This window comes from Nonomuraea sp. NPDC050691 (assembly GCF_040654455.1).
Taxonomy (GTDB): domain Bacteria; phylum Actinomycetota; class Actinomycetes; order Streptosporangiales; family Streptosporangiaceae; genus Nonomuraea.
Genome location: NZ_JBFAIA010000013.1, coordinates 1 through 53,964 on the forward strand (window position 1 = coordinate 1; position 53,964 = coordinate 53,964).

Genomic DNA, 53,964 nt, shown 5'->3' on the forward strand with positions numbered 1-53,964 from the left:
TGCTCTCCAGCGACGGCATGTCCATCGAGATGCGCGACACCGACGAGGACGTCTTCCGCGCCGCGGAGGAGCTCGGTATCGACCTGTCCCGGCGTGAGCCGAGCAGCGTGGAAGAAGTCTGAGGGGGAGATCGCACACAATGCTAGACGTCAACTTCTTCGACGAGCTCAGGATCGGCCTCGCGACGGCCGACGACATCCGTCAGTGGTCGCACGGCGAGGTGAAGAAGCCGGAGACCATCAACTACCGGACTCTCAAGCCGGAAAAGGACGGGCTCTTCTGCGAGAAGATCTTCGGTCCGACCCGCGACTGGGAGTGCTACTGCGGCAAGTACAAGCGCGTCCGGTTCAAGGGCATCATCTGTGAGCGCTGTGGCGTCGAGGTGACCCGGGCCAAGGTGCGCCGTGAGCGGATGGGCCACATCGAGCTGGCCGCCCCGGTCACGCACATCTGGTACTTCAAGGGCGTCCCGTCGCGCCTCGGCTACCTGCTCGACCTCGCCCCGAAGGACCTGGAGAAGGTCATCTACTTCGCGGCGTACATGATCACGCATGTCGACACCGAGATGCGTGAGCGTGACCTGCCCTCGCTGGAGGCGAAGATCTCCGTCGAGCGGCAGCACATCGAGCAGCGCCGTGACGCCGACGTCGAGGCCCGGCAGAAGAAGCTCGAGTCCGACCTGGCCGAGCTGGAGGCCGCCGGGGCCAAGGGCGACCAGCGCCGCAAGGTCCGCGAGGGCGCCGAGCGCGAGATGCGTCAGCTCCGCGACCGGGCCCAGCGCGAGCTGGACCGCCTGGACGAGGTCTGGAGCCGCTTCAAGAACCTCAAGGTCCAGGACCTCGAGGGCGACGAGCTGCTCTACCGCGAGATGCGCGACCGCTTCGGCCGCTACTTCAAGGGCGGCATGGGCGCGCAGGCGATCCAGGACCGCCTGATCAGCTTCGACCTCGACGCCGAGGCCGAGAACCTGCGCGAGACGATCCGCAGCGGCAAGGGCCAGAAGAAGGCCCGCGCCCTCAAGCGGCTCAAGGTCGTGTCGGCGTTCCTCAACACCACCAACTCGCCGCGCGGCATGGTGCTCGACTGCATCCCGGTCATCCCGCCGGACCTGCGCCCGATGGTGCAGCTCGACGGTGGCCGGTTCGCGACCTCCGACCTCAACGACCTGTACCGCCGGGTCATCAACCGCAACAACCGGCTCAAGCGTCTGCTCGACCTCGGCGCCCCCGAGATCATCGTGAACAACGAGAAGCGGATGCTCCAGGAGGCCGTCGACGCGCTGTTCGACAACGGCCGTCGCGGTCGCCCGGTCACCGGCCCCGGCAACCGTCCGCTGAAGTCCCTCAGCGACATGCTGAAGGGTAAGCAGGGTCGTTTCCGCCAGAACCTGCTGGGCAAGCGCGTCGACTACTCCGGCCGTTCGGTCATCGTCGTCGGCCCGCAGCTCAAGCTGCACCAGTGCGGTCTGCCCAAGCAGATGGCGCTGGAGCTGTTCAAGCCGTTCGTGATGAAGCGGCTCGTGGACCTCAACCACGCGCAGAACATCAAGTCGGCCAAGCGGATGGTCGAGCGCGCCCGCCCCGTGGTGTGGGACGTGCTCGAAGAGGTCATCACCGAGCACCCCGTGCTGCTCAACCGCGCTCCGACGCTGCACCGCCTGGGCATCCAGGCGTTCGAGCCGCAGCTGGTCGAGGGCAAGGCCATCCAGATCCACCCGCTGGTCTGCACCGCGTTCAACGCGGACTTCGACGGCGACCAGATGGCCGTGCACCTGCCGCTGTCGGCCGAGGCCCAGGCCGAGGCGCGCATCCTGATGCTCTCGACCAACAACATCCTCAAGCCGGCCGACGGCAAGCCCGTGACGATGCCCACCCAGGACATGGTCATCGGTTTGTACTGGCTGACCACCATGAAGGACGGCGCCGTCGGCGAGGGCCGGGTCTTCGGCTCGATCGCCGAGGCGCAGATGGCCTTCGACCGCCGTGAGCTGGAGATCCAGGCGAAGATCCAGATCCGGCTGAAGGACGTCCTGCCGCCGCGCGAGTGGGTCGCGCCGGAGGGCTGGGAGCAGGGTGACCCGATCCGCCTGGAGACGACGTTCGGCCGGTGCCTGTTCAACCAGACGCTGCCGGCGAGCTACCCGTTCGTCAACTTCCAGGTCGGCAAGAAGCAGCTGTCCACGATCGTGAACGAGCTGGCCGAGACCTACCCCAAGGTCGAGGTCGCCAACTCGCTCGACGCGCTCAAGGACGCCGGCTTCCGCTGGGCGACCCGTTCCGGTGTCACGATCGCCATCGACGACGTCGTCGCGCCGCCGAACAAGTCCGAGATCATGGAGAACTACGAGCGCCGCGCCGACAAGGTGCAGCGTGAGTACGAGCGTGGTCTGATCACCGACGAGGAGCGCCGTCAGGAGCTCATCGAGATCTGGACGCACGCCACGGCCGACGTCGAGACCGACATGGTCAACGCCTTCCCGGCGACCAACCCGGTCTGGATGATGGTCAACTCCGGCGCCCGAGGCAACAAGATGCAGGTGCGTCAGATCGCCGGCATCCGCGGCCTGGTGTCCAACACCAAGGGTGAGACGATCCCGCGGCCCATCAAGGCCTCCTTCCGCGAGGGGCTGTCGGTGCTGGAGTACTTCATCTCCACCCACGGACAGCGAAAGGGTCTGGCCGACACCGCTCTGCGGACCGCCGACTCGGGTTACCTGACCCGTCGTCTGGTGGACGTGGCGCAGGACGTCATCGTGCGCGAGATCGACTGCGGCACCGACCGCGCGGTCCCGCTGCACGTCGGCGAGCGTGACGCGTCGGGCAACCCGGTCAAGGCCGAGAACGCCGAGTCCAACGTGCACGGCCGCATCCTGGCCGAGGACGTCGTGGTCGACGGCAAGGTCGTCGCGGCCGAGGGCGTCGACATCAACGACACCCACGTGACCGCGCTCGTCGCGGCCGGCATCGAGACCGTCCGCACCCGCAGCGCGCTGGTCTGCGAGGCGAAGATCGGTGTCTGCGCGACCTGCTACGGCCGTTCGCTGGCCACCGGCAAGCTCGTGGACGTCGGCGAGGCGGTCGGCATCATCGCCGCCCAGTCGATCGGTGAGCCGGGCACGCAGCTGACGATGCGTACCTTCCACACCGGTGGTGTGGCCGGTGCCGACATCACCCACGGTCTGCCCCGAGTCCAGGAGCTGTTCGAGGCGCGCATCCCCAAGGGTGTCGCCCCGATCTCCGAGGCGGAGGGCCGGGTCCGCATCGACGAGACCGACAAGGCCAGGAAGCTCATCGTCACGCCGGACGACGGCTCCGAGGAGATCTCCTACCCGGTCTCGATGCGTTCGCGCCTGCTCGTCTCCGAGGGGCAGCGCGTCACCGTCGGCCAGCAGCTGATCGCCGGTGCCGTCAACCCCAACGAGGTGCTGCGCATCCTCGGCCCGCGGGCCGTGCAGCTGCACCTGGTGGCGGAGGTCCAGCAGGTCTACCGGTCGCAGGGTGTGTCGATCCACGACAAGCACATCGAGATCATCGTGCGGCAGATGCTCAAGCGCGTGAACGTGCTGGAGTCCGGTGACACCGACCTGCTGCCCGGCGAGCTCGTGGAGCGGCCGCGCTTCGAGCAGATGAACCGCGAGACGGTGGCGGAGGGCGGCTCGCCGGCCGCCGGCCGTCCGGTGCTCATGGGCATCACGAAGGCGTCGCTGGCCACCGAGTCGTGGCTGTCGGCGGCCTCCTTCCAGGAGACGACCAGGGTCCTGACGGACGCGGCGATCCACGCCAAGTCCGACTCGCTCCTGGGCCTGAAGGAGAACGTCATCATCGGTAAGCTCATCCCGGCCGGTACGGGCATGCCCCAGTACCGCAACATCCGGGTCGAGCCGACCGAGGAGGCCAAGGCCGCCATGTACACCGTGGGCGGCTACGACGGCTCCGCGGCCGACTACACCTTCGGCACCGGCAGCGGCGAGGCCGTGCCGCTGGAGGAGTACGACTTCGGCCAGTACAACCGGTAGTTCGGGACCCGTCCCGCACGTGACGCGCCCGGGCGCCTCCACTGGAGGCCCCGGGCGCGTCCCGTTGTCCGGGAAGTCATGGCCGTCGATGCCGCCGCCGCTCACGCCCCCGCGGAGAGGGACGGCGAGCACCGCGCCGGTGGGTTGCCGGCGGGGGCCGGCCGGGTCACCGGCGTGGGGTGAAGGACAGCAGGTCGCCCGGCTGGCAGCCGAGCACCTCGCAGATCTTGGCCAGGGTCGAGAAGCGGATCGCCTTGGCCCGGTTGTTCTTGAGGATCGACAGGTTCACGTTCGTGATGCCGACCCGGTCGGCCAGCTCGACGAGCGTCATGCCGCGCTCTTCGAGCAGCCGGTCCAGGTGGACCTCGATGGCGTCCTCGGAGCTGTCGGCGGGTGGCATCAGACGGTTCCTTCGAGTTCCTCACGCATGGACGCGCCGACGCGGACGACCTTCGCCATGACGACGAGGCCGACCCCGGCCACCAAGAACGCCCAGGGGGCGCTCCAGTTGTGCAGGGCGTGCTCCCAGGGCCGCCTGATGGTGGTGGCCACCATCGACTCGGCCAGGCCGGTCTCGGCGATCGCCGTGTAGAGCGACGACACGAGCGTACCGGCGGCCAGGAAGAGGCCGAGGAACCGCAGCCGGGTGACGACCGTCAGGTCGAACCCGCCCTCGCGCCGGGCGCGGCTGATCAGCCGTTCGAGCAGGACCAGGCCGGCCAGCAGCACGCCGGTGGTGGCGAAGCGGGAGCTCTGGTACAGCAGCTGGGTCGCGAAGCTGGAGTCGTCCCTGCACAGGCGCGGGATCGGCTCGTTCACCTCGACGCTCTTGGCGAGCGGGTACATGAACGGCCCTGAGGTGCTCGCCTTGCGGGCCGCGAGCAGGCGCGGGTCCTCGGCCATGTTGCCCGGCACGCTGGTCAGGCCGGGTGCGGTCGCGCACACGAGGCTTCGGTCGCCGCGACTGCCGAAGGCGTTCACGCCGCCCGTCACGGCCGCGCGGCCGATCTCGTACGCCGTCACGGCGACGAACAGCGCGAGCAGGACGCGCACCGCGATCACCGTCCACTTCAGAGAGGACGTGTTGGGGGAACCCATGAAGGATGCTCCATATCGTTAGTCGATAGTATCGAGAAGCGATGGTATCGATTTTCGATATGCGGTCAAGTGGTTTCGGGACACCAATGTGACGGGAAGCGCGACGAAACGCTGTGCGGGCCGGATATCATGGGTGCGGAGCAGTAGTAGTCCCGGGCCTTGATGAACGGCCTCTGTGACCCGGAGTGGCAAGCCCTATCCGCTTTGCCGCGCCGTTTTGACGTGTCGCAGTGACCTAGGTAGTCTTGAGCATCGTGCCCGTTACTATGCGGGCTCTCGTCTGTGCGCTCATTTCGAGAGCGCGAGACGGCCCCCTGGCTCGTAATCCACGCGGATGTGTCTGTGCGAACAGCGCGACACGCCCGACCGCGGGGGCGCGGGAGGGGGCAAGAACAGCAGGTCATGACACCGGCAGTACCTGCGATTCGTACAACTGACGTAACACCGGCCAAGGCACGAACGGAGTGGCAGTGCCCACTATTCAGCAGTTGGTCCGCAAGGGCCGGCAGGACAAGGTCTCAAAGACCAAGACTCCTGCCCTCAAGGGGAGTCCGCAGCGACGCGGCGTCTGCCAGCGCGTCTACACCACGACCCCGAAGAAGCCCAACTCGGCACTGCGCAAGGTGGCCCGTGTGCGGCTCACCAACGGCATCGAGGTCACGGCCTACATCCCCGGTGTGGGTCACAACCTGCAGGAGCACTCCATCGTGCTCGTGCGTGGCGGTCGTGTGAAGGACCTGCCGGGTGTTCGTTACAAGATCATCCGCGGTTCGCTCGACACCCAGGGTGTCCGCAACCGCAAGCAGGCCCGTAGCCGCTACGGCGCGAAGAAGGAGAAGAGCTAACAATGCCTCGCAAGGGTTCTCCTGGCCGTCGTCAGCTCATGGCTGACCCGGTTTACAGCTCGCCGCTGGTGACCGCCCTGATCAACAAGGTGCTTCTGGACGGCAAGCGCTCCATCGCGCAGTCGATCGTCTACGGCGCCCTCGAGGGCTGCAGGGACAAGACGGGCAACGACCCGGTCGTCACCCTCAAGCGCGCGCTTGACAACGTCAAGCCGACCCTCGAGGTTCGCAGCCGCCGCGTCGGTGGCGCGACCTACCAGGTGCCGGTCGAGGTGCGCGCCGCGCGCAGCACCACCCTGGCCCTGCGCTGGCTGGTGCAGTACTCCCGCGCCCGCCGCGAGAAGACCATGACCGAGCGCCTCATGAACGAGCTCCTCGACGCCAGCAACGGCCTCGGGGCGAGCGTCAAGAAGCGCGAGGACACCCACAAGATGGCCGAGTCCAACAAGGCCTTCGCCCACTACCGCTGGTAACCCCGGCGGGTTCGACGAGACGACGAGGACGCGAGAGAAGTGGCCACCACGACCGCTCTTGACCTGGCCAAGGTCCGCAACATCGGGATCATGGCCCATATCGACGCGGGCAAGACCACCACGACCGAGCGCATCCTGTTCTACACCGGCATCAACTACAAGATCGGTGAAGTCCACGAAGGCGCTGCCACGATGGACTGGATGGAGCAGGAGCAGGAGCGCGGCATCACGATCACGTCTGCCGCGACGACCTGCGAGTGGCTCGGTCACACCATCAACATCATCGACACCCCGGGTCACGTCGACTTCACCATCGAGGTGGAGCGTTCGCTCCGCGTCCTCGACGGCGCGGTCGCCGTGTTCGACGGTGTCGCGGGTGTCGAACCGCAGTCGGAGACGGTGTGGCGCCAGGCTGACCGCTACGAAGTGCCCCGCATCTGCTTCGTGAACAAGATGGACCGGGTCGGCGCGGAGTTCCACCGCTGTGTCGACATGATGGTCAACCGCCTGGGCGCGACCCCGGCGGTCATCCAGCTGCCGTGGGGCGTTGAGGCCGACTTCAAGGGCGTCATCGACCTCATCAGGATGAAGGGCCTCATCTGGAGCGCCGAGGCGGCCAAGGGCGAGATGTACGACACCGTCGACATCCCGGCCGACCACGCCGACGCCGCTCGCGAGTGGCGCGACAAGCTGGTCGAGACCGTCGCCGAGAACGACGACGAGCTGATGGAGCTCTTCCTCGAGGGCACCGAGCCCACCGAGGAGCAGCTGATCGCGGCCATCCGCCGCGCCACGCTGGCCAGCGCCATCAACCCGGTCCTCTGCGGCACCGCGTTCAAGAACAAGGGCGTCCAGCCCCTGCTCGACGCGATCGTCGCCTACCTCCCCGCCCCGACCGACATCCCGGCCTTCAAGGGCCACGCGGTCGGCAAGGAGGACGAGGTGATCGAGCGTCACGCGGACCCGTCCGAGCCGTTCTCCGCTCTGGCCTTCAAGATCGCGAGCGACCCGCACCTGGGCAAGCTCACCTACATCCGCGTCTACTCGGGCACGCTCGAGACCGGTTCACAGGTCGTCAACTCTGTGAAGGGTAAGAAGGAGCGGATCGGCAAGATCTACCAGATGCACGCCAACAAGCGCGAAGAGCGCCCGACGGCGATCGCTGGTCAGATCGTCGCGGTCATGGGTCTGAAGGACACCACGACCGGCGACACCCTGTCCGACCCGTCGAACCAGGTCGTGCTCGAGTCGATGACGTTCCCGGCTCCGGTCATCAACGTCGCGATCGAGCCCAAGACCAAGGGCGACCAGGAGAAGCTGTCGACCGCGATCCAGCGGCTGGCCGAGGAGGACCCGTCCTTCCAGGTCCGTCGTGACGAGGAGACCGGCCAGACGGTCATCTGGGGCATGGGCGAGCTTCACCTCGAGATCCTCGTCGACCGCATGCGGCGCGAGTTCAAGGTCGAGGCCAACGTCGGCCGTCCGCAGGTGGCCTACCGCGAGACCATCCGCCGCAAGGTGGAGAAGCTCGACTACACCCACAAGAAGCAGACCGGTGGTTCCGGTCAGTTCGCGCGGGTGATCATCAACCTCGAACCGCTGGGCGAAGGCAACGACGGCTACGAGTTCGAGAACAAGGTCACGGGTGGCCGCATCCCGAGGGAGTACATCCCCTCGGTCGACGCGGGCGCTCAGGAGGCCGCCGAGTTCGGCGTGCTGGCCGGTTACCCGATGGTGGGCGTGAAGGTGACGCTGACCGACGGTGCCGCGCACGACGTCGACTCCTCGGAAATGGCGTTCAAGATCGCTGGCTCGATGGCCTTCAAGGAGGCCGCGCGCAAGGCGGACGCTGTGCTTCTCGAGCCGATGATGGCCGTCGAGGTCACCACGCCCGAGGACTACATGGGTGACGTCATCGGTGACCTCAACGGTCGCCGCGGGCAGATCCAGTCCATGGACGAGCGGGCCGGCGCCCGCGTCGTCACGGCGCTCGTGCCGCTGTCTGAGATGTTCGGCTACGTTGGTGACCTGCGTAGCAAGACGCAGGGGCGCGCGAGCTACAGCATGCAGTTCGACTCCTACTCGGAGGTGCCTCCGGGCATCGCCAAGGAGATCGTCGCGAAGGCCCGGGGCGAATAGTCCCGGGACCCCACGAGGCGGGGCGCCGGTTGGCCGGCGCCCGGCCGTCGAGGAGGCCACGGCCTCTGGTGGGGTGGTGTGAGCCGCCCCACCGTCAGGGGTTCGGGAAGTCCCGGGCCCGTGTGTGCAGACGAAAGTCACAGATTCTCAAGGAGAGAACCAGTGGGCAAGGCCAAGTTCGAGCGGAACAAGCCGCACATGAACATCGGCACCATTGGGCATATCGACCACGGTAAGACCACGCTGACCGCGGCGATCACCAAGGTGCTCCACGACCGTTACCCCGAGCTGAACCAGGCCACGCCGTTCGACAAGATCGACAAGGCGCCCGAGGAGAAGGCCCGCGGCATTACGATCTCCATCGCGCACGTCGAGTACCAGACCGAGAAGCGCCACTACGCCCACGTGGACTGCCCCGGTCACGCCGACTACGTGAAGAACATGATCACCGGTGCCGCTCAGATGGACGGCGCGATCCTCGTGGTCGCCGCCACCGACGGCCCGATGCCGCAGACGAAGGAGCACGTCCTCCTGGCCCGCCAGGTCGGCGTCCCCTACATCGTCGTGGCCCTCAACAAGTCCGACATGGTGGACGACGAGGAGATCCTGGAGCTCGTCGAGCTCGAGGTCCGCGAGCTCCTGTCCGCTCAGGAGTTCCCCGGCGACGACCTGCCGGTCGTCCGCGTCTCCGCGCTCAAGGCTCTTGAGGGCGACGAGAAGTGGGCCGACAGCATCATCGAGCTGATGAACGCCGTCGACGAGAACGTCCCCGAGCCGCCCCGTGAGACGGAGAAGCCGTTCCTCATGCCGGTCGAGGACGTCTTCTCGATCACCGGTCGCGGCACCGTCGTCACCGGTCGTATCGAGCGCGGCATCGTCAAGGTCAACGAGCAGGTCGACATCATCGGCATCAAGCCCGAGAAGACGACCACCACCGTCACCAGCATCGAGATGTTCAACAAGATGCTCGACGAGGGTCACGCGGGCGACAACGCCGCCCTCCTGCTCCGCGGCATCAAGCGCGACGACGTCGAGCGCGGCCAGTGCATCATCAAGCCGGGCACGACCACCCCGCACACCGAGTTCGAGGGCCAGGTCTACATCCTGTCCAAGGACGAGGGCGGCCGCCACACGCCGTTCTTCAACAACTACCGCCCGCAGTTCTACTTCCGTACGACTGACGTGACCGGTGTCGTGCACCTCCCCGAGGGCACCGAGATGGTCATGCCGGGCGACAACACCGAGATGCGCGTTGAGCTGATCCAGCCCATCGCCATGGAGGAAGGCCTCAAGTTCGCGATCCGTGAGGGTGGCCGCACCGTCGGCGCCGGTCGGGTCACGAAGATCATCAAGTAGTTCGATCGCGGGGCGGCGGTCGGCCCCCACGTCGGGGCCGACCGCCGCACCACGAGCAGGGCAGGAGCCGCACGGCTCCCGCCCGCCCCCCGCGCAAAGCCGTGATCTCGCAGTTCCTTCGGCAGTGACCGAAGTAACTGCCGGATCACGGAAGAAATGGCAGATCATCTGCGTCTGTCACGTGGGGCTTCGCGGGTTCACACCCGCGGCAATCAGCGGCCGCCGGCCGCACGATACTTTTTCAGACGACAGCGAAGGACACCGAGGCCACTATGGCGGGACAGAAGATCCGCATTCGGCTCAAGGCCTATGACCACGAGGTCATCGACGTTTCGGCCAAGAAGATCGTCGAGACGGTGACGCGGACTGGCGCGAAGGTCGCGGGCCCGGTGCCGCTGCCGACCGAGAAGAACGTGTACTGCGTCATCCGCTCGCCGCACAAGTACAAGGACAGCCGCGAGCACTTCGAGATGCGCACGCACAAGCGGCTGATTGACATCATCGACCCGACGCCCAAGACCGTCGACTCGCTCATGCGGCTCGACCTCCCCGCGGGCGTCGACATTTCGATCAAGCTCTGAGGGATCACACTGACATGGCTAAGACGAGCAAGGGCGTCCTGGGCAAGAAGCTCGGCATGACCCAGGTCTTCGACGCGGACAACCGGCTCGTACCGGTGACCGTGGTCGAGGCCGGTCCGTGTGTGGTGACCCGCGTCCGTACCGTGGAGAAGGACGGCTACGCCGCCGTCCAGCTCGGCTTCGGGCAGGTCGACCCCCGGAAGGTCAACAAGCCGCTCGGCGACTACCTGCGCAAGCACGACATCACCCCGCGCCGTTACTTCGCGGAGATCCGCACTGACGACGCGAGCGACTACACCCTGGGCCAGGAGCTGCTGGCCGACACCTTCGAGGCCGGCCAGTTCGTCGACGTGACGGGCAAGAGCAAGGGCAAGGGCTTCGCCGGTGTCATGAAGCGGCACGGCTTCGGTGGTCTGGGCGCGTCGCACGGTACGCAGCGCAAGCACCGCTCGCCGGGTTCCATCGGTGGCTGCGCCACCCCGGGCCGCGTGTTCAAGGGCCTGCGCATGGCTGGTCGGATGGGTAACGTCCGCACCACTGTGCAGAGCCTCAAGGTTCACGCCGTGGACGCCGAGAAGGGGCTCATCCTCATCAAGGGTGCGATCCCCGGCGCCAACGGCAGCCTGGTCCTCGTCCGCACCGCTGCCAAGAAGGGGGCTGCCAAGTGACCAGCATTGACGTCCTCGACGCCAGCGGGACCAAGACGGGCACCGTCGACCTGCCTGAGGACATTTTCGGCACCAAGGTCAACATTCCTCTGATCCACCAGGTGGTCGTGGCTCAGCTCGCCGCTCGCCGGCAGGGCACCCACAAGGCCAAGACCCGCGGTGAGGTCAGCGGCGGTGGCAAGAAGCCGTACCGCCAGAAGGGCACCGGCCGCGCCCGTCAGGGCTCGACCCGCGCTCCGCAGTTCACCGGTGGTGGCGTCGTCCACGGCCCGGTGCCGCGCGACTACTCGCAGCGCACGCCCAAGAAGATGAAGGCCGCCGCCCTGCGCGGCGCCCTGTCCGACCGGGCCGGCGGCGGTCGCGTGCACGTGGTGAGCGGTCTGGTCGAGGGCGAGACGCCCAAGACCAAGGCGGCGCTGCAGGCCCTGCGCAAGATCACCCAGTCCAGGACCGTTCTCGTCGTGGTCGACGAGACCGACGAGCGCACCTGGCTGAGCCTGCGCAACGCCCCGGAGGTCCACCTCCTGGACGCCGGGCAGCTCAACACCTACGACGTGCTCTGCCACGACGACGTGGTCTTCACCCGTGAGGCCTACGACCAGGTCGTGGCGCGGCTGTCGGCTCAGGCGGCAGCTCAGAGTGAGAAGGAAGACGCCTGATGGAGAAGATCGCCGACCCGCGCGACGTCATCATCAAGCCGGTCGTCTCCGAGAAGAGCTACGGCCTGATCGATGAGAACAACAAGTACACGTTCCTGGTGAAGAAGACCGCGAACAAGACCCAGGTCAAGATCGCCGTCGAGCAGATCTTCGGGGTCAAGGTCACCAACGTGAACACGATCAACCGGCAGGGCAAGCGCAAGCGCACCCGCACCGGTTACGGCAAGCGTCCCGACACCAAGCGCGCGATCGTGAGCCTGGTCGAGGGCGATCGGATCGACATCTTCGGTCAGATCGGCTAGCAGCCACAGAAAGAGAGCGGGCCGGCAGGCCCGTGAGGGGATCGAGACCGTCGCACCTCGGTGCGGCGGGCTCACCCATGTAACCGACGAAGGATGAACGAAAAAGATGGGCATCCGTAAGTACAAGCCGACGACTCCGGGTCGCCGCGGCTCGAGTGTCTCGGACTTCTCCGAGATCACGCGCAGCACGCCCGAGAAGTCGCTGCTTGCGCCCCTTCACAACAAGGGCGGCCGCAACGTACACGGCCGGGTCACCGCGCGCCACCAGGGCGGCGGTCACAAGCGCGCCTACCGGATCATCGACTTCCGTAGGCATGACAAGGACGGCATCCCGGCGAAGGTCGCTCACATCGAGTACGACCCGAACCGCACCGCCAACATCGCTCTGCTGCACTACGCCGACGGCGAGAAGCGCTACATCATCGCGCCGACCGGCCTCAAGCAGGGCGACCGCATCGAGAACGGCCCCGCTGCCGACATCAAGCCGGGCAACTGCCTGCCGCTGCGCAACATCCCGACGGGTACCTTCATCCACGCGGTGGAGCTCCGTCCGGGCGGCGGCGCCAAGCTCGGCCGCTCCGCGGGCGCCCAGATCCAGCTGCTCGCGAAGGAAGGCCAGTACGCCACGCTGCGTATGCCGTCCGGTGAGATGCGCATGGTCGACGTGCGCTGCCGGGCGACGGTCGGTCAGGTCGGCAACGCCGAGCAGGCCAACATCAACTGGGGCAAGGCCGGCCGTATGAGGTGGAAGGGCAAGCGCCCGACCGTCCGCGGTGTCGCGATGAACCCCGTCGACCACCCGCACGGTGGTGGTGAGGGCAAGACCTCCGGTGGTCGCCACCCGGTGAACCCCAAGGGTAAGCCCGAGGGCCGCACCCGCCAGGCCAACAAGTCCAGCGACCGGCTGATCATCCGTCGTCGGAGCAAGAGGAAGAAGCGGTAGGAGCAGCCGAAATGCCACGTAGCCTTAAGAAGGGTCCCTTCGTGGACGAGCACCTTCAGAAGAAGGTCGACGTCCAGAACGAGAAGGGCACCAAGAACGTCATCAAGACGTGGTCGCGGCGCTCCATGATCGTGCCCGACATGCTCGGTCACACGATCGCCGTTCACGACGGCCGCAAGCACGTGCCGGTGTTCGTCACCGAGTCGATGATCGGCCACAAGCTGGGAGAGTTCGCCCCCACGCGGACCTTCCGCAGCCACGTCAAGGAAGACCGCCGCAGCCGGCGATAGCAGCCTTCAGAAGTCAGAGGAGTAAGCGATGGAAGCCAGGGCTCAGGCGCGGTTCGTCCGCGTCACGCCCCAGAAGGCCCGCCGTGTGGTGGACCTTATTCGCGGGCTGCCCGCTTCGGAGGCGCAGGCCGTGCTGCAGTTCGCTCCCCAGTCGGCGAGCGAGCCTATCTACAAGGTGCTCAGCAGCGCCGTGGCGAACGCTGAGCACAACTTCGACCTCGACCCGCAGACGCTCGTCGTCAGCCGGGCGTGGGTCGACGAGGGCCCGACGCTGAAGCGGTTCCGTCCGCGTGCACAGGGTCGCGCCTATCGGATCAACAAGCGGACGAGCCACATCACTGTGATCGTGGAGTCCCGCGAGCCGAAGGGAAGGACCCGATAGTGGGCCAGAAGGTTAACCCGCACGGGTTCCGCCTCGGCATCACGACCGACTTCAAGAGCCGGTGGTACGCCGACAAGCTGTACAAGTCGTACGTCGCCGAGGACGTGGCGATCCGTCGCATGCTGCAGAAGGGCATGGAGCGGGCCGGCATCTCCAAGGTGGAGATCGAGCGCACGACCGACCGCGTCCAGGTCGACATCCACACCGCGCGTCCGGGTATCGTCATCGGCCGCCGCGGCGCGGAGGCCGACCGCATCCGCGGTGACCTGGAGAAGCTGACCAAGAAGCAGGTCCAGCTCAACATCCTCGAGGTGAAGAACCCCGAGATCGACGCCCAGCTCGTCGCGCAGGGTGTCGCCGAGCAGCTCTCCAGCCGTGTCTCGTTCCGCCGGGCCATGCGCAAGGCGATGCAGTCGGCCATGAAGAGCGGCGCCAAGGGCATCCGGGTCCAGTGCTCGGGTCGTCTGGGCGGCGCCGAGATGTCGAGGTCGGAGTTCTACCGCGAGGGTCGCGTGCCGCTGCACACGCTCCGCGCTGACATCGACTTCGGGTTCTACGAGGCCCGTACCACCTTCGGCCGTATCGGCGTGAAGGTGTGGATCTACAAGGGCGAGGCTCCGACGAGCCGCGCCGAGCGCGAGGCGGCCGCTGCCGGTGCCCGTGCCGGCCAGCGTCGCGAGCGTGACGACCGCAGGGGTGGCGGCGACCGTCCCCGCCGCGGTGGCGCCGGTGGCGCCCGCCGTGGTGGTGGCCGCGGTGACCGCGCCCCCAGGACTGAGGCGGCCGCGCAGGCCGCCCCCGAGACCGGCCCGGCTGCGCAGCCGGGTGCTGAAGGGAGCTGACCATGCTGATCCCGCGCAGGGTCAAGCACCGCAAGCAGCACCGGCCTGACCGCAGCGGAGCCGCCAAGGGCGGCACCAGGGTCGTGTTCGGCGAGTTCGGCATCCAGGCGCTTGAGCACTCCTACGTGACCAACCGCCAGATCGAGTCGGCTCGTATCGCGATGACCCGCCACATCCGCCGTGGCGGCAAGGTGTGGATCAACATCTACCCCGACCGTCCGCTCACCAAGAAGCCGGCCGAGACCCGCATGGGTTCCGGTAAGGGTTCCCCCGAGTGGTGGATCGCCAACGTCAAGCCCGGACGCGTGATGTTCGAGCTGTCCGGCGTGGCGGAGCCGATCGCGCGCGAGGCGCTTCAGCGCGCGATCCACAAGCTCCCGATGAAGTGCAAGATCGTTAAGCGTGAAGTGGGTGAGGCGTGATGGCTAAGGGCCTGACCGCCGGCGAGCTGCGGGTGGAGGACCAGGACACCCTGGTCCAGAAGCTCAAGGAAGCCAAGGAGGAGCTGTTCAACCTCCGCTTCCAGGCGGCGACCGGTCAGTTGGAGAGCCACGGGCGGCTGCGCGCCGTCCGCCGCGAGATCGCCCGTATCTACACCGTGATGCGCGAGCGTGAGCTCGGCATCGTCACGGTCGAGAAGGAGACGAGCGATGGCTGAGACCGAGACCACCGAGACCACCACCGAGGATGGTCGTAACTTCCGCAAGGTCCGCGAGGGCCTGGTCGTCAGCGACAAGATGGACAAGACCGTCGTCGTCGCCGTCGAGGACCGCGTGAAGCACCGTCTGTACGGCAAGGTCATCCGCCGTACGACCAAGTACAAGGCGCACGACGAGTCCAACGCCTGCGGCGTGGGCGACCGTGTGCTTCTGATGGAGACTCGTCCGCTCTCCGCCACCAAGCGGTGGCGGGTCGTCGAGATCCTCGAGAAGGCCAAGTAAGGCTTCTCGGATATACCGCGCCTCGTGGGGGGTGGAGACACCCCCCATGACGGTGTCCAAGGACGGGGGCTTCCCCGTCGCCTGCGGTGCGGCTCTGCGGAGTTGTGGCCGGAGGACCAAGAAAACGACGGGTTCCGCCAGGCTCAGCGATGAGAACCGGCGCGACTAACAGGAGTAATCGTGATCCAGCAGGAGTCGCGGCTCAAGGTCGCCGACAACACGGGTGCCAAGGAGATTCTCTGCATCCGTGTTCTCGGCGGTTCGGGCCGACGCTACGCCGGTATCGGCGACGTCATCGTCGCCACTGTCAAGGACGCGCTGCCGGGCAGCACGGGCGTCAAGAAGGGCGACGTGGTCAAGGCCGTCATCGTCCGCACGGTCAAGGAGCGCCGCCGGCCCGACGGCTCCTACATCCGCTTCGACGAGAACGCCGCCGTCATCATCAAGGACAGCGGTGACCCTCGCGGCACTCGTATCTTCGGCCCGGTCGGCCGCGAGCTGCGCGACAAGAAGTTCATGCGCATCATCTCGCTCGCCCCGGAGGTGCTGTAATGCCCAAGCAGATGCACGTGAAGAAGGGTGACCTCGTCCAGGTCATCGCCGGCAAGGACAAGGGCGCCAAGGGTCACGTCATCGCCACCCTCCCGGACCGGGACCGCGTGGTGGTCGAGGGCGTCAACATGATCAAGAAGCACACGAAGGAGACCCACCAGGGTCCGCGCGGCGCCAAGACCGGCGGCGTGCAGACCATGGAGGGTGCCATCCACGTGAGCAACGTGAAGAAGCTCAAGGACGACAAGCCCGCCGACAAGAAGGCCGACAACAAGGCCGACGAGACGGGTGAGGACAGCTGATGACTGCCACGACCACCGAGACCGAGCGCCCGACGCCGCGCCTCAAGACGAAGTACCGCGAGGAGATCGCGGCTCAGCTTCGCGAGCAGTTCGGCATCGAGAACGTCATGCAGATCCCCGGCCTGGTGAAGATCAAGGTCAACATGGGTGTCGGCGAGGCGGCCCGCGACTCGAAGCTCATCGAGGGCGCCGTTCGCGACCTCACCGTGATCACCGGCCAGAAGCCGGCCGTCGTCCGGGCCCGCAAGTCCATCGCCCAGTTCAAGCTGCGCGAGGGCATGCCGATCGGCGCGCACGTCACGCTCCGCGGCGACCGCATGTGGGAGTTCCTCGACAGGCTGCTGTCGCTGGCGCTGCCCCGCATCCGTGACTTCCGCGGTCTGTCGCCGAAGCAGTTCGACGGCAACGGCAACTACACGTTCGGCCTGACCGAGCAGGTCATGTTCCACGAGGTCGACCAGGACAAGGTCGACCGGCCGCGAGGCATGGACATCACCGTCGTGACCACGGCGAAGAACGACGACCAGGGCCGGGCGCTGCTGAAGCTCCTCGGCTTCCCCTTCAAGGAGGCCTGATCATGGCGAAGAAGTCGCTGATCGCCAAGGCTAAGCGCAAGCCGAAGTTCGAGGTCCGGGCCTACACCCGCTGCTCGCGCTGCGGCCGTCCCCGCGCCGTCTACAGGAAGTTCGGCCTGTGCCGCGTGTGCTTCCGCGAGATGGCGCACCGGGGCGAGCTTCCTGGCATCACCAAGTCCAGCTGGTAGTTACCCTGTGGGGGCGGCGTGACGTCGCCCCACGGGCTGCCGGCCGCACATAGAGAAACACCGACAAACCCGGAGGCTCTCGTCGAGAGCCTCCATGACCACGCCGAAGGTCCACCGGCAGAGCGGTGCGTACGCACTCGATGCTTGGCCGACTGGAAACCGCGGCGAGGAAGGCCACTGGCCATGACGATGACCGACCCCATCGCAGACATGCTCACGCGTCTGCGCAACGCGAACTCGGCGTACCACGAGAGTGTGTCGATGCCGTATTCGAAGATCAAGGCGCACATCGCCGAGATCCTCCAGCAGGAGGGCTACATCCAGTCTTGGTCCGTCGAGGACGCCAAGGTTGGCAAGAACCTCGTGGTGGAGCTCAAGTTCGGGCCGACCCGTGAGCGGTCGCTCGCGGGCCTGCGCCGGGTCTCCAAGCCCGGTCTGCGGGTGTACGCGAAGAAGGACAATCTGCCTCGAGTCCTGGGCGGGCTCGGCGTCGCGATCATCTCGACGTCCGCCGGCCTCATGACCGACAAGCAGGCCGGCAAGCGTGGTGTGGGCGGGGAAGTCCTCGCCTACGTCTGGTAGAAGGGAGGAATCACAGCATGTCGCGAATCGGACGGCTGCCCATCCCTGTGCCCAGTGGCGTAGACATCACGATCACCGGCCAGGATGTCCAGGTCAAGGGCCCGAAGGGCACGCTCACTCACTCGGTCGCCGAGCCCATCTCCGTGGCTCGGGACGACGACGGCGCCATCGCCGTCACCCGCCCCAACGACGAGAACAAGGTCCGCGCGCTGCACGGCCTGTCTCGCACCCTGATCGCCAACATGGTGCAGGGTGTCACCCAGGGTTACTCGAAGACCCTGGAGATCGTCGGTGTCGGTTACCGCGTCCAGGCCAAGGGCCCGACGCAGCTGGAGTTCGCTCTGGGCTTCAGTCACCCGGTCATCGTCGACGCCCCCGAGGGCGTCACCTTCCGCGTCGAGAAGCCGACCCTGTTCCACGTGGACGGCATCGACAAGCAGAAGGTCGGCGAGGTCGCCGCCAACATCCGCAAGTTGCGCAAGCCCGACCCGTACAAGGGCAAGGGTGTGCGTTACCAGGGCGAACAGATCCGCCGCAAGGTCGGAAAGGCTGGTAAGTAGGCATGGCTCCGAAGACTGCGTTCAGCAAGCACACGGCTGCCCGCACCGTCTCGCGGGCCCGCCGTCACCGCCGCGTCCGCAAGTTCGTCGTCGGTTCGGCCGAGCGTCCGCGCCTGGTCGTCAACCGCTCGACCCGTCACCTGTTCGTCCAGATCGTGGACGACACCGTCGGCCACACGCTGGTGAGCGCGTCCACCATGGACGCCTCGCTGCGCACGCTGGAGGCGGACAAGACCGAGAAGGCGAAGAAGGTCGGCGAGCTCCTCGCTCAGCGGGCCAAGGAAGCCGGGATCACCAAGGTCGTCTTCGACCGCGGTGGCAACCGCTACGCCGGGCGTATCGCCGCCCTGGCGGACAGCGCCCGCGAAGGCGGGCTCGAGTTCTAATGGCTACTGAGATGAGGAACCACTGATGGCTGCAGCTCCGCGTCGCGGTGGCGGCACCGGTGGCGAGCGGCGGGACCGTCGTGACGATCGCCGCGGTGGCGCCGCCGACAAGGGCGTCTCGTACATCGAGCGCGTAGTGAAGATCAACCGAGTGGCCAAGGTCGTGAAGGGTGGTCGTCGCTTCAGCTTCACCGCCCTCGTCGTCGTCGGTGACGGCAACGGCCTGGTCGGCGTCGGTTACGGCAAGGCCAAGGAAGTGCCCGCGGCCATCGCCAAGGGCGTCGAAGAGGCGAAGAAGCACTTCTTCAAGGTGCCTCGCATCCAGGGCACGATCCCGCACATCGTGCAGGGCGAGGAGGCGGCCGGCGTCGTCTTCCTGCGTCCCGCCTCGGCCGGTACCGGCGTCATCGCCGGCGGTCCGGTGCGCGCGGTCCTGGAGTGCGCGGGCATCCACGACGTGCTATCCAAGTCGCTCGGCTCCGACAACCCGATCAACATCGTGCACGCCACCGTGGCGGCTCTGAAGGGCCTGTCCCGGCCCGAGGAGATCGCCGCCCGCCGTGGCCTGCCGATCGAGGACGTCGCTCCGGCCCAGATGCTCAAGGCTCAGCGCGAGGGCATCGCCGAGGCCGCGGCGGCGGCGAAGGCGGTGAGCTAGTCATGGCACGCCTGAAGATCACTCAGGTTCGCTCGAAGATCGGTGGCAAGCAGAACCAGCGTGACTCGCTGCGTTCGCTTGGCCTGAAGCGAATCGGCGACGTCGTCGTCAAGGAGGACCGGCCCGAGATCCGTGGCATGGTCTCCGTGGTGACGCACCTCGTCGAGGTGGAAGAGGTCGACTAGTCATGACTGACAAGGCTCCGCTGAAGATTCACGACCTGCGTCCCGCCCCTGGCGCCAACAAGTCCAAGGTCCGCAAGGGCCGTGGCGAGGGCTCCAAGGGCAAGACGGCCGGTCGCGGCACCAAGGGCTCGCGGGCCCGTACCGGCGTGCCCCTCGGTTTCGAGGGTGGCCAGGTGCCGCTGCAGAGGCGTCTGCCGAAGCTCAAGGGCTTCTCCAACGCGCTGTTCAAGACGTCCTACCAGGTCGTCAACCTGGACAGGATCGGCGAGCTGTTCCCCGAGGGTGGCGATGTCACCGTCGAGACGCTGGTCGCCAAGGGTGCTGTCCGCAAGAACCAGCTCGTCAAGGTGCTCGGCACCGGCGAGATCTCCGTCGCGGTGAACGTGCAGGCTCACGCCTTCTCGGCCGCCGCCAAGGAGAAGATCGCCGCGGCCGGTGGCTCCGTTACCGAGCTGTAAATACGCTATGACGAGGCGTGGGGGCTCTGACAATGGGCTCCCACGCCCGTAGTGCGTTAGAGTTCGCGAGACGGCAGGCTTCTGCCCGCCTCGTTTGACTTGAGACTTCAAGATGGCAGATCCCCGCACCATCGCATACTCACATCGCCTTATAGGCGCGCAGGAGGGACCGTGCTGACCGCGTTTACCCGGGCGTTCCGGACGCCGGACCTGCGCAAGAAGTTGCTCTTCACTCTGGGCATCATCGCGCTGTTCCGTCTTGGCTCGGTTCTTCCGACTCCGGGCGTTCATGTCGAGAATCTCGCGAACTGCTTCCAGCAGGCGCGAAGCGGTGCATCCGGCAACATCTACGGGATGGTGCAGCTGTTCAGCGGCGGCGCGCTCCTGAAGCTGTCGGTGTTCGCTCTCGGCATCATGCCGTACATCACGGCGAGCATCATCCTGCAGTTGCTCGTCGTCGTGATTCCTCGTCTTGAGGCACTCAAGAAGGAGGGGCAGGCTGGCCAGACCAAGATCACGCAGTACACGCGTTACCTGACGATCGGTCTCGGCGTCCTGCAGTCCACGGCCTTCATCGCGCTCGCGCGCTCCGGTCAGCTGTTCCCGAACTGCCAGCAGGACGTGCTGCTCAACCCGAACGACATCTTCCAGATCATCACGATGGTCGTCATCATGACGGCCGGCACCTCCGTGATCATGTGGCTGGGCGAGCTCATCACCGACCGCGGCGTCGGCAACGGCATGTCCATCCTGATCTTCACCTCTGTCGTGTCGGTGTTCCCGTCCGAGCTGGCCAGCATCTTCCAGGCCAACAAGTTCACCTTCACGGTCGTCATGGTCGTCGGCATCTTCATGATCGCCGCGGTTGTCTTCGTCGAGCAGGCGCAGCGGCGCATCCCGGTGCAGTACGCCAAGCGGATGGTCGGCCGGCGCATGTACGGCGGCACCTCGACCTACATCCCGCTGAAGGTCAACCAGGCCGGTATCATCCCGGTCATCTTCGCCTCGTCGCTGCTCTACCTTCCGCAGCTCATCACCTCGCTGTTCGCCAACTCCGAGAACCCGAACGCGGTCGTCCAGTGGATCGCGCAGAACCTGGCCGGGGGCAACACGCCCACGTACATGATCACGTTCTTCCTGCTGATCGTGTTCTTCACGTACTTCTACGTGTCCATCACTTTCAACCCCCCTGAAGTGGCCGACAACATGAAGAAGTACGGTGGGTTCATTCCGGGCATCCGCCCGGGCCGGCCGACGGCTGAATACCTGAACTTCGTGCTCACCCGTCTGACCGCGCCCGGCGCGCTCTATCTGGGTCTGATCTCCATGGTCCCGATCGTCGCGCTGGCGGTGGCCGGTGCGAGCCAGAACTTCCCGTTCGGAGGGACGAGCATTCTGATCATGGTTGGTGTCGGCCTGGACACGGTCAAGCAGATCGAGAGCCAGCTGCAGCAGCGTAACTACGAAGGTTTCCTGCGGTAGTGCGTCTCGTTCTGGTGGGGCCCCCCGGAGCGGGAAAGGGGACGCAGGCCCAGTACATCGCATCCAACCTGTCCATCCCGAAGATCTCGACAGGTGACATCTTCCGTGCCAACGTCTCCGGCGGCACGGAGCTCGGCAAGCTGGCCAAGACATACATGGACCGCGGCGACCTGGTGCCCGACGAGGTCACCATCGCCATGGTCCGTGACCGTCTCTCCGAGGACGACGCCCAGGACGGGTTCCTGCTCGACGGTTTCCCCCGCAACGTCCCGCAGGCCGAGATCCTGCGCGACATGCTCAAGGACTGGGGGCAGGCGCTCGACCTGGTGCTGGAGCTGGTGGTCGACGACGACGAGGTGGTCCGCCGCCTCGCCGGCCGCCGTACGTGCAGCCAGTGCGGCCGCATCTGGCACGTGGAGTTCGACGACAAGAAGGACGACCGGTGCGACGTCTGCGGCGGCGCGCTGTTCCAGCGTGACGACGACAAGGAAGAGACCATCAGGCACCGCCTGGAGGTCTACCAGGAGCAGACCGCCCCGCTCGTCGCCTACTACGCCGACGAGGGCATCCTGGTCGGGGTGGACGCGACGGGCCCGGTCGAGGAGGTCACCGAGCGTGCCATGGAGGCGATCCGCCCTTTCACGGGATAGCTCTGCTGACGGACTGACGAGGTGGCACGAGATTCTTCGTGCCACCTCGCGGCTATTGTGGGGGGAATTGGGCTCCCGCGTCCGCTCGTTCCCAACCTAGGGGTGCCGAAAAGTGTTCAAGAAGAACAGACATGGAATTCAGATCAAGTCGGCCGAGCAGCTCGAGAAGATGCGCTCGGCCGGTCTCGTCGTCGGACGCACGCTGGACCTGCTGAAGCGGTCGGTCGAGCCGGGCATGACGCCGCTCGACCTGGACGTCATCGCCGAGAAGGCCATCAGGGAAGAAGGCGCGATCCCGTCGTTCAAGGGCTACCAGGGCTTCCCGGCGACCATCTGTGCGTCCGTCAACGACGAGGTCGTTCACGGCATCCCGACCAAGGCCCGCAAGCTGCGCGAGGGCGACATCATCTCCATCGACTGCGGCGCCATCCTCGACGGCTGGCACGGCGACTCGGCGGTGACGGTCCCCGTCGGCGAGGTGGCGCCCGAACTCACGGAGCTGATGCGGGTCACCGAGGAGGCCATGTGGCGCGGCATCGCCGCCCTCACGCCGGGCCGCCACCTGTCCGACATCGGTTACGAGATCGAGCGGTACGTCAAGGCGCAAGGCCGTTTCGGCATCCCGCCGGAGTACGGCGGCCACGGCATCGGCACCGAGATGCACATGGACCCGTGGATCGCCAACCACGGCCGGCCCGGCAAGGGCCCGGTCCTGGAGGAGGGCATGTGCCTGGCCATCGAGCCGATGGTCAACCTGGGCACCGCCCGGACCCGCGTGCTGGCCGACGACTGGACCGTCGTCACCATCGACGGCAAGTCGTCCGCGCACTTCGAACACAGCGTCGCCGTGACACATAATGGTCCTTGGGTGCTTACCGCCCTGGACGGGGGCGAATCGCGCCTGGCGCAGCCGCATAACTGACCTGGAGTGGTGGTATGGCACAGAGCCCCGAGATGCGTGCCTCCGATTCCGATCGCGACCGGGTGGCGGCCGTGCTCAGAGAGCACACCGCACAAGGCCGTATCACGATGGACGAGTTCAACGAGCGGCTGGAGCAGCTCTACCAGAGCAAGACGTACGGCGAGCTGGAGCGGCTGACCGTGGACCTGCCCGATGTGGACCTGCGCCACCGGCAGCTCGCCAAGAAGTCCGACAAAGCCGACGCGAAGAAGGCCAAGGCGCACGCCGGCATGCGCGCCGCCTGGGGCGCCTGGGCCATGGCCAGCACGATCAACTGGGTGATCTGGCTGATCGTCAGCGTGACGGCCGACCATCTCATCTACCCGTGGCCGCTGTGGGTCATGGGACCGTGGGGCGTGGTGCTGCTCGTCAGCACACTCTTCGGCTCTGGCGGGTCGTCGCGGAAGCGGTGAAGTGTGCACTAGTGCACTCTGCGTATTCCTCCACAGATCGGACAGTCGAATCTTCCTAACGTGAGTCGCATCGAGAAGCACCGACTCATTGGAGGAAGACATGCGCAAGCTCATCGCGACGGCCGCCCTCGCCGGCTCCCTCGCCGCCGGCCTCGCCCTGACCGCTCCCGCCGCGCAGGCCGCCACCGCCACCACGGCCACGGCGTCCCAGAGCACCTCGGTCCACAAGTGGGGCAAGTTCTACTCCAAGAGCCACAAGGCCTACACCTACGGCTACACCTGGAAGTCCCACGGCCGGGTCTACACCAAGTGGTACGGCAAGGAGTCCACGCCGAAGTCCGGCTGGATCTGGTTCCGCTACGAGTTCAAGGGCGGCGGCGGTGGCAAGTTCAGCCGCCCGTTCGACGGCTCGCACAGCGAGACCTGGTCGAAGAAGGGGATCAAGCACGTGTACACGTACACCTGCTGGGGCGGCAAGTTCAACGACTGTGGCAAGGTGTACCGCATCTACTGATGCCCGCCGCTGACGCCCGCCCCTCAGCTCCCCTCCTGGCGGCCGTGGACGCGCACATCTCCCCGCGGCCCGGCCCGAACCCCGGAAGGCCCGCCGACGTCCCGTCGGCGGGCCTTCCCGCGTGCGTGCCGCGGGACCAGGAGGCGTCAGCCGCCGGTACGGGACGCCGCCGCGGCGAGGGCCTGGAACTCGGTCCAGGCCACCTTGGGACGGGGCAGCCCCCGGCGGTCGAGATGGGCACGGGTGGCCCGGCGCGCCCGGCGCAGCGTGCCGATCATGTCCAGCGGACGCCCGGAGCCCGCGGGCTCGACGACCTTGGCGGGGACGAACAGCCAGTCGTCGCCGTCGCGCCGCAGTTCCCCGCGTACCAGCGCGTTGTGCATCGCGGCGAGTCGTTCGTCGTGCCGGTGGACGAGGAGGCCGGCCGGCCCCGGAGCCGGCGGGCTGCATGGCAGAGAACCCAGGGCCTGCGCCGCCGTACGGCCTTCCTGTGAAGGACGCGCCGCGACGATGGCGCGTGCGGGGTCACGGGGCACCCGCCGTGGGGTAAACTGATCCGTGGTTGTGTCAGGACACCTGGCACGCGTTTCGCGTTTTTGGCTCAGGTGTCGTACACTCCTTAGTCGGCTCACTATGACTATCACGCGTCGGCGTCCTTTGCCGGTCGCCGCTCTCTTCGAAGCGTGAGGTCGCGGCTGCTTAGTGAACCGGAGCCTCAGACGATCGATCAGTGAAACGCGAGGGATTTTGGCCAAGAAAGACGGCGCCATCGAGATCGAGGGCACTGTGGTCGAGTCGCTCCCGAACGCCATGTTCCGGGTGCAGCTCGACAACGGCCATAAGGTCCTGGCCCACATCAGCGGACGGATGCGGATGCACTACATCCGGATTCTGCCTGACGACCGGGTGGTCGTGGAACTGAGCCCCTACGACCTCAGTCGTGGGCGGATCGTCTACCGATACAAGTGAAGACGTCTGAGGAACACGAAGGACAATGAAGGTAAAGCCGAGCGTCAAGAAGATCTGCGACAAGTGCAAGGTGATCCGCCGGCACGGTCGCGTCATGGTGATCTGCGACAACCTGCGCCACAAGCAGCGTCAGGGCTAGTCGCCGCGAGGCTTCTCCGAGTCCGCCCCGATTTCAGGGAGCGGGCTCGACGCATGAGGAGCCTGAGTCAGTAGTAACGCTTCACACCTGAGAAGGCGGCGTGCCGCACGGGGCCTGGCCTCGTACTGGCACGGAAGGCCGTACCACTCAGGAGACCCCCGGTCGGAGGCCGGGGCCCTCACCCCGGGCATGGGGAGGGGAGATGAGGCGTAAGACCTCCGCCACACCGAAGGAGAATGCCCGACCATGGCTCGCCTGGTTGGCGTCGACCTCCCCCGCGACAAGCGGCTGGAGATCGCTCTCACCTACATCTACGGAATCGGCCGCACCCGCGCTCAGGAGATCCTCCAGGCGACCGGTGTCAGCGGTGACCTCCGCGTGCACCAGCTCTCCGACAACGAGCTCGTCCCGATGCGTGACTACATCGAGGCGAACTTCAAGATCGAGGGTGACCTGCGCCGCGAGGTCCAGGCCGACATCCGCCGCAAGATCGAAATTGGCTGTTACCAGGGCATCAGGCACCGCAAGGGCCTGCCCGTCCACGGCCAGCGCACGCAGACCAACGCGCGCACCCGCAAGGGCAAGAAGAAGACCGTGGCCGGCAAGAAGAAGCCCGGTAAGAAGTAGTCCGCACTGGAGCGGCCGGCGCCCGGGCCCCTCAGCCGTGATCGGCGGGGGCCGGGCGGACGTGACCGCTCTCAGCAGCCGCGAGACCGAACACCTCAGGAGTGAAGGCGAAGGATGCCTCCTAAGAGCCGTCAGGGTGCGCCGAAGAAGGTGCGCCGCAAGGAAAAGAAGAACGTCGCTCATGGGCACGCCCACATCAAGAGCACGTTCAACAACACGATCGTTTCGATCACCGACCCCAACGGGAACGTGATCTCCTGGGCCAGCGCCGGCCACGTGGGTTTCAAGGGCTCCCGTAAGTCCACCCCGTTCGCCGCCCAGATGGCCGCCGAGAACGCCGCCCGCCGCGCCATGGAGCACGGCATGCGCAAGGTCGACGTCTTCGTCAAGGGCCCGGGCTCCGGCCGCGAGACCGCGATCCGCTCCCTCCAGGCCACCGGCCTCGAGGTCGGGTCGATCCAGGACGTCACCCCGGTTCCGCACAACGGCTGCCGTCCGCCGAAGCGCCGCCGCGTCTGATCCCAGGAGATATTGAGAAATGGCTCGTTACACGGGCGCGGACTGCAAGCTCTGCCGTCGCGAGAAGACCAAGCTCTTCCTCAAGGGCAGCAAGTGCGAGTCCGCCAAGTGCCCCATCGAGATCCGTCCCTACCCGCCGGGTGAGCACGGTCGCGGACGTCCGAAGGAGTCCGAGTACCAGCTTCAGCTTCGCGAGAAGCAGAAGACCCGCCGCATCTACGGCGTCCTCGAGAAGCAGTTCCACAACTACTACGAGGAAGCCACCCGCAAGACCGGCAAGACGGGTGAGGTGCTGCTCCAGATCCTGGAGACCCGCCTCGACAACGTCGTCTACCGCGCCGGTTTCGCCCAGTCGCGCGACGCCGCGCGCCAGCAGGTCCGTCACGGCCACTTCCTGGTGAACGGCAAGAAGGTCGACATCCCGTCGTACCGCGTGCGCGAGCACGACATCATCGAGGTCCGCGAGAACAAGCGCAGCCTCATGCCGTACGAGGTGGCCCGCGCCACCGCCGGCGAGCGCACCGTCCCGGCCTGGCTGGGCGTCGTGCCGGAGAAGCTCCGCGTCCTGGTCCACCAGCTGCCGGTCCGCCAGCAGATCGACACCCAGGTCCAGGAGCAGCTGATCGTCGAGTACTACTCCAAGTAGTCCTCGCCTGCTGAATGGCGTACGGCCTGCCGTACGCCATTTAGGCTGTATATCGGAGTGGCGTCATATAGCGGGCGCCACACGACAAGGGGAGTACCCGCATGCTGATCGCTCAGCGTCCGACTCTTCTCGAAGAGTCGATCGACGACACCCGGTCGCGGTTCATCATCGAGCCGCTGGAGCCGGGCTTCGGCTACACCATCGGCAACTCGCTCCGCCGCACGCTGCTGTCGTCCATTCCGGGCGCGGCCGTGACGAGCATCCGGATCGAGGGCGTGCTGCACGAGTTCTCGACCGTTCCCGGGGTCAAGGAAGACGTCACCGACATCATCCTCAACCTCAAGGAACTGGTCGTCTCCTCCGAGCACGACGAGCCGGTCGTGATGTACCTGCGCAAGCAGGGCCCCGGTGAGGTCACCGCCGCCGACATCGCGCCGCCGGCCGGTGTCGAGGTGCACAACCCGGAGCTGCGCATCGCCACGCTGAACGGCAAGGCGAAGCTGGAGATGGAGCTGACCGTCGAGCGCGGTCGCGGCTACGTCTCCGCCGCGCAGAACAAGCAGCCCGGCCAGGAGATCGGTCGCATCCCGATCGACTCCATCTACTCGCCGGTGCTCAAGGTCACCTACAAGGTCGAGGCCACCCGAGTCGAGCAGCGCACCGACTTCGACCGCCTCATCCTGGACGTCGAGACCAAGCCGGCCATGAAGCCCCGCGACGCGGTGGCCTCCGCCGGTAAGACCCTCGTCGAGCTGTTCGGCCTGGCCCGCGAGCTCAACGTCGAGGCCGAGGGCATCGACATCGGCCCGTCGCCGACCGACGCCGCCCTGGCGGCCGACCTGGCGCTGCCGATCGAGGAGCTCAACCTGACCGTCCGCTCCTACAACTGCCTCAAGCGCGAGGGCATCCACACCGTGGGTGAGCTCGTCGCCCGCAGCGAGCAGGACCTGCTGGACATCAGGAACTTCGGCGCCAAGTCGATCGAAGAGGTCAAGCAGAAGCTGCACGAGATGTCGCTGGCGCTCAAGGACTCCCCGCCCGGGTTCGACCCGAGCGCGGTGGCCGGCGCCGGTTACGACGACGACGACAGCGCGTACGTCGAGACCGAGCAGTACTGAGCCATCGCGAGGGCTTCCTCGCGAATCCCCGCACCGGGCGGTCCAGCCGCCCGGGGCGGGCGACAGTAACGGACGGCACCCGACGGGTGCCTCCGGCCCGACTCCGGTACCTGGTACGGCCGGGGCGGGTTAACTCTCAAGGAGAACGCAATGCCCAAGCCCACCAAGGGTGCACGTCTTGGCGGCAGCCCTGCCCACGAGCGGCTGATCCTGGCCAACCTGGCCACGGACCTGTTCCGCCACGGCAAGATCCGCACCACGGTTGCCAAGGCCAAGCGCCTCCGCCCGGTGGCGGAGCGCCTGATCACCAAGGCGAAGAAGGGCGACATCCACAACCGTCGCCAGGTCCTCACGGTCGTCAAGGACAAGGGCGTCGTCCACCACCTGTTCACGGAGCTCGCGACGACGTTCGCCGAGCGTCCGGGCGGCTACACCCGCATCACCAAGGTGGGGCCGCGCAAGGGTGACAACGCTCCGATGGCGGTCATCGAGCTGGTGACCGAGCCGCTGAACCCGGTTCGCGTCTCCCGCTCCGAGGCTCCGGCCGCCGCCGCTGCCCCGGCCGCCGCTCCGGCTGAGGCCGAGGAGAGCGCGGTGGAGGAGACCGAGGCTCCCGCCGCCGAGACCGCCGAGGCTCCGGCCGCCGACGAGGCGCCCGCCGCCGAGGCCGCCGACGCTCCGGCCGAGGCGAAGAAGGACGAGGCCTGATCTTTCAGGTCCCAGGCGTCGCGGGCCCGGCCCCCTCACGGGGTGCCGGGCCCGTTTCGCGTTTCACCGGCCACTGCGCGCCGGTGGTCTTTGTGCTGATGTCTTCGGGCTGATGGTCATTGTGCTGATTTCTGCCGTGCTGGGGCGCGGCTCGGGGAGGTAACTCGTGGTACGGCTCCGCCTCGACCTCGGGTACGACGGCACCGACTTCTCCGGCTGGGCCCGCCAGCCGGGGCGGCGTACCGTCCAGGGGGAGATCGAGCAGGCGCTCGGCCGGATCCTGCGGCTCGGCGAACCGCCCGCGCTGACGGTGGCGGGCCGGACCGACGCCGGGGTGCACGCGCGGCACCAGGTGGCGCATGTGGACGTCGCGGTGGGCTGTTTGTCCGAACTCGACCGCAACCGCCGCCGTCCGGCCACCGAGGCGGGACCGGCCACTCAGGCGGGACCGGTCGCCGAGGCCGGACTGGTCGCCGAGGCCGGACTGGGCGCCGAGGAGGGACCGGCCCTCGGCGACGGGGCGGATCCGGCGAACCCGGCGGGTCCGGCGAATGCTGGGGACGTCGGGGATGCCGTTGATGACGCGGTCCCGGCCGCCGCCGGCGGGCCTGCGGCGGCCACGGCGGTGGAGGAGTTGCCGCTGGACGTCGATGAGCGCCTCGCTACGCTCGTGCGACGCCTGGCCGGGATTCTGGCGACGGATGTACGGGTTCATCGGGTCTCCGTGGCTTCTGAGGGCTTCGACGCGCGGTTCTCCGCTCTGTCCCGCCGGTACGCGTACCGGGTGAGCGACGCGCCCGGCGGGAGCGACCCGCTGCGGCGGCGCGAGGTCGTGTGGCACAACCGTCCCCTGGATCTCGACGCCATGAACGCCGCGGCCGAGCGGCTGGTGGGCGAGCACGACTTCGCGGCGTTCTGCAAGAAGCGCGAGGGTGCCACCACGATCCGTGAGCTGCAACGGCTGCGGTGGGTGCGGGAGGACGACGGGCTGCTGGTGGCGACCGTGGTGGCCGACGCGTTCTGCCACTCGATGGTGCGGGCGCTCGTGGGCGCGCTGCTGGCCGTGGGCGACGGTCGCCGGCTGGTGGCGTGGCCGGGCCAGGTGCTGGCGGGTGCCGTACGGGACAGCGGGGTGCACGTCGCGCCCGCACACGGCCTGTGCCTGGAGGAGGTGCGTTACCCACCGGCGGAGGAACTCGCGGCACGCGCCGCCGCGACGCGACGCGTGCGCACCCTCTGACGGGCTTGGCGGCTGCCCGGGTGGGCGGGCAGCGGCGTTGTCCGCGTCGGCCGTCCGAGATGCGCGGGCAGCTTCGTACGGGTCGGGCGTTCCGGATGCCGGGACTGCTTTGTCCTGGTCGGCTGTCCGAGACGCGGGGCTGCTTCGTTCTGGTCAGCCGTCCGAGACGCTGAGTTGCCTTGTCCTGGTCAGCTGTTCGAGATACGGCGCTCCAGGACGAGTGACATCTCGTCGCGGAAGGCGTCGCTCACCTTGCCCAGCGTCCGATCCTTGGCCGCCGGGGTGTGACCGTCGGCGTAGGTGGCGTAGCTGAACACGATGTAGCGACCCCACACCAGGCCCGCCGCGTATCCGCCCGCGATGTCGACGCGCTCGCCGCCGGAGCCGCCGGGGCCCGGGAGGGCGCGGAACCACAGGTTGCGGCTCAGGTTCTTGGTCTGGTCGGCGCGCATGGCGGCGTCCTTGCTGGGGAGCACCGCGATGCCGCTGGTCACCGCGTAACGGCGCTTGCTGTCGACGTACGTCGCCCGCAGCACCCTGCTGCACTTCTGGTCATGCAGCGCCTCGGCGAACGGCCCCGCGGCGGCCTTGCGGCAGTCGTCCTCCATGTCCGTCTCGACCCGGGAGAACGTGGTGCCGGCCGCCTCCACCTTCTTCTCCGGGAACGCCTCGGACAGCGACAGCTTGCGCTTGTCCGTCGCCTCGGAGTCGAGCATGGCCGCCGCCGGGACACCCGACGTGCTCGACGTGGGTGACGCCGCCGACGGTGCGGAGTCGGTCGGCGCGGATGAGGGCGGCGCGGGGGCGGTGGTGCGTGCCGACGGCTGCCTGGAGGCCGCCGTGGGCGGGGGCGCGCTCACCGACTTGTACGCGAAGAACCCGCCGGTGGCGACGCCTCCCAGGACGAGAACGCCGACGACGGCCAGGACGGCCCGCTTGGCCTTGCTGGGCTGGGCGGCCGGGGGTGTGGGCGCGGCGGGCGGCTGCTTGAACGCGCCCAGCGGGTGGCCGCCGATCCGGGTCGGTGCCGAGGTGGGCAGGTCGAACGACGCGGGTGAGAGCGGGGAGCGGGGCGGCGGGTTGCTCGGCCGACCCCAGATGTCGCGGCCGAAGGGCAGCTCGGGGAGTTGCTCCTCCTGGCGCTGCTCCTCGGTCTGGGGCGGGGGCGGCCAGCCGCCGGCCGGGCGGGCGGCGTCATGCCCGTTGGCGGCGGCCTGGCCGGGGACGGCCTGGCCAGGAGAGTTCTGGCCAGGGGTGGCCTGACCGGGTGCGGTCTGATGGGGGGCGGTCTGTCCGGGTGCGGTCTGTCCGGGTGGGGTCTGACCGGGGGTGGTCTGGCCGTGGTTGGTCTGGCCGTGGTTGGTCGGGCTTTGGATGGTCTGGCCGTTCGCGTGGTGGGCGGCTGTGGGAAGGTCTGGGGCCGGGTGAGGGGCCGTGGGCTGGCTCGGGTCGGGGTGGGGCGCGCTGGGTGAGTGTTGTGCCGTCGGCGCGGTGGCGGGCGTGTGCGGGCCGCCTGATGAGGGAGTGGCTGTCTGAGGGGTGTCCGCGGTGGGTGTGCCGGGCTGCGGGGTACCTGGCTGAGGGGTACCGGGCTGCGGGGTGCCGGTTTGTGTCTGCGGAGCCGTGGCCCCCTGAGGGTGGGCGTGGTGTTCGACGGGCGGCCAGACGGGGATGTCGCCGGGCTCGGCGGGGCGTACACCGTGGGGGTGGTGCGGTGAGTCGCCAGGCGTGGCGGGGTGGGCACCGGCCGGTGGGGCAGGCGTGGACGGGCCTGCGTGCTCGCCGGGCTTGGCGCCGGCTGAGGCGCTTTGCCGACCTTGGGGCGGCTGGCCTTGCGGCGAATGACTCTGCGACGACTGACGCGGCTGCACATGGGCCTGCGGCGGCTGGGCCTGCGGGGCCTGCGGGTGAGACGGCCGGCTCGACGGCGGCTGAGTCTGTGGCGACTGTGGCTGCTGTGGCTGGGTGTGTGGTGGCGCGCCGGGGGTGGTGTCCGGGCGGGGCAGGTGCGGGACGGTCTCCCCGGGGCCGGACGTGTGTGCTCCGGCGGGGATGGTGTCGTTCGCGTCGGCCCCGGGCCAACCCGCCGGAGCGGAGCCGGGAGCCTGGGAAGCGCTCTTGCCGTGGGGAGAGCCTGGGCCATCCGAGGGGGTGACGCCGAGGGGCGGGGTGTGTGGTCCGCCTTGAGCAGGTCCGTGAGGAGTGCCGGGCGCGGGAGTGTGCGCGCCGGCGTGAGCGGGCCCGTGAGGAGTGTCGGGCGTGGGAGTGTGCGTGCCGGCGTGAGCGGGCCCGTGAGGAGCGGCGGGGGCCGGGGAGTGCGGGCCGCCCTGAGCAGGTCCCTGCGGAACGCCGGAGGCCGGGGTCTGTGGAGCGCCGTGGGCGGACTCGTGGAGAGCGCCGGGGGCGTCAGGACTGGTCGGGCCGGTGGAGGGGCTCGCCGTTGCTCCGGTCGCTTGGGCGGCGCGAGGCGGCCGGCCGATCTCGATGGGGTGAGGGGCCGTCAAGTCGGAATCGAACACGTCCGGCTGCGTGGCGTTGGGGTCGAAGGCGCGCGGGGGCGGGGTGTGGGTGGTCTGAGGGCCGACGTGGTGCGGTCCAGAGCCCTGCGGTACTGAGGCGTGCGGTCCCGGGCTCTGCGGTGCTGTGGTGTGAGGCTGGCCCGTCTGGGGGCCCACAGGGTGGGGGCCTGAGGGGTGGCCAGGGGAGCCGTAGGGGGTCGCGAGCGTGTGTGGTGCTGTGGTGTTGGGGTCGGTGGTTCCAGGAGTACCCGGAGCCCCAGGGAAGGCGGGGGTGCCCGGAGTCCCCGGAGACGCGCCGAAGCCGGGTGCGGGTTCCGGAACGCCGGAGGCCGGGTGCCCCGAAGCCGGATGGCCGGGAGCGGCGTGGTCCGTGGTGAGGGCCTCGTCGTTGTCGAGGCCGGGCACGGGTTCGCCCGTGGCGGCGGGCCACGGCGGCATGGTGGGCGGGTCGGCGACGGGGGCGGGCCACACCTGCATGCCCGCCGCCGCGGCCGTGAAAGCAGGTGGCGGCTCCCAGCGTGGCGCGCCGGGCACCACCGGGTCGGCCGCCCACGGCGGAGGCTGCTCCGCCGATCCGGCCGGCGCGGGCGGTCCCGGCCGGCCGGGGGATCCGGTGTGACCGTGCGACCCCGGCTGTGCGGGTGATCCCTGGCTCGGCGCTCCGGCATGGCCGGGCGACCCGGCGTGACCCGGTGATCCCCTGTGGGCGCTGGATCGTGCCTGGCTCGGCGGTCCCGCGTGGTGGGGGGAGCCCGGCGAGTTGGTCGGGCCTTGGGGGTACGGCTGTGCCGGCGGTAACGGCTGTCCCGGTGAGTTCGCCGGGGCGGGAGGGTGGGTCCCCGCAGAGTGCTCCAGTGAGGGTTGGGTGCCGGGTACGTGCCAGGGGCCCGGTTCGGGGGCGGGCCAGGTGGCGGACGGGTCGGTGGTCCAGGAGTCCGGCTCGGGAGAGGCCCACGGCGTGGCGTCGTCGGCCGGGGCGGCCCCCTGCGGGAACGTCGGAGCGCCGCCCTGTGCGAACGTCGGTGCGTCACCCTGCGGGAGCGCTGAGGCGGGGCCCTGCGGGAACGTGGAGTGCGTTGGGTTTGACCCTGGATATGCGGAATGCGTCGGTCGGGATGGGGCTGTCTCCGGGGCCGTGGGGCCGGGAGTCGAGGGGGCCGCGTACCAGTCGTACGGGGCCGCGTCGCCTCCGGGCACCTCCCACGGGTGCGCGCCCGCCGAGGCGCCGCCCGCACCGTGCCCGGGCGTGACCGCGTGCTCCCCGCTCCCGGACGACGAGGACGACGGGGACGACGAGGATGCGGAGGACGGCAGTGGCGGTGGCCCCCACGTGTACGGGGGACGCTCGCGCCCCGTCACGTCGGACGGCTCACGGGACGGGGACGGCGGAGAGGGGGCGCGTCGCTCAGCGGGCCGGCCGAAGCTCGGCGGTGGCGTCGCCGGCGCCGCCGGGTCGCCGGCGTCCCCGCGATCGGGCTCAGACCCAGGTTCCTGGCCACGCATAAGGGCGAGCCTAGCGAGAGTCGGGAGATCGTCATGGCGGTATGGGCGTTCCCGGCGGCATCAGGTGAGTGCTTTGTGACCTTGTCGGGTGAAGGGCGGCTTTCAGGCGGGGTGGCCGGTCAGCGAGCGCGCGTCGAGGGCCTTGAACACCGTGGCCTTGGAGATGTCGACGGCCGCCCCCATGATGGCCTTCTGGCTCTTCTTGTCGGGCTTGCTGCCGTCCTTGTTCTGGAACCAGATCAGGATCGCGTAGTGGCCGTGCGCCCATGCCTGGGCGCCGCCGCTGCCGGAGCCGACGAGCTTGGTGACCGAGTCCTTGCCGGGCAGCGGTTTGACGTAGTTGGTCTGGCTGCCGGCGGAGGCGACCTTGGTGGCGTTCTTGCCGGTCTTGAGGTTGGCCACGCCGACCGTACCGATGATCTTGCCGGCCTTGTCGCGGAAGCTGGCCCGGATGAGCTGGTTGCACTTGCCGGACTTGAGGGCCTTCTGCAGCTTGCTGCCGAGGGCGCCGTCGCCGCACTTCTTGAGCTTGCTGGTGATGGTCATCTCGTACGAGCGTCCCGACACGGCGAACTTCTTGGTCGGGAACAGCTCCTTGACCGTGAGCGGATCGGGGTCCGTGGACCGCTCGCCGGCGTAGCCGTACTTGCCGGGCGGCCCCGACGGCAGTGGCGCGGAGCTGCGGCGCGGGGCGGTGGCGGTGGACTCGGAGTCGCCGGCCTTCCACATCATGGTCAGCCCGACCACGAGCGCGGCGAGCACCGCGACGCCGCCCAGGGTGAACCAGAGGGGACCGCGCGACTTCGGGCCCTCGGCGTACGGGCTCCACGTGGCGCGGCGTTCCTGGCGTCCGGGCTCCTCGACGACCGGCGCCCGCTGCGCGGGCGACTTGTCCTGGTACGGCGGACGCGCGAAGGCACTGGTCTCGGGGACGGGGGAGGCCTCGGTCTCGGGGGCGTCGTCACGCTTCCTGCGGAAGCGGCTGGCGATGCGCTGGGTGCTGCTCTCGCTGTCGTCGGGAAAACCCATGCGGGCGAGATTACCGCGAGGACGTCAGGAATATCCGAAGTCCTGTGTCCACCACGGTCCTCCGGGACCCGACACGACGCCGACGCCGATGGCCCGGATGCGGCAGTTGAGGATGTTCTGGCGGTGGTCGCGGCTGTCGAGCCACCCCTCCACGGCCTCCTCCGGTGAGGAGTACCCGCGGCCGATGTTCTCGGCCGCGCCCGCGCGGTATCCGGCGCGCTCCATGCGGTCCCACGGTGACGCGCCGTCGGGCGACCCGTGCTCGAAGCGGCCGTGGCTCGCCATCTCCATCGAGTGGGCGCGGGCCGAGCGCGTGAGCCTGCTGTCGACGCGCAGCGGGCCGCAGCCGTGCCGGGCGCGGGCGGCGTTGGTGAGGCTGACGACCCGCGCGGCCATGGCGGAGGAGACCTGCAGGACCTCGTCGCCGAGCGCGCGCGCCGGGTCGCCGGCGGTGTAGCCGGGGACGAGGTCGCCGGTCGGCGTCCTGGTGGGCTGGACGCGGCTGCGTACGCGGGGCATCGCCGTGGCCGTGGTGGTCGAGCGCAGGATCCGGTCGGCGCGGGGACGCGCCGGCTTGGGCGTCGGCTTCGGCGTGGGGGTGGCGGCGGGCGGCGCGGTCTCGCTGAGGTAGATGTGGCCGGTCGGCTCGGCGCCGCCGGTCATCCGCGTCCCCAGCAGCACGCCCGCGAAGAACAGCGCGGCCATGAGACAGACGAGCACCCCCAGGTGACTCCGGCGCCGTGCGCTCCGCTGGGTGTGCCGGGGGTGAGAGCTCTGCCACATACCGCCACCAACGATAGAGACGCGTGGTCCTGGTAAAGAAGGGATTGCCGGGAACCGAAATAGAACCGTTCTGTGGTCGGGTAGAATCGTGCGAGGTTACCGGTCTTTTGACCTGCGCCCCCAAGGGGGGTAGCCTAATCGTTCGTTGTGTGCATAGGTCCTGCGTGACCGATGCGCGGCGCGTCCGGCGTCATCTCCCATCTGTGCGGAGACGGAAGGTCCGGGCCGTCGTGTGCCCGCACCGACCGACCCCAGCGCTGCCGCATCCGGCAGCGCGCCGAAGACGCGAGCATAAAGAAGGCTACGACCGTGCGCACGTACTCACCGAAGCCCGCCGACGTCCAGCGTCAGTGGTACGTCATCGACGCGACCGATGTCGTGCTGGGCCGGCTGGCCAGCCACGTCGCGACCCTGCTCCGCGGCAAGCACAAGCCGATCTTCGCCAACCACGTCGACACCGGTGACTTCGTCATCGTCATCAACGCCGACAAGATCGCGCTCAGCGGCAACAAGCGTGAGCAGAAGAAGGCTTACCGCCACTCGGGCTACCCGGGCGGTCTGCGTTCCGTCAGCTATGGCGAGCTCATGGACAAGCGGCCGGACAAGGCGGTCGAGAAGGCCGTCAAGGGCATGCTGCCGAAGAACTCCCTCGGCCGGAAGATGGCCAAGAAGCTGAAGGTCTACGCGGGTTCCGAGCACCCGCACCAGGCCCAGCAGCCGGTGCCGTTCGAGATCACCCAGATCGCCCAGTAGTACTTCGAAAGAGTTAGAGGAGAACCGTGGCTGAGCCCACCGGTGTCGAGACGGCCGTCGAGGCCGAGGTGGAAGACTTCTCCGGCGAGGAGTTCCCTTCCGAGTACACCACCGAATCCGCTGCCAGCGCTGACGCCCCCGTGCGCAAGCCCGTCACCACGGGCAACTCGTACGGCACCGGCCGCCGCAAGGAGGCGATCGCCCGCGTGCGCATCGTCCCCGGCACCGGCAAGTGGACGATCAACGGGCGTTCGCTGGACGTCTACTTCCCCAACAAGGTCCACCAGCAGATCGTCAACGAGCCCTTCGTGGTGCTCGGCGCCGAGGAGGCGTTCGACGTCATCGCGCGCATCGACGGCGGCGGCGTGACCGGCCAGGCCGGTGCGCTGCGCATGGGCCTGTCCCGCGCGCTGGCGATCCTGGACGTCGAGGTCAACCGCCCGCCGCTGAAGAAGGCCGGCTTCCTCACCCGTGACGCCCGCGCCACGGAGCGGAAGAAGTACGGCCTCAAGAAGGCCCGTAAGGCTCCGCAGTACAGCAAGCGCTAAATTGGCGCGTCTTTTCGGCACCGACGGGGTGCGTGGGGTCGCGGGACGCGACCTCACGGCGGAGCTCGCCATGGACCTTTCGGTCGCGGCGGCTCACGTCCTCGGCGATGCCGGCGCGTTCACCGCTACCGGACGCCGTCCGATAGCGGTCGTAGGCCGGGACCCGCGTGCCTCAGGAGAATTCCTTGAGGCCGCTGTGGTCGCCGGCCTCGCGTCGTCCGGAGTGGATGTGCTGCGCCTCGGCGTGCTGCCCACCCCGGCCGTCGCCCACCTCACCGCGGCGCTGGGCGCCGACCTGGGCGTCATGCTGTCGGCCTCGCACAACCCCGCGCCGGACAACGGCATCAAGTTCCTGGCCCGTGGCGGCTTCAAGCTGTCCGACGCGGTCGAGGACGAGATCGAGCGGCGGCTGGGCGAGGACTGGAGCTTTCCCGTCGGCTCGGCCGTCGGGCGGGTGCGCGACGCCTACGGTGAGGCCGACCGGTACATCAGCCATGTGCTGGCCACGATGCGGGGCGGGCTCGACGGGCTGCGCGTCGTCGTCGACTGCGCCCACGGGGCCGCCCACATGGTCGCGCCCGAGGCGTTGCTCCGGGCCGGTGCCCAGGTGGAGGCGATCGGGGCGCGCCCCGACGGCCTCAACATCAACGACGGTTACGGCTCCACCCACCTGGACAAGCTCCAGCAGGTGGTGATCTCGCGCGGCGCCGACGTCGGCATCGCCTACGACGGCGACGCCGACCGCTGCCTCGCGGTGGACCACACGGGCGCGGTCGTCGACGGCGACCAGATCATGGCGATCCTGGCCTCGGCGATGCACGCGGAGGGCACGCTCGCCAAGGACACCGTGGTCGCGACCGTGATGTCCAACCTGGGCTTCAAGCTGGCCATGCGCGAGGCGGGCATCACCGTGGTGGAGACCGCGGTGGGCGACCGTTACGTGCTGGAGCGCATGAAGGCCGACGGCTACAACCTCGGCGGCGAGCAGTCCGGGCATGTGATCATGCTGGACCACGCCACCACGGGTGACGGGCTGCTGACCTCGCTGCACCTGCTGTCGGTGATGGCCTCCTCGGGCAGGTCGCTGCGCGAGCTGGCATCGATCATGACGCCGATGCCGCAGGTGCTCATCAACGTCAAGGACGTGGACAAGGGCAAGGCCAAGGCCGCCGAGCTCGTGTCGGCGGTCGCCGACGCGGAGGCGGAGCTGGGCGACACCGGCCGGGTGCTGATCCGGCCGAGCGGCACCGAGCCGATGATCCGCGTGATGGTCGAGGCGTCCTCGGAGGACCAGGCCACCAAGGTGGCCGAGCGTCTCGCCGACGTGGTTCGGGTCGCCTGCGCCTGAGCAAGTGACGAAGGAGGGGTACGGCGGGCACGCCGTACCCCTCCTTCGTCGTGTCCGGCGGCCTACTCGTCGCCGGTGAGGGAGAAGGAGCGCAGCCGCTGTCCCGCCCACAGCACCGCCAGCACGGTGACGATCAGCAGGGCCGGTACGGCGAAGCCCAGCGCGACGTCGGCCTTGAGGAACGGCGAGGTGGAGATCTGGTCGGCGATCGACTGGGCCCACTGCTGGACCGAGAACTTGCGGGCGCCCGGCACGAAGCCGCCCACCAGCCCTTCCCAGACCAGGGCGTAGACGACGCCGATCGTCACGGCGTGGCGCGTGACCACGCCGAGCAGCAGGAAGACCGCCGCGTACGCGATGCCCGCCGCGAGCGCGCCGACGGCGAAGCCGGGCGCGATGGCGTCCTCGGTGCCCACGAGCAGCCAGGCCGCGACGTAGGTCGGCACGGCGGCGAAGAGCGCCAGCAGCGACGCCGCGACGAGGAACTTGGTCCGGGCGATGACCGGCCGGGAGATCGGCTTGGACATCAGGTGGATGATCGTGCCGTCGTCGATCTCGGGGGCGATGACGCCCGTGCCGGCGATGAGGCCGAGCAGGGGCAACATGGTGCCGATGGCGAAGTTCTGCATGAGCAGCATGGCCGAGCGCTGGTCGTCGCTGCCCATCAGGCGCAGGAGCAGGGCGAGGCCCACGAGCGCCGTAGGGAGAAGGAGGAGCAGAACGATACGGCGTCGCCCGAGCAACGCCCGATACGTGATGCCCGCCACCACGGCATTCATTGCCTCACTCCGTTCGGCGGCTCGGTCGCTGGCACCCGGTGTCTTCCCTCGTCGCTCCCGGCGCTCCTCAGTCCAGGCGCCGGCGCTCGCTCGCGGGTCCAGACACCGGCGCTCTCTCGCGGATTCATCAGGTGCTCCGGTTGATCAGGTAGGAGAAGACGCTTTCGAGGTCTTCGTCGGCGGGGGAGACCTCGTGCAGGCGGATGCCCTCGGTGCGGGCGACGCGGGGCAGGAGCCGGGCGAAGCCGCGGAACTCCACGGCCCGCACCTCCAGCCCGTCGGGCCCGAGGGAGACCCCGCCCGCCGAGTCGTCGAGCATGAGCGCCGCGGCCAGCCGCCGGTCGTCGCTGCTGCGGATGCGGAACAGGTGCGGCCGGTCGGTCATCAGCCGGCGGATCTCGCGGAAGTCGCCCGAGGCGGCGTGCCGGCCGGCGACGAGCACCTCGATGTGCTGGGCGACCCGCTCGACCTCCTCCAGGATGTGCGAGCTGAACAGGATGGTCTTGCCGGCGGCGCCCATCGAGCGGATCAGGTCCATGAGGTGCATCCGCTGGCGCGGGTCCATGCCGTTGAACGGCTCGTCGAGCAGCAGCACCGGCGGGTCGTGGACGAGCGCGGCGGCCACCTTGACGCGCTGGCGCATGCCCTTGGAGTACGTCTCGACCCGCCGGTCCTTGGGCTCCTCCATCTCGACCGTGGCCAGCGCCTTACGGGCGGCCTCGACCGGGTCGGGCAGCCCGTGCAGGCGGGCGGCCGACAGCACGAACTGCCAGCCGGTCAGGAAGCCGTAGACGCCCTCCCGCTCCGGGACGAGGCCGATGTGGCGGTAGACGTGGTGGTTCTTCCAGACGCGGGTGCCGTCCAGCGTGACGGTGCCGTTCGACGGCGCGAGGAACCCGGCCATCATGTGCAGCAGCGTCGACTTGCCCGCCCCGTTGGGCCCGAGCAGCCCGGTGACCCCGGGCGCGATGGTCATGGTCACGTCGTTGACCGCGACGACGTTGCCGTACCAGCGCGAGACCTGCGCCAACTCGATGTTCACCGCGAGGCCGCCTTCCGGTAGCGGAGCGCGAGCGCCGCCACGGCGGCGGCGATGAGCAGGACCACGATGACGAGGGGGACGGGCCCTTCGGGGTAGCCGCCCTCCGAGTTCGGCGTCGTGCCGAACAGCCATACCTGGACGGCGTCCACCAGCCAGAACGGGTTGAGCAGCCAGGCCCACCGGGCAGCGGCGTCGTTGCCGACGGACAGCAGCGTGCTGTACACGATCGGGACCGAGGCCGAGGCGAGCAGGTACAGGGCGATCACGGAGGCGACGCCTAGCCCGCGCCGCGGCGTCAGCGAGGCGATGGCCAGCCCGAACGCCGACAGCAGCACCGCGAGCAGCAGGCCGGTGACCATGGCGCCCGCGTACTCCTTGGTGTGGGGCGGCCCGGGGAGGTCCACGAGCAGCTCGCCGGCGAACATGAGGGTCAGCGGCACCGCGATCAGCGCGTAGAGGGCGACGGTCATCGCGACGACCTTGGCGCCGACGTACTCGGTGATCGTGACCGGGCGCGACAGGTAGAGCGGCAGCACCCGGAAGCGCAGGTCGGGGGCCACGACCGTGGGCGCCTGCGCGGCCAGGAAGATGGCCAGCACGGCCTGCATGATGACCGCGAAGCCGCTGTAGCTGAGGCCCTCGCGCCGCATCAGCGCCATGATCGCGATGGACACGATCGCGGGCAGCACCATGATGGCGGCCAGCGAGAACGGCACGAGCTTGCTGCGGGCCGGGCGGCCGAGGCCGAACACGCCGCGCAGGCTGTGGACGGTGAGCGCCCGGGTGGTGTGGCCGCGCCCGAGCCGGGGGCCGTCGTAGTGGCGGTATCCGATGTCGTAGATCTCAGACACCAGCGGCCTCCCTGAAGACGTCCTCGATGCGCTGCCGGCCGCGTTCGAGCCGGATGAGGCACAGGCCGAGGTCGGCGGTCGCGTCGCGGATGGCGTCGAGAGTGTCGGGGCCGGTGACGTCGACCAGCAGCATCCGCCCGTGCGGGGCGACGCCGTGGCCCAGCTCGGCCAGCCGGTCGGCCAGCGCCTGGGTGCCCTCGTCGACCTCCACGGTGACGCTCCGCGTCGCCTGGGTGAACTCGCCGATCGCGGACGAGCGCAGCAGCCGCCCGGCGTCGATGACGATCACGTGGTCGCACACCCGTTCCAGCTCGCCGAGCAGGTGGGAGGTGACCAGCACGCTGATGCCGAACTCGGTGCCGATGCGCCGGATCAGGGTGAGCATCTCGTCGCGTCCGCGCGGGTCGAGCCCGTTGGTCGGCTCGTCCAGGAGGATGAGCTTGGGGTCGTGGACGAGCGCCTGGGCGAGCTTGACACGCTGCTTCATGCCGGTGGAGTAGCCGCCGACAGGACGGTAGCGTTCCTCGGCCAGCCCGACGTGGCGCAGTACGTCGGCGGCCCGCTCCCGGGCGGCCGTGCGGGGGAGCCCGGACATCCGGGCGAGGTGGACGACCAGTTCGGTGGCGGAGACGTCAGGCGGCAGGCACTCGTGCTCGGGCATGTAGCCGACGAGCCGGCGGATGTCGGGTCCGCGCGTCGTGACGTCGAGGCCGAGCACGCTGGCGCCGCCGGCCGTGGGCGGGAGCAGCCCCAGCAGGATCTTGATCAGCGTCGACTTGCCGGCCCCGTTGGCCCCGACCAGGCCGGTGACGCCAGGTCCGGCGGTGACGGTGAGCCCGTCGAGCGCCGTGACGGTCGGGAAGCGTTTGGTCAGCCCCTCGGTGTCGAGGATGTGCATGATCCGGACACTACCCGCCGGTGTCACCCCGCGGCATCGGCCTCACGGAGGACGTACGTCCTACTTGAGGCCAGAATCTGTGCTGGACCCAGAGGGTGGCGGTGCCCGCGATCACCATGCCGGCGACGTTCACCGCGAGCTGCGAGACGGAGCCCGCGACCTCGGCCCAGTCGCCGAGCGCGATCGCCACGGCCGCGTAGCCGGCGGCGGGCACCGTGGTCACGGAGATGAAGACGCCGATGAGCGCCGTCGACTTGCCCGCCGTGATCGACAGCACCCCGGCCACGCCGGCGAGCAGCGCCACGATGAAGGACCACCGGTCGGGCTTGACGATGAACTGGAGCTCGTCGTTGCCGAGCAGGCTCGACGGCTCGATCCAGCCGAGCCCGCGCAGGGTCAGCGAGAAGGCGACGGTCACGGCGATGGCGATCGAGAAGCCCACCACCAGCGTCCTGAAGGCGCCTGTGACGAGGCGCCAGCGCCCGCGCAGCAGCCCGAAGCAGATGGCCGCGATCGGGCCGAACTCCGGCCCGAGGACCATGGCCCCGACGACGAGGATGATCGACTTCTGGAGCACGCCGATGGCGGTGAGGTGGGTGGCGATGCCCAGGAACATGAGGTACGCCCAGGTGATGCGCGAGTCGGCGTGAACCCGGTGCTCCAGCTCTTCCCAGATGACGGCGTCGTCGGGGTCACCCGGGGCGTCCTCCACCGCCTGCTCGGCGACTCTGGAGATCGACAGGTGGACGGGCTCTGCGGCGATCGAGCCCACCTCGCGCAGCCAGGACAGGTCGCCGATCACCTCGTTGGCCGACTCGCGCGCCACGTCGGCGAGCACGAGGTCGCCCGCCGGCTCCCGCGCGGCGCCGGGCAGGACGACGATGTTGGTGGCTCCCGTGCACCCCTCCAGCACCGACGTCACCTCGGCGGTGCGGGAGGAGGGAGTGATCAGTCGCAGGTGGAGCATCGGGCCATTCTCTTCCATGCCGGGGCCCCGGCGGGCCCCAGCGAGGCGGAGGCGTCAGGTGCGGCGCAGGCGCACCCTCCGGACGGAGTGGTCGGCGCCCTTCTGGAGGACGAGATCGGCGCGGCCCCGGGTCGGGGCGATGTTCTCGACGAGGTTGCGCTCGTTGATGTCGCGCCAGACGTCGACGGCGAACTTCGTGGCCTCCTCGTACGACAGTTCGGCGATGTACCGGAAGTACGACTTGGGGTCCTCGAAGGCGGTGCGGCGCAGCTTGTGGAAGCGTTCGACGTACCAGGTGCGGATGTCCTCGACCTTGGCGTCCACGTAGATGGAGAAGTCGAAGTAGTCGTTGACCGCGAGCGAGGTGGGCGGGGCCGGTTGGAGGACGTTCAGCCCCTCGATGATGAGGATGTCCGGACTTTTCACGCTCTGGGTCGCGCCGGGGACGATGTCGTACTCAAGGTGGCTGTAGATCGGGGCCTTCACCTCGGCCGCCCCTGCCTTCACCTCGGCCACGAACCGGACCAGCGCCCTGCGGTCGTAGCTCTCGGGGAAGCCCTTGCGGTGCATGATGCCCTTGGCCTCCAGCACCGTGTTCGGGTAGAGGAAGCTGTCGGTGGTGATCAGTTCCACGTGCGGGTGCTCGGGCCAGCGGGCCAGCAGCGTGTGCAGCAGCCGCGCCGTGGTCGACTTGCCGACCGCGACGCTGCCCGCGATGCCCAGGATGTACGGCACGCGCCGCTCGGGATGGCCGAGGAAGGCGCTGAGCACGCTACTGCGCTGCTTGGACCCCGTGTAGTGCAGGTTCAGCAGCCGGGTCAGGGGGAGGTAGATGTCGGTGACCTCGACCAGGTCGATGGGGTCGTCGAGGCCGCGCAGCTCTTCCAGCTCTTCTGCGGTGAGAGTCAAGGGCGTGTTCTTGCGGAGGTCGCTCCACTGCTCCCTGCTCAGTTCCACGTAGCCGTTGTTCACCTAGGCAGCGTAGCGACGCCGCGGGCAGGGAAGTCGGCGGGGTCGGCGAGTTGTCCACAGCCTGTGGATGAACCTGTGGGGATTATCGACAGTCAGTTCGGGGAAAGGTGCGCGTTCCCTCGCCGTCGACACGTCGTCATCTCCGCGAAACCGGGCTTGGCACGCTTGCCGGGCGGCTACTGTTCGGTGAAGCCAGCGTCCCCGGGAGGGTTCATGGACCGTCGTCGCTTCCTGGCCAGGGCCGCCGTGGCGGCCGCCACCGGCATCGCCGGGCCGTTCGCGGGCGTCGCCTGCGCGGGCGAGCAGGGCGGAGTCACCCGGGTCAAGGGCTACGGCCCGCTGCGGCCCGTACGCGACAAGCGCGACGGCGTGGTGCGGCTCCACCTGCCCGACGGGTTCGCCTACCGCTCGTTCAACGAGGCGGGCAGCGCGTTCCCCGACGGCTCCACCGTGCCCGGCCGCCACGACGGCATGGCGGCGTTCGCCGGCCCGCGCGGCACCGCGTACCTCGTGCGCAACCACGAGGTCGGCGGCCCCGTCGGCGCCTTCGGCGACAAGGACAAGGCCTACGACCCGATGGCGGGCGGCGGCACCGTCACCCTCCAGGTCACCCGGCACGGCGAGGTGCTCAAGGCCGCCCCGTCGCTCAACGGCACCATGCTCAACTGCTCCGGCGGTCCCATGCCCTGGAAGGCGTGGGTGAGCTGCGAGGAGACCGTCAACGGGCCCGACGTCGGCGACGACCACTCCGGCGGCGACAACTCCAAGCTCACCCGCAGGCACGGCTACGTCTTCGAGGTGCCCGTGACCGGCGCCGCGACGGCCAAGCCGATCAGGTCGGCCGGGCGGTTCGCGCACGAGTCGGCCGCCTTCGACCCCGAGTCGGGCGCGCTCTACCTCACCGAGGACTGCTTCAGCTTCGCCTCCGGCTTCTACCGCTACCTGCCGCCCAAACACCCGCTCAAGGCCGGCCGCCTCCTCGACGGCGGGAAGCTCCAGATGCTGGCGGTCAAGGGCTCCCCGCGCGAGGACCTGTCCGCGGGCCAGCGCCACGGCGCCTCCTACGCCACCACCTGGGTGGACATCGACGAGCCCGACCCGTCGTTCACCGGGAGACCGGCGAACGACGAGGCCGTGCAGGCGGTCGGCAAGCAGGGCCGGGCCAAGGGCGCCGCGATCTTCTCCCGGCTCGAAGGCGCGATCCACCACCAGGGCACCATCTACTTCGTCTCCACCCAGGGCGGCGCCACCGCGCCGGGCGACACGGCCCCCTCCGGGTTCGGCAAGGGCCGCGGGCAGGTCTGGGCGTACGAGACGTGGAGCGGCCGGCTGAAGCTCGTCTACGAGTCGCCGGGCTCGACCGTGCTGGACCTGCCCGACAACGTGACGGCCAGCCCCCGCGGCACCCTCGTGCTGTGCGAGGACGGCGACGGCGACAACTACCTGCGCGGCCTGACCCGGCACGGCGAGCTGTTCGACTTCTGCCGCATGCAGCCCGTCGCGGGCGACCCGGGCGCGGAGTTCGCCGGGTCCACGTTCGGCCCCGGCGGCCACACCCTGTACGTGAACGTCCAGTCCACGCACGGCATGTCGTTCGCGATCTGGGGGCCGTGGCAGCGCGGAGCCTTCTGACGCGCCCGGAGGCGGCGGTTAGCCTGGGGGCATGATCCTGGGCATCGGGGTGGACGTGGTGGACATCGCCCGGTTCGAGGCCACGCTGGAGCGCACGCCCGGCCTGCGGACACGGCTGTTCACCGAGCGCGAGCGCGACCTGCCGGTGCGGTCGCTGGCCGCCCGCTTCGCCGCCAAGGAGGCCGTGGCCAAGGCGCTCGGCGGCCCCAAGGGGGTCGCCCACCTGGAGGCCGAGGTGCGCCGCGGCGAGAGCGGCAAGCCCGAGCTGCACGTCACCGGCCGCGCCGCCGAGGCCGCCTACGAGCTCGGCGTCAAGCGCTGGCACCTGTCCCTCAGCCACGACGCGGGCGTCGCCGTGGCCTACGTGATCGCGGAGGGATAGCTTCGGATCATGCGCATCGCCTACACCGCCGACCAGATCAGAGCCGCCGAGCACCAGCTCATGGCCCGCCTGCCCGAGGGGACGCTGATGCAGCGCGCCGCGTCCGGGCTCGCCGCCGCGTGCGCGACGATGCTCGGCAAGGTGTACGGCAGCCGCGTGAGGCTGCTCGTCGGCAGCGGCGACAACGGCGGCGACGCCCTGTACGCGGGGGCGCTGCTCGCCCGGCGCGGCGCCAGGGTCGAGGCCGTGCTCGCCGGCGGCAGGACCCACGAGGCCGGGCTGGAGGCCTTCCTGCTGGCCGGGGGCAGGGAGGCCGGGGGCGGAGAGGCCGCGGGCGAGGCGATCGAACGGGCCGACCTCATCGTGGACGGGCTCGTCGGCATCGGGGCGAGCGGGGCGCTGCGCGAGCCGTACTGGGGGCTCGCCCGGGCGGCCAACGCCGCGGCGGCGCCGACGGTCGCCGTGGACGTGCCGAGCGGCGTGGACGCGAGCAGCGGCCGGGTGGAGGGCGCCGCCGTCGAGGCCGCGCTGACCGTGACCATGGGGGCGCGCAAGACCGGCCTGCTCGTCGACCCGGGCGCCGCCCTGGCCGGCGAGGTGGAGCTGGTCGACATCGGGCTCGGCCCCTACCTGCCCGATCCCGACGTCGTCGGGCTCACCGGCGCCGACGTGGCCGCCCTGCTGCCGCGCCCGGCGGCGGAGAGCGACAAGTACCGCAGGGGAGTGGTGGGCGTCGTCGCCGGCAGCGACCAGTACACCGGCGCGGCCGTGCTCGCCGTGGGCGGCGCCCTGCTGGCCGGCGCCGGCATGGTCCGCTACGCCGGCCCGAGCGGGCCGGTGGCGCAGGTGCGCTCCCACTGGCCCGAGGCGGTGGTCACGGAGCTGGAGCGGCCCTCGCTCGACGGCGTCGGCCGGGTGCAGGCGTGGGTGGTCGGCCCCGGGCTCGGCACGGGCCACTGGGCGCGTGAGGTGCTCACGCAGGTGCTGGCGAGCGACGTGCCCGTGCTGATCGACGCCGACGGGCTCACGCTCGTCGCCCGGGAACGGGACCTGCTCGGCCGTGAGGCGCCCGTGCTGGTCACCCCGCACGCCGGGGAGCTGTCGCGGCTCACGGGAGCCGGGCGCGACGAGATCGAGGCCGACCGGCTGAAGCACGCCCGGGGCGCCGCGGCCGACCTCGGGGTGACCGTGCTGCTCAAGGGGTCCACCACGGTGGTCGCCGAGCAGGGCAGGCCGGTACGCGTCAACGGCACCGGCACCGCGTGGCTGGCCACGGGCGGCACCGGCGACGTGCTGTCCGGGGTGGCGGGGGCGCTGCTCGCCCAGGGGCTCGGCTGCTACGACGCGGGCTCGTGCGGGGCGTACCTGCACGGGCTGGCCGGGCGGATCGCCTCCTCCGGCGCGCCGCTGCACGCGGCCGGCGTGGCGGCGGCGGTGCCCGCCGCGATCCGCGAGCTGACCGGCCGTTCCTCGTCGAGGTAGTCGCGTGCGGCGGTGATTCGTCCAGGTGGTCGCGTGCGGCGGTGATTCGTCGGGGTGGCCGCGCTGCGCAGCGGTGCGGTGATCGGCGAATGGCGCCCGGCCACCTGGGCGAGCTGCCAAACTGGAGGGATGGGATTCCCGATGGCGACGCCCGCGCAGGCGCGGGTCGACCTGGCCGCGATCGAGCACAACGTGGCCCTGCTCAAGGAGCGCGCCGGCGGAGCCGAGCTGATGGGCGCCGTCAAGGCCGACGCCTACGGGCACGGCCTGGTGCCGTGCTCCGAGGCCGTCCTCGCGGGCGGGGCGGGCAGGCTCGGCACCGCGTTCATCCGGGAGGCGCTGGCGCTGCGCGAGGCCGGCGTCACGGCGCCGGTGCTGTCGTGGATCATCGGCCCCGGTGAGCCGATCGCGGAGGCGCTGGAGGCCGCCGTCGAGCTGTCGGCCTCCGACGGGACGACCCTGGACGAGATCGCCGCCGCCGCCCGGCGCACCGGCCGCACCGCCCGCATGCACCTGGAGGCCGACACCGGCATGAGCCGGGGCGGCGCGCCCCTCGCCGCCTGGCCCGGCCTGCTGGAGCGGGCGGTCCGGCTCCAGTCCGAGGGCGTCATCGAGATCGTCGGCCTCTGGTCCCACTTCGCATGCGCCGACGTCCCCGGCCACCCGTCGATCGGGGCGCAGCTCGACGCGTTCGAGGCCGCGCTCAAGCTGGCCGAGCAGGCGGGCGCGGGCGGCTCCCACGTCATCCGCCACCTCGCCAACTCCGCCGCGATCATGACGCTGCCGCGCTCCCACTTCGACATGGTCCGCTCCGGCATCGCGATGTACGGGCTGAGCCCCGTCCCCGAGCTCGGCGACTTCGACCTGCGCCCGGCGATGACGCTCCTCGCGCGGCTGGCGCTGGTCAAGCAGGTGCCCGCCGGCTCCGGCGTCTCCTACGGGCACCTGCACGTCACCGAGAGCGAGACCCGGCTCGGCCTGGTCCCGCTCGGCTACGCCGACGGCGTGCTGCGGCACGCGACCGGCCGGGCCGAGGTGCTGGCCGGCGGCCGCCGCAGGCCCGTGACCGGCCGCGTGTGCATGGACCAGTTCATGATCGACCTCGACGGCGACCTGCTGGAAGGCGGCGAGGAGGTCGTGCTGTTCGGCCCTGGGGGGAGGGGCGAGCCCACCGCTCAGGAGTGGGCGGATAACCTCGGCACCATCACGCATGAGATCGTGACGAGGATCGGCGCGCGGGTACCGCGGGTCCACGTGCGCGACAGCCAGGAGTGAGAAGGGGGCGCGGGCACATGACCACGACGACGCGTCGCAGGGTCGGCATCGCCGGAGCCATCGTCGGCGCCGCGTCGGCGGGTGTCGCGGCGGCGACACTGGCCAAGCGCTACGCGGTGGGCCGGATCAGGTTGCGCCCCGACGCCGAGCTCGGCGAGCCGTTCGGTGAGCTGAAGGGCCGGGAACGCACGCTCACCACCTCCGACGGGGTGTCCCTGCACGTCGAGATCGACGGCCCCGACCAGGCGCCGCTGACCGTCGTGTTCTGCCACGGCTACTGCCTCAACCTGGAGTCCTGGCACTACCAGCGCCGCGACCTGCGCGAGAGCCACCGGATCGTGCTGTGGGACCAGCGCTCCCACGGCCGCTCCGAGCGCGCCGACGCGGAGGACACCACGATCGACCGGCTCGGCGACGACCTGGCCGAGCTGCTCGAACGGTTCGTGCCCGGCCCGTGCGTCCTCGTCGGCCACTCCATGGGCGGCATGACGATCATGGCGTTGGCCGACCGCCGTCCTGAGCTGTTCGGCGACCGGATCAAAGGCGTGGCGCTCATCGGCACCTCGGCGGGCAAGCTGGCCGAGATCACGCTGGGCCTGCCCGCCCTGGTGTCCAAGGTGGTCCACAAGGTGGCGCCCGGCGCGGTGTCCATGCTGGGACGCCGGGGGGCGCTCGTCGACCGCACCCGCCACGCGGGCAGCGACATCGCCTTCCTCATCACCCGCTACGTCGGGTTCGGCGACTCCAAGAACGTCAGCCCCACCCTGGTCGACTTCGCCGAGTCCATGATCAGGGAGACGCCCACCGAAGTGATCGCCGACTTCTACCCGGCGCTGATGAACCACGACAAGCTGTCCGCGCTGCACGTCCTCGACCCCGTGCCGACCGCGATCCTGGTCGGCGACAAGGACTGGCTGACCCCGCCCGACCACAGCCGCGCCATCGCGGCCGCCCTGCCCAAGGCCCAGCTGACCGAGGTGCCCGACACCTCACATCTGATCCAGCTCGAACGGCCGGGCGTGGTCAACGACGCGCTGCGCGACCTGATCAAGAGAGTGGAGTTGTAGAGAGTGGGGGAGTCGCGGTGAACGCGGAGCGGTTGCCGACCGCCGACGACATGCGCGCGTACGGGGCCCGGCTGGCGGCCCGGCTGCGTCCCGGCGACCTGGTGGTCCTGTCAGGACCGCTGGGCGCCGGCAAGACGACGCTGGTGCAGGGCATCGCCGAGGGCCTGAAGGTACGCGGCCCCATCACCTCGCCGACGTTCGTGATCGCCAGGGTCCACCCGTCCCTGCACCAGGGGCCGCCCCTCGTCCACGCCGACGCCTACCGGCTCGGCGGCGACCTGGAGGTGGACGACCTCGACCTCGACGCCTCGCTGGAGGAGTCGGTCACCGTCGTCGAGTGGGGTGAGGGACTCGTGGAGGGCCTGTCCGAGGACCGCCTGGAGATCCACATCGACCGCGAGACCGGCGACGACGCCCGCGTCGTGACCCTGCGGGAGATCGGCGCCCGCTGGACCGGCGGCACCGCCTGACCGGCCCCGCCCTCGCCACGCCGGTCGTGCGGCGCCACCGACACGCCGGTGCGAGCGGCGACAAGAGTAAAACGCGGGTCAACGCTCGGCAATGCTGCCACCCTTGACGTATCTCGCCAATGACGGAAAACATGATCGTTGGCGATGGATTCCCCCAGAATTTCTGGGTATCAGGAGGGGCAGTGTCCGCCCTTTTGGTGGATGCTTGGTGCAAGACGGCGAAGTGGGGTGCGCTGGTGCTCGGTGTCAGGCGATTCGCGTCCGCGGGAGCCATCCTCATGATCGGCGCATTAGGCTGCTCTGCCCAGGCCCAGAGCGGCCCCACGACCACACCGACGGCAACCCCGACGGCGACCGCGACCGCAACCGCGACCACCACCGCCACCACGACCGCCACGCCCGCCGCCGCCCGCGCCTCCATCAAGGTCGAGCTCAACCCCGACCGGGTCACCGCCGGGGAGACCTCGCGGGTCTGGATCCTCGCCAACTGCCCGGTGCCGACCGGCGGCCCGGCCCACACCGGCACCGCCACCTCGCGGGCGTTCATCAACGGCGTCCCGCTCAACCCGGCCACCCCCACCCCCGGCCCCAACGCCACCAGCACGCCCAGCGCCGGCCCTTGGGTGCGGGGCGAGGCCCAGGTGTCCGGCACGATCGCGCGCGGCTCCTACCGCGTCGACGTCAAGTGCGACGGGACCAACGACACCGGCCGCGCCACCCTTCGCGTCGTCCGAGCCGAGGCGCTGCCCAGCGACGTGCCCACCCGGGCGCCGCGCGCGGGCGGCGGCGGCACGTTCGGCAAGGACGTGGACGACGACTCCGGGCTGCCGCTCGGCCCGGCCGGGATCGTGCTCGGCCTCGCCCTGGCCGCCGGCGTCGGGATCGCGGTCAAGCGCCGCAGCCGGGCCTGACGAGGACGTCGCCATGGCACGTCCGGGACGCGTGGTGCTCGCCGGGGCCGCCACGGGACTCCTGCTGGTCATGTTCGGCAAGTCCCAGCTCGGCACGCAGCAGGCCGCCGCGAAGGTGGTGCCCGAGAGCATCGACATCCCGTCGATCGACGTCGAGGCGCCGCTGATGAAGCTCGGGCTGACCAAGGACGGCGAGGTGGAGCTGCCGCCGTACGAGAAACCCAAGGTCGCCGGCTGGTACAGCGGCAGCGCGGTCCCCGGCGAGAAGGGCGCCTCGGTGATCGTGGGCCACGTCGACACCAAGACGGCGCCGGCCGTCTTCTACAAGCTGCGCAAGATGCGCAAGGGCGAGCTGGTCAAGGTGGAGCGCAGCGACGGCAAGGTCGTCACGTACAAGGTGGACGCCGTCGAGCAGGTCCACAAGGACCGCTTCCCGGCCAAGAAGGTCTACGTGGACGACGGTCTCAAGCTGGTGACGTGCGGGGGGACGTTCGACTACGCCAGGGGCGAGTACGTGGACAACGTCATCGTCTACGCCTCCCGCGCCTGACCCCGGCCGCCGCTTCCCTGGCAAACGGGTTGCGGGCATCAGGATGATGGGGGCATGAGCGTGGAGACCAGCCCGCCCGCCGGCGGCAGCCGGGTTCCCTGGGAGCGGGTGCACCCCGCGGCCCGGGCCGGGGTCGAGGAGTTCCTCGGCGGTCCCGTGACCGAGGCGGTCACGCAGGACACCGGCTTCTCTCCGGCCGCCGCCGTGCGCCTGCGCACAGCCGGCGGACGGCGCGCGTTCGTCAAGGCCGTCGGCCCCGAGCCGAACCCCGAGTCGGTGCGCATCTACCGCGCCGAGGCGGTGATCGCCGCCGCCCTCCCCGCGTCGGTGCCCGCGCCCCGGCTGCTGACCACGTTCGAGGCCGGCGGCTGGGTGGTGCTCGTCTTCGAGGACATCGAGGGCCGTCACCCGGCGATGCCGTGGCGGCGCGACGAGCTGGACCTGGTGCTCGCGGCCGTCGGCCGGATGTCGGCCGCGCTCACGCCCGCGCCCATCACCGCGCCGCCCGTCGCCGAGCGGTTCGCCGACTCCTTCCGCGGCTGGCGCAGGCTCGTGGACGAGGACGTCACCGGCCTCGACCCGTGGGCGCTGCGCCACCTCGACCGCCTGGCCGAGCTGGAGTCCGGCTGGGGCGAGGCCGCCGCCGGCGACACGCTCCTCCACTCCGACCTGCGGGCAGACAACATCCTGCTCGCCGGCGACCAGGTCTACGTCGTGGACTGGCCGTGGGCGTGCGTCGGGGCGCCGTGGGTCGACCAGGTGGGCATGTTGCCGTCGGTCGGCATGCAGGGCGGGCCGATGCCGTACGAGCTGGTCACCGACCCCGACCCGGCGATCACCGCGGTCGTCGCCGCGATGACCGGCTACTTCGTCCGGCAGGGCCGCCGACCGGATCCGCCGGGGCTGCCCACGCTGAGGGCGTTCCAGCGCGCCCAGGGCACGGTCGCGCTCGACTGGCTCAGGCGGCGCATCGGCTGGTCCTGACCCCTCCGGCTCGCCCCGGCAGGGCCGGGACCGAGTGAGCGGCCAGGTGCGAGCCGGGGGCCAGGTGAGCGGCCGGATGTTGCGCCGGGCGGCGCGGGTGGAAATCGGATGTGCGCCGGGCGGCGCGGGTGGAATCGGGTGAGCGGCCAGGTGTGAGCCGGGTGGCGGGTAGGCTAATCAGTCGTGCTGGTCCTGGCCTTTGACACCGCGACTCCTGCGGTCACCGCCGCGCTCCACGACGGCGAGCGGGTTCTCGCCGAGTCGACGACGATCGACGCCCGGCGCCACGGTGAACTGCTCGCGCCCACCATCCAGACCGTCCTCGCCGAGGCGGGCGCTTCGCTGCGCCACGTCACGGCCGTCGTCGCCGGCAGCGGCCCCGGCCCGTACACCGGGCTGCGCGTCGGGCTGATGACCGCGCAGGCGCTGGCCACCACCCTGGCGATCCCCGCGTACGGGATCTGCACCCTCGACGCCGTCGCCTACGGCAGCGGCCGCGACGAGCCGTTCATCGCGGCCACCGACGCGCGGCGCAAGGAGGTGTTCTGGGCCCGGTACGCCGACCGGCGCACCCGCGTGAGCGGTCCGGCCGTCGACCGGCCCGCCGACGTGCCCGGCGAGGGCCTGCCGGTGGCCGGGGCCGGCGCCGTCCTCTACCCCGACGCGTTCGGCGAGCCGCTCGACCCGCCCTACCCCTACGCGGGCGCGCTGGCCGCCCTCGCCGTCGAACGCCTGGCCGCAGGCGCCCCGCTCGACCCGCCCCGGCCGATCTACCTGCGCCGCCCCGACGCGGTGGTGCCCGGCGCGCCCAAGCGGGTGACGGCGTGAGACTCCGGCAGATGACCGAGGGCGACCTGCCCGCGATCATGGCGATCGAACGCGCGACGTTCCCGCGCGACGCGTGGAGCGAGGGCATGATGCGCGGCGAGCTGGCCGAGCAGCCGCGCACCCGCCACTACGTCGTGGCGCTGGTCGACGAGGTCATCGTCGGCTACGCGGGCCTGGCCGCCGCGGCCGACCAGGCCGACATCCAGACCATCGCGGTGCTCCAGGCCCACCAGGGCACGGGCGTCGGCGGCGCGATGCTGGCCGAGCTGCTGCGGGAGGCGCGCAGGCGGGGCGCCCGCGAGGTCTTCCTGGAGGTGCGCGACGACAACCCGCGCGCCCGCGGCGTGTACGAGCATTTCGGGTTCGAGGAGATCGGCATCCGCCGCCGCTACTACGACGACGGCACCGACGCGATCATGATGAGG

67 protein-coding genes (1 of these 67 only partly in view) are annotated in these 53,964 nt (G+C 69.6%); 55 read left to right on the forward strand and 12 right to left on the reverse strand.

The features are described 5' to 3' along the window. Positions 1-139: 139 nt before the first annotated feature. On the forward strand, positions 140-4,015 hold the full coding sequence (locus AB0H81_RS08005) for a DNA-directed RNA polymerase subunit beta' (protein ID WP_358370833.1): 3,876 nt from the start codon (positions 140-142) through the stop codon (positions 4,013-4,015). Positions 4,016-4,181: 166 nt separating this feature from the next. Here AB0H81_RS08005 and AB0H81_RS08010 read toward each other — a convergent pair whose 3' ends face one another. Both AB0H81_RS08010 and AB0H81_RS08015 read right to left on the reverse strand, forming a co-directional pair. Next, on the reverse strand, positions 4,182-4,415 hold the full coding sequence (locus AB0H81_RS08010) for a helix-turn-helix transcriptional regulator (RefSeq protein ID WP_358370835.1): 234 nt from the start codon (positions 4,413-4,415) through the stop codon (positions 4,182-4,184). Beyond that, positions 4,415-5,113, reverse strand: coding sequence for a hypothetical protein (locus tag AB0H81_RS08015; protein ID WP_358370837.1), 699 nt, complete (start codon positions 5,111-5,113; stop codon positions 4,415-4,417). Before AB0H81_RS08015 ends, AB0H81_RS08010 begins: the two co-directional genes overlap by 1 nt. 470 nt (positions 5,114-5,583) lie before the next feature. On the opposite strand from AB0H81_RS08015, the gene rpsL reads away from it, so the two are divergent. From rpsL to AB0H81_RS08165, 30 genes are all read left to right on the forward strand, one after another. After that, complete coding sequence (rpsL, locus tag AB0H81_RS08020) at positions 5,584-5,958, forward strand: 30S ribosomal protein S12 (protein WP_020542315.1); 375 nt, start codon at positions 5,584-5,586, stop codon at positions 5,956-5,958. A gap of 2 nt (positions 5,959-5,960) precedes the next feature. Then, on the forward strand, positions 5,961-6,431 hold the full coding sequence (gene rpsG, locus AB0H81_RS08025) for a 30S ribosomal protein S7 (protein WP_055505082.1): 471 nt from the start codon (positions 5,961-5,963) through the stop codon (positions 6,429-6,431). A 39-nt stretch (positions 6,432-6,470) separates the two neighbouring features. After that, positions 6,471-8,570 carry an elongation factor G gene (gene fusA / locus AB0H81_RS08030; RefSeq protein ID WP_358370838.1) on the forward strand — a complete coding sequence of 700 codons (2,100 nt, stop codon included), beginning with the start codon at positions 6,471-6,473 and terminating at the stop codon, positions 8,568-8,570. Positions 8,571-8,732: 162 nt separating this feature from the next. Continuing rightward, positions 8,733-9,926 (forward strand): elongation factor Tu, encoded by a 1,194-nt coding sequence (gene tuf / locus AB0H81_RS08035; RefSeq protein WP_175587904.1) that lies wholly within the window; start codon positions 8,733-8,735, stop codon positions 9,924-9,926. Between the two features lie 272 nt (positions 9,927-10,198). Then, complete coding sequence (gene rpsJ / locus AB0H81_RS08040; RefSeq protein WP_030912931.1) at positions 10,199-10,507, forward strand: 30S ribosomal protein S10; 309 nt, start codon at positions 10,199-10,201, stop codon at positions 10,505-10,507. 14 nt (positions 10,508-10,521) lie between these two features. After that, complete coding sequence (gene rplC, locus AB0H81_RS08045) at positions 10,522-11,175, forward strand: 50S ribosomal protein L3 (RefSeq protein WP_358370840.1); 654 nt, start codon at positions 10,522-10,524, stop codon at positions 11,173-11,175. Next, positions 11,172-11,834, forward strand: a complete 663-nt coding sequence (rplD, locus tag AB0H81_RS08050) for a 50S ribosomal protein L4 (RefSeq protein ID WP_358370843.1) — start codon at positions 11,172-11,174, stop codon at positions 11,832-11,834. The genes rplC and rplD overlap by 4 nt, the downstream gene beginning before the upstream one ends. Beyond that, positions 11,834-12,136 carry a 50S ribosomal protein L23 gene (gene rplW, locus AB0H81_RS08055; RefSeq protein WP_175600305.1) on the forward strand — a complete coding sequence of 101 codons (303 nt, stop codon included), beginning with the start codon at positions 11,834-11,836 and terminating at the stop codon, positions 12,134-12,136. The genes rplD and rplW overlap by 1 nt, the downstream gene beginning before the upstream one ends. A gap of 106 nt (positions 12,137-12,242) precedes the next feature. After that, on the forward strand, positions 12,243-13,079 hold the full coding sequence (gene rplB / locus AB0H81_RS08060) for a 50S ribosomal protein L2 (protein WP_175587901.1): 837 nt from the start codon (positions 12,243-12,245) through the stop codon (positions 13,077-13,079). An 11-nt stretch (positions 13,080-13,090) separates the two neighbouring features. Further along, positions 13,091-13,369: a 30S ribosomal protein S19 gene (rpsS, locus tag AB0H81_RS08065; protein ID WP_049572698.1), complete on the forward strand. Its 279-nt coding sequence runs from the start codon at positions 13,091-13,093 to the stop codon at positions 13,367-13,369. Between the two features lie 28 nt (positions 13,370-13,397). Then, the gene (gene rplV, locus AB0H81_RS08070; RefSeq protein WP_148036781.1) at positions 13,398-13,751 is read left to right on the forward strand and encodes a 50S ribosomal protein L22; all 354 of its coding nucleotides are present in this window, start codon (positions 13,398-13,400) and stop codon (positions 13,749-13,751) included. Beyond that, positions 13,751-14,593: a 30S ribosomal protein S3 gene (gene rpsC / locus AB0H81_RS08075; RefSeq protein ID WP_175587899.1), complete on the forward strand. Its 843-nt coding sequence runs from the start codon at positions 13,751-13,753 to the stop codon at positions 14,591-14,593. Before rplV ends, rpsC begins: the two co-directional genes overlap by 1 nt. 2 nt (positions 14,594-14,595) lie before the next feature. Next, entirely contained in the window at positions 14,596-15,015 is a 420-nt protein-coding gene (rplP, locus tag AB0H81_RS08080; RefSeq protein WP_101783547.1) for a 50S ribosomal protein L16, read from the forward strand. Continuing rightward, positions 15,015-15,251, forward strand: coding sequence for a 50S ribosomal protein L29 (gene rpmC, locus AB0H81_RS08085; RefSeq protein ID WP_080047279.1), 237 nt, complete (start codon positions 15,015-15,017; stop codon positions 15,249-15,251). Before rplP ends, rpmC begins: the two co-directional genes overlap by 1 nt. Beyond that, positions 15,244-15,534, forward strand: a complete 291-nt coding sequence (gene rpsQ, locus AB0H81_RS08090; RefSeq protein WP_175587898.1) for a 30S ribosomal protein S17 — start codon at positions 15,244-15,246, stop codon at positions 15,532-15,534. Before rpmC ends, rpsQ begins: the two co-directional genes overlap by 8 nt. A 180-nt stretch (positions 15,535-15,714) precedes the next feature. Continuing rightward, the gene (rplN, locus tag AB0H81_RS08095) at positions 15,715-16,086 is read left to right on the forward strand and encodes a 50S ribosomal protein L14 (protein ID WP_026214151.1); all 372 of its coding nucleotides are present in this window, start codon (positions 15,715-15,717) and stop codon (positions 16,084-16,086) included. A gap of 11 nt (positions 16,087-16,097) precedes the next feature. After that, a complete protein-coding gene (gene rplX / locus AB0H81_RS08100; protein WP_358371057.1) occupies positions 16,098-16,388 on the forward strand; it encodes a 50S ribosomal protein L24 in 291 nt (96 codons plus the stop codon). Then, complete coding sequence (gene rplE, locus AB0H81_RS08105; protein WP_049572681.1) at positions 16,388-16,963, forward strand: 50S ribosomal protein L5; 576 nt, start codon at positions 16,388-16,390, stop codon at positions 16,961-16,963. Before rplX ends, rplE begins: the two co-directional genes overlap by 1 nt. Positions 16,964-16,965: 2 nt before the next feature. Continuing rightward, the gene (locus AB0H81_RS08110; RefSeq protein ID WP_175587896.1) at positions 16,966-17,151 is read left to right on the forward strand and encodes a type Z 30S ribosomal protein S14; all 186 of its coding nucleotides are present in this window, start codon (positions 16,966-16,968) and stop codon (positions 17,149-17,151) included. A gap of 183 nt (positions 17,152-17,334) precedes the next feature. Then, positions 17,335-17,733, forward strand: coding sequence for a 30S ribosomal protein S8 (gene rpsH, locus AB0H81_RS08115; RefSeq protein ID WP_173521474.1), 399 nt, complete (start codon positions 17,335-17,337; stop codon positions 17,731-17,733). Positions 17,734-17,750: 17 nt separating this feature from the next. Continuing rightward, positions 17,751-18,293, forward strand: a complete 543-nt coding sequence (gene rplF / locus AB0H81_RS08120) for a 50S ribosomal protein L6 (protein ID WP_253768401.1) — start codon at positions 17,751-17,753, stop codon at positions 18,291-18,293. 2 nt (positions 18,294-18,295) lie between these two features. After that, positions 18,296-18,679: a 50S ribosomal protein L18 gene (rplR, locus tag AB0H81_RS08125; protein ID WP_358370852.1), complete on the forward strand. Its 384-nt coding sequence runs from the start codon at positions 18,296-18,298 to the stop codon at positions 18,677-18,679. 25 nt (positions 18,680-18,704) lie between these two features. Then, positions 18,705-19,337 (forward strand): 30S ribosomal protein S5, encoded by a 633-nt coding sequence (rpsE, locus tag AB0H81_RS08130; RefSeq protein WP_358370855.1) that lies wholly within the window; start codon positions 18,705-18,707, stop codon positions 19,335-19,337. 2 nt (positions 19,338-19,339) lie between these two features. Next, complete coding sequence (rpmD, locus tag AB0H81_RS08135) at positions 19,340-19,522, forward strand: 50S ribosomal protein L30 (protein ID WP_080043226.1); 183 nt, start codon at positions 19,340-19,342, stop codon at positions 19,520-19,522. Positions 19,523-19,524: 2 nt separating this feature from the next. Next, the gene (rplO, locus tag AB0H81_RS08140) at positions 19,525-19,980 is read left to right on the forward strand and encodes a 50S ribosomal protein L15 (protein ID WP_175600311.1); all 456 of its coding nucleotides are present in this window, start codon (positions 19,525-19,527) and stop codon (positions 19,978-19,980) included. A gap of 171 nt (positions 19,981-20,151) precedes the next feature. Further along, positions 20,152-21,462: a preprotein translocase subunit SecY gene (gene secY, locus AB0H81_RS08145; RefSeq protein ID WP_358370857.1), complete on the forward strand. Its 1,311-nt coding sequence runs from the start codon at positions 20,152-20,154 to the stop codon at positions 21,460-21,462. Beyond that, positions 21,462-22,112: an adenylate kinase gene (locus tag AB0H81_RS08150; RefSeq protein ID WP_358370858.1), complete on the forward strand. Its 651-nt coding sequence runs from the start codon at positions 21,462-21,464 to the stop codon at positions 22,110-22,112. The genes secY and AB0H81_RS08150 overlap by 1 nt, the downstream gene beginning before the upstream one ends. Positions 22,113-22,224: 112 nt before the next feature. Further along, positions 22,225-23,034 (forward strand): type I methionyl aminopeptidase, encoded by an 810-nt coding sequence (gene map / locus AB0H81_RS08155; RefSeq protein WP_358370859.1) that lies wholly within the window; start codon positions 22,225-22,227, stop codon positions 23,032-23,034. Positions 23,035-23,048: 14 nt separating this feature from the next. Next, the gene (locus tag AB0H81_RS08160) at positions 23,049-23,486 is read left to right on the forward strand and encodes a DUF1707 domain-containing protein (RefSeq protein ID WP_358370861.1); all 438 of its coding nucleotides are present in this window, start codon (positions 23,049-23,051) and stop codon (positions 23,484-23,486) included. Between the two features lie 100 nt (positions 23,487-23,586). Then, positions 23,587-24,000 carry a hypothetical protein gene (locus AB0H81_RS08165; RefSeq protein WP_358370864.1) on the forward strand — a complete coding sequence of 138 codons (414 nt, stop codon included), beginning with the start codon at positions 23,587-23,589 and terminating at the stop codon, positions 23,998-24,000. A 146-nt stretch (positions 24,001-24,146) separates the two neighbouring features. On the opposite strand, the gene AB0H81_RS08170 is transcribed toward AB0H81_RS08165, so the two are convergent. Next, positions 24,147-24,536, reverse strand: coding sequence for a hypothetical protein (locus AB0H81_RS08170; protein ID WP_358370866.1), 390 nt, complete (start codon positions 24,534-24,536; stop codon positions 24,147-24,149). Between the two features lie 211 nt (positions 24,537-24,747). Between AB0H81_RS08170 and infA the strand changes: the two genes are divergently transcribed. The 8 genes from infA (at position 24,748) to AB0H81_RS08210 (ending at position 29,966) form a co-directional block, all read left to right on the forward strand. Continuing rightward, positions 24,748-24,969, forward strand: coding sequence for a translation initiation factor IF-1 (gene infA, locus AB0H81_RS08175; RefSeq protein ID WP_012887858.1), 222 nt, complete (start codon positions 24,748-24,750; stop codon positions 24,967-24,969). A gap of 25 nt (positions 24,970-24,994) precedes the next feature. Next, on the forward strand, positions 24,995-25,108 hold the full coding sequence (rpmJ, locus tag AB0H81_RS08180; RefSeq protein WP_003956441.1) for a 50S ribosomal protein L36: 114 nt from the start codon (positions 24,995-24,997) through the stop codon (positions 25,106-25,108). Positions 25,109-25,354: 246 nt separating this feature from the next. Continuing rightward, positions 25,355-25,735 carry a 30S ribosomal protein S13 gene (gene rpsM, locus AB0H81_RS08185; protein ID WP_358370868.1) on the forward strand — a complete coding sequence of 127 codons (381 nt, stop codon included), beginning with the start codon at positions 25,355-25,357 and terminating at the stop codon, positions 25,733-25,735. Positions 25,736-25,849: 114 nt separating this feature from the next. Then, on the forward strand, positions 25,850-26,254 hold the full coding sequence (rpsK, locus tag AB0H81_RS08190; protein WP_020542285.1) for a 30S ribosomal protein S11: 405 nt from the start codon (positions 25,850-25,852) through the stop codon (positions 26,252-26,254). A gap of 19 nt (positions 26,255-26,273) precedes the next feature. Continuing rightward, positions 26,274-26,900: a 30S ribosomal protein S4 gene (rpsD, locus tag AB0H81_RS08195; RefSeq protein WP_175587885.1), complete on the forward strand. Its 627-nt coding sequence runs from the start codon at positions 26,274-26,276 to the stop codon at positions 26,898-26,900. A gap of 101 nt (positions 26,901-27,001) precedes the next feature. Further along, a complete protein-coding gene (locus tag AB0H81_RS08200; protein WP_175587884.1) occupies positions 27,002-28,018 on the forward strand; it encodes a DNA-directed RNA polymerase subunit alpha in 1,017 nt (338 codons plus the stop codon). 150 nt (positions 28,019-28,168) lie between these two features. Next, positions 28,169-28,726: a 50S ribosomal protein L17 gene (gene rplQ, locus AB0H81_RS08205; RefSeq protein ID WP_358370871.1), complete on the forward strand. Its 558-nt coding sequence runs from the start codon at positions 28,169-28,171 to the stop codon at positions 28,724-28,726. A 166-nt stretch (positions 28,727-28,892) separates the two neighbouring features. Next, positions 28,893-29,966 carry a tRNA pseudouridine synthase A gene (locus tag AB0H81_RS08210; RefSeq protein WP_358370873.1) on the forward strand — a complete coding sequence of 358 codons (1,074 nt, stop codon included), beginning with the start codon at positions 28,893-28,895 and terminating at the stop codon, positions 29,964-29,966. 188 nt (positions 29,967-30,154) lie between these two features. On the opposite strand, the gene AB0H81_RS08215 is transcribed toward AB0H81_RS08210, so the two are convergent. Beyond that, complete coding sequence (locus AB0H81_RS08215) at positions 30,155-30,682, reverse strand: hypothetical protein (RefSeq protein ID WP_358370876.1); 528 nt, start codon at positions 30,680-30,682, stop codon at positions 30,155-30,157. Between AB0H81_RS08215 and AB0H81_RS08220 the strand changes: the two genes are divergently transcribed. Then, on the forward strand, positions 30,681-31,229 hold the full coding sequence (locus tag AB0H81_RS08220; RefSeq protein WP_358370879.1) for a hypothetical protein: 549 nt from the start codon (positions 30,681-30,683) through the stop codon (positions 31,227-31,229). The genes AB0H81_RS08215 and AB0H81_RS08220 overlap by 2 nt on opposite strands. Positions 31,230-32,900: 1,671 nt before the next feature. Next, entirely contained in the window at positions 32,901-33,104 is a 204-nt protein-coding gene (locus tag AB0H81_RS08225; protein WP_358370882.1) for a hypothetical protein, read from the forward strand. A gap of 986 nt (positions 33,105-34,090) precedes the next feature. Here the strand turns inward: AB0H81_RS08225 and AB0H81_RS08230 are convergent. Then, entirely contained in the window at positions 34,091-35,017 is a 927-nt protein-coding gene (locus AB0H81_RS08230; RefSeq protein ID WP_358370884.1) for a hypothetical protein, read from the reverse strand. A gap of 24 nt (positions 35,018-35,041) precedes the next feature. Continuing rightward, positions 35,042-35,737 carry a CAP domain-containing protein gene (locus tag AB0H81_RS08235; RefSeq protein ID WP_358370887.1) on the reverse strand — a complete coding sequence of 232 codons (696 nt, stop codon included), beginning with the start codon at positions 35,735-35,737 and terminating at the stop codon, positions 35,042-35,044. A 372-nt stretch (positions 35,738-36,109) separates the two neighbouring features. Here AB0H81_RS08235 and rplM point away from each other — a divergent pair, with 372 nt between their 5' ends. The 3 genes from rplM to glmM are packed head-to-tail and all read left to right on the forward strand — an operon-like array spanning position 36,110 to position 38,449. Further along, the gene (gene rplM / locus AB0H81_RS08240; protein WP_106236123.1) at positions 36,110-36,553 is read left to right on the forward strand and encodes a 50S ribosomal protein L13; all 444 of its coding nucleotides are present in this window, start codon (positions 36,110-36,112) and stop codon (positions 36,551-36,553) included. A gap of 26 nt (positions 36,554-36,579) precedes the next feature. Beyond that, positions 36,580-37,101: a 30S ribosomal protein S9 gene (rpsI, locus tag AB0H81_RS08245; protein WP_185088206.1), complete on the forward strand. Its 522-nt coding sequence runs from the start codon at positions 36,580-36,582 to the stop codon at positions 37,099-37,101. A gap of 1 nt (position 37,102) precedes the next feature. Beyond that, the gene (gene glmM / locus AB0H81_RS08250) at positions 37,103-38,449 is read left to right on the forward strand and encodes a phosphoglucosamine mutase (RefSeq protein WP_358370890.1); all 1,347 of its coding nucleotides are present in this window, start codon (positions 37,103-37,105) and stop codon (positions 38,447-38,449) included. A gap of 62 nt (positions 38,450-38,511) precedes the next feature. Here the strand turns inward: glmM and AB0H81_RS08255 are convergent, their stop codons facing one another. The 6 genes from AB0H81_RS08255 to coaA form a co-directional block, all read right to left on the reverse strand. Further along, on the reverse strand, positions 38,512-39,228 hold the full coding sequence (locus tag AB0H81_RS08255) for an ABC transporter permease subunit (RefSeq protein ID WP_358370892.1): 717 nt from the start codon (positions 39,226-39,228) through the stop codon (positions 38,512-38,514). Between the two features lie 127 nt (positions 39,229-39,355). Beyond that, positions 39,356-40,270 (reverse strand): ABC transporter ATP-binding protein, encoded by a 915-nt coding sequence (locus tag AB0H81_RS08260; RefSeq protein WP_358370895.1) that lies wholly within the window; start codon positions 40,268-40,270, stop codon positions 39,356-39,358. Then, positions 40,267-41,121, reverse strand: coding sequence for an ABC transporter permease (locus tag AB0H81_RS08265; protein WP_358370898.1), 855 nt, complete (start codon positions 41,119-41,121; stop codon positions 40,267-40,269). The genes AB0H81_RS08260 and AB0H81_RS08265 overlap by 4 nt, the downstream gene beginning before the upstream one ends. Continuing rightward, entirely contained in the window at positions 41,114-42,019 is a 906-nt protein-coding gene (locus AB0H81_RS08270; protein ID WP_358370901.1) for an ABC transporter ATP-binding protein, read from the reverse strand. Before AB0H81_RS08270 ends, AB0H81_RS08265 begins: the two co-directional genes overlap by 8 nt. 10 nt (positions 42,020-42,029) lie before the next feature. Next, positions 42,030-42,986, reverse strand: a complete 957-nt coding sequence (locus tag AB0H81_RS08275) for a DUF389 domain-containing protein (RefSeq protein ID WP_358370904.1) — start codon at positions 42,984-42,986, stop codon at positions 42,030-42,032. 54 nt (positions 42,987-43,040) lie between these two features. Next, on the reverse strand, positions 43,041-43,943 hold the full coding sequence (coaA, locus tag AB0H81_RS08280) for a type I pantothenate kinase (RefSeq protein ID WP_358371059.1): 903 nt from the start codon (positions 43,941-43,943) through the stop codon (positions 43,041-43,043). A 228-nt stretch (positions 43,944-44,171) separates the two neighbouring features. Between coaA and AB0H81_RS08285 the strand changes: the two genes are divergently transcribed. The 11 genes from AB0H81_RS08285 to rimI form a co-directional block, all read left to right on the forward strand. After that, entirely contained in the window at positions 44,172-45,590 is a 1,419-nt protein-coding gene (locus tag AB0H81_RS08285; protein ID WP_358370907.1) for an alkaline phosphatase PhoX, read from the forward strand. A 31-nt stretch (positions 45,591-45,621) separates the two neighbouring features. Next, positions 45,622-45,972, forward strand: coding sequence for a holo-ACP synthase (locus tag AB0H81_RS08290; protein WP_358370910.1), 351 nt, complete (start codon positions 45,622-45,624; stop codon positions 45,970-45,972). A 9-nt stretch (positions 45,973-45,981) separates the two neighbouring features. Further along, positions 45,982-47,454, forward strand: coding sequence for an NAD(P)H-hydrate dehydratase (locus tag AB0H81_RS08295; protein ID WP_358370913.1), 1,473 nt, complete (start codon positions 45,982-45,984; stop codon positions 47,452-47,454). Positions 47,455-47,595: 141 nt separating this feature from the next. Further along, positions 47,596-48,729 (forward strand): alanine racemase, encoded by a 1,134-nt coding sequence (alr, locus tag AB0H81_RS08300; protein ID WP_358371062.1) that lies wholly within the window; start codon positions 47,596-47,598, stop codon positions 48,727-48,729. Positions 48,730-48,746: 17 nt separating this feature from the next. Then, positions 48,747-49,796 (forward strand): alpha/beta hydrolase, encoded by a 1,050-nt coding sequence (locus AB0H81_RS08305; RefSeq protein ID WP_358370915.1) that lies wholly within the window; start codon positions 48,747-48,749, stop codon positions 49,794-49,796. Positions 49,797-49,846: 50 nt separating this feature from the next. Beyond that, positions 49,847-50,266, forward strand: coding sequence for a tRNA (adenosine(37)-N6)-threonylcarbamoyltransferase complex ATPase subunit type 1 TsaE (tsaE, locus tag AB0H81_RS08310; RefSeq protein WP_358371065.1), 420 nt, complete (start codon positions 49,847-49,849; stop codon positions 50,264-50,266). Positions 50,267-50,544: 278 nt separating this feature from the next. After that, on the forward strand, positions 50,545-51,177 hold the full coding sequence (locus tag AB0H81_RS08315) for a hypothetical protein (protein ID WP_358370918.1): 633 nt from the start codon (positions 50,545-50,547) through the stop codon (positions 51,175-51,177). Positions 51,178-51,190: 13 nt separating this feature from the next. After that, positions 51,191-51,727 carry a class F sortase gene (locus AB0H81_RS08320; protein ID WP_358370920.1) on the forward strand — a complete coding sequence of 179 codons (537 nt, stop codon included), beginning with the start codon at positions 51,191-51,193 and terminating at the stop codon, positions 51,725-51,727. Between the two features lie 54 nt (positions 51,728-51,781). After that, entirely contained in the window at positions 51,782-52,711 is a 930-nt protein-coding gene (locus AB0H81_RS08325; protein ID WP_358370923.1) for an aminoglycoside phosphotransferase family protein, read from the forward strand. Between the two features lie 183 nt (positions 52,712-52,894). Next, positions 52,895-53,539, forward strand: a complete 645-nt coding sequence (tsaB, locus tag AB0H81_RS08330) for a tRNA (adenosine(37)-N6)-threonylcarbamoyltransferase complex dimerization subunit type 1 TsaB (protein WP_358370925.1) — start codon at positions 52,895-52,897, stop codon at positions 53,537-53,539. 11 nt (positions 53,540-53,550) lie between these two features. Continuing rightward, a protein-coding gene (gene rimI / locus AB0H81_RS08335; RefSeq protein ID WP_358371068.1) for a ribosomal protein S18-alanine N-acetyltransferase crosses the window boundary here: on the forward strand, positions 53,551-53,964 show its 5' portion. Its footprint extends 18 nt past the window's final position; 414 of the gene's 432 nt are visible here — the first part of the coding sequence; its start codon is at positions 53,551-53,553; the stop codon falls past the right edge of the window.

Excerpts from the sequence above, each read along its gene's own strand:
- AB0H81_RS08005 (WP_358370833.1), top strand. The coding sequence starts at position 140 with ATGCTAGACGTCAACTTCTTCGACGAGCTCAGGATCGGCCTCGCGACG.
- AB0H81_RS08010 (WP_358370835.1), bottom strand. The coding sequence starts at position 4,415 with ATGCCACCCGCCGACAGCTCCGAGGACGCCATCGAGGTCCACCTGGAC.
- AB0H81_RS08015 (WP_358370837.1), bottom strand. The coding sequence starts at position 5,113 with ATGGGTTCCCCCAACACGTCCTCTCTGAAGTGGACGGTGATCGCGGTG.
- rpsG (WP_055505082.1), top strand. The coding sequence starts at position 5,961 with ATGCCTCGCAAGGGTTCTCCTGGCCGTCGTCAGCTCATGGCTGACCCG.
- rpsJ (WP_030912931.1), top strand. The coding sequence starts at position 10,199 with ATGGCGGGACAGAAGATCCGCATTCGGCTCAAGGCCTATGACCACGAG.
- rplC (WP_358370840.1), top strand. The coding sequence starts at position 10,522 with ATGGCTAAGACGAGCAAGGGCGTCCTGGGCAAGAAGCTCGGCATGACC.
- rplW (WP_175600305.1), top strand. The coding sequence starts at position 11,834 with ATGGAGAAGATCGCCGACCCGCGCGACGTCATCATCAAGCCGGTCGTC.
- rplB (WP_175587901.1), top strand. The coding sequence starts at position 12,243 with ATGGGCATCCGTAAGTACAAGCCGACGACTCCGGGTCGCCGCGGCTCG.
- rpsS (WP_049572698.1), top strand. The coding sequence starts at position 13,091 with ATGCCACGTAGCCTTAAGAAGGGTCCCTTCGTGGACGAGCACCTTCAG.
- rplV (WP_148036781.1), top strand. The coding sequence starts at position 13,398 with ATGGAAGCCAGGGCTCAGGCGCGGTTCGTCCGCGTCACGCCCCAGAAG.
- rplP (WP_101783547.1), top strand. The coding sequence starts at position 14,596 with ATGCTGATCCCGCGCAGGGTCAAGCACCGCAAGCAGCACCGGCCTGAC.
- rpmC (WP_080047279.1), top strand. The coding sequence starts at position 15,015 with ATGGCTAAGGGCCTGACCGCCGGCGAGCTGCGGGTGGAGGACCAGGAC.
- rpsQ (WP_175587898.1), top strand. The coding sequence starts at position 15,244 with ATGGCTGAGACCGAGACCACCGAGACCACCACCGAGGATGGTCGTAAC.
- rplX (WP_358371057.1), top strand. The coding sequence starts at position 16,098 with ATGCACGTGAAGAAGGGTGACCTCGTCCAGGTCATCGCCGGCAAGGAC.
- rplE (WP_049572681.1), top strand. The coding sequence starts at position 16,388 with ATGACTGCCACGACCACCGAGACCGAGCGCCCGACGCCGCGCCTCAAG.
- AB0H81_RS08110 (WP_175587896.1), top strand. The coding sequence starts at position 16,966 with ATGGCGAAGAAGTCGCTGATCGCCAAGGCTAAGCGCAAGCCGAAGTTC.
- rpsH (WP_173521474.1), top strand. The coding sequence starts at position 17,335 with ATGACGATGACCGACCCCATCGCAGACATGCTCACGCGTCTGCGCAAC.
- rplF (WP_253768401.1), top strand. The coding sequence starts at position 17,751 with ATGTCGCGAATCGGACGGCTGCCCATCCCTGTGCCCAGTGGCGTAGAC.
- rplR (WP_358370852.1), top strand. The coding sequence starts at position 18,296 with ATGGCTCCGAAGACTGCGTTCAGCAAGCACACGGCTGCCCGCACCGTC.
- rpsE (WP_358370855.1), top strand. The coding sequence starts at position 18,705 with ATGGCTGCAGCTCCGCGTCGCGGTGGCGGCACCGGTGGCGAGCGGCGG.
- rpmD (WP_080043226.1), top strand. The coding sequence starts at position 19,340 with ATGGCACGCCTGAAGATCACTCAGGTTCGCTCGAAGATCGGTGGCAAG.
- rplO (WP_175600311.1), top strand. The coding sequence starts at position 19,525 with ATGACTGACAAGGCTCCGCTGAAGATTCACGACCTGCGTCCCGCCCCT.
- AB0H81_RS08160 (WP_358370861.1), top strand. The coding sequence starts at position 23,049 with ATGGCACAGAGCCCCGAGATGCGTGCCTCCGATTCCGATCGCGACCGG.
- AB0H81_RS08165 (WP_358370864.1), top strand. The coding sequence starts at position 23,587 with ATGCGCAAGCTCATCGCGACGGCCGCCCTCGCCGGCTCCCTCGCCGCC.
- rpmJ (WP_003956441.1), top strand. The coding sequence starts at position 24,995 with ATGAAGGTAAAGCCGAGCGTCAAGAAGATCTGCGACAAGTGCAAGGTG.
- rpsM (WP_358370868.1), top strand. The coding sequence starts at position 25,355 with ATGGCTCGCCTGGTTGGCGTCGACCTCCCCCGCGACAAGCGGCTGGAG.
- rpsK (WP_020542285.1), top strand. The coding sequence starts at position 25,850 with ATGCCTCCTAAGAGCCGTCAGGGTGCGCCGAAGAAGGTGCGCCGCAAG.
- rpsD (WP_175587885.1), top strand. The coding sequence starts at position 26,274 with ATGGCTCGTTACACGGGCGCGGACTGCAAGCTCTGCCGTCGCGAGAAG.
- AB0H81_RS08200 (WP_175587884.1), top strand. The coding sequence starts at position 27,002 with ATGCTGATCGCTCAGCGTCCGACTCTTCTCGAAGAGTCGATCGACGAC.
- rplQ (WP_358370871.1), top strand. The coding sequence starts at position 28,169 with ATGCCCAAGCCCACCAAGGGTGCACGTCTTGGCGGCAGCCCTGCCCAC.
- AB0H81_RS08220 (WP_358370879.1), top strand. The coding sequence starts at position 30,681 with ATGGCCGCCGCCGGGACACCCGACGTGCTCGACGTGGGTGACGCCGCC.
- AB0H81_RS08215 (WP_358370876.1), bottom strand. The coding sequence starts at position 30,682 with ATGCTCGACTCCGAGGCGACGGACAAGCGCAAGCTGTCGCTGTCCGAG.
- AB0H81_RS08230 (WP_358370884.1), bottom strand. The coding sequence starts at position 35,017 with ATGGGTTTTCCCGACGACAGCGAGAGCAGCACCCAGCGCATCGCCAGC.
- AB0H81_RS08255 (WP_358370892.1), bottom strand. The coding sequence starts at position 39,228 with ATGAATGCCGTGGTGGCGGGCATCACGTATCGGGCGTTGCTCGGGCGA.
- AB0H81_RS08270 (WP_358370901.1), bottom strand. The coding sequence starts at position 42,019 with ATGCACATCCTCGACACCGAGGGGCTGACCAAACGCTTCCCGACCGTC.
- AB0H81_RS08275 (WP_358370904.1), bottom strand. The coding sequence starts at position 42,986 with ATGCTCCACCTGCGACTGATCACTCCCTCCTCCCGCACCGCCGAGGTG.
- AB0H81_RS08285 (WP_358370907.1), top strand. The coding sequence starts at position 44,172 with ATGGACCGTCGTCGCTTCCTGGCCAGGGCCGCCGTGGCGGCCGCCACC.
- AB0H81_RS08290 (WP_358370910.1), top strand. The coding sequence starts at position 45,622 with ATGATCCTGGGCATCGGGGTGGACGTGGTGGACATCGCCCGGTTCGAG.
- AB0H81_RS08295 (WP_358370913.1), top strand. The coding sequence starts at position 45,982 with ATGCGCATCGCCTACACCGCCGACCAGATCAGAGCCGCCGAGCACCAG.
- alr (WP_358371062.1), top strand. The coding sequence starts at position 47,596 with ATGGCGACGCCCGCGCAGGCGCGGGTCGACCTGGCCGCGATCGAGCAC.
- AB0H81_RS08305 (WP_358370915.1), top strand. The coding sequence starts at position 48,747 with ATGACCACGACGACGCGTCGCAGGGTCGGCATCGCCGGAGCCATCGTC.
- tsaE (WP_358371065.1), top strand. The coding sequence starts at position 49,847 with ATGCGCGCGTACGGGGCCCGGCTGGCGGCCCGGCTGCGTCCCGGCGAC.
- AB0H81_RS08315 (WP_358370918.1), top strand. The coding sequence starts at position 50,545 with ATGATCGGCGCATTAGGCTGCTCTGCCCAGGCCCAGAGCGGCCCCACG.
- AB0H81_RS08320 (WP_358370920.1), top strand. The coding sequence starts at position 51,191 with ATGGCACGTCCGGGACGCGTGGTGCTCGCCGGGGCCGCCACGGGACTC.
- AB0H81_RS08325 (WP_358370923.1), top strand. The coding sequence starts at position 51,782 with ATGAGCGTGGAGACCAGCCCGCCCGCCGGCGGCAGCCGGGTTCCCTGG.